The 56,202-nt window shown below is 50.4% G+C and carries 63 protein-coding genes (1 of these 63 running past the window's edge); 18 read left to right on the top strand and 45 right to left on the bottom strand.

Features of this window, described 5'->3' with window-relative positions; genetic code table 11:
* The 5 genes from AC13H5_RS02560 to glmS form a co-directional block, all read right to left on the bottom strand.
* Positions 1-1,971: the 5' portion of a BglG family transcription antiterminator gene (locus AC13H5_RS02560; protein ID WP_215190727.1), read on the bottom strand. 57 nt of this gene lie to the left of the window's left edge; the window shows 1,971 of its 2,028 coding nt (coding positions 1-1,971); it begins with the start codon at positions 1,969-1,971; its stop codon lies off the left edge, out of view.
* Positions 1,961-2,230, bottom strand: coding sequence for a hypothetical protein (locus AC13H5_RS02555; protein WP_483546261.1), 270 nt, complete (start codon positions 2,228-2,230; stop codon positions 1,961-1,963). The genes AC13H5_RS02560 and AC13H5_RS02555 overlap by 11 nt, the downstream gene beginning before the upstream one ends.
* A 141-nt stretch (positions 2,231-2,371) precedes the next feature.
* Positions 2,372-2,620, bottom strand: coding sequence for a DUF2798 domain-containing protein (locus AC13H5_RS02550; protein ID WP_483546260.1), 249 nt, complete (start codon positions 2,618-2,620; stop codon positions 2,372-2,374).
* On the bottom strand, positions 2,621-2,863 hold the full coding sequence (locus AC13H5_RS02545) for a hypothetical protein (protein ID WP_483546259.1): 243 nt from the start codon (positions 2,861-2,863) through the stop codon (positions 2,621-2,623).
* Positions 2,864-3,007: 144 nt separating this feature from the next.
* Complete coding sequence (gene glmS / locus AC13H5_RS02540; protein ID WP_483546258.1) at positions 3,008-4,804, bottom strand: glutamine--fructose-6-phosphate transaminase (isomerizing); 1,797 nt, start codon at positions 4,802-4,804, stop codon at positions 3,008-3,010.
* A gap of 412 nt (positions 4,805-5,216) precedes the next feature.
* Here glmS and AC13H5_RS02535 point away from each other — a divergent pair, with 412 nt between their 5' ends.
* Positions 5,217-5,552: a hypothetical protein gene (locus AC13H5_RS02535; RefSeq protein WP_214824504.1), complete on the top strand. Its 336-nt coding sequence runs from the start codon at positions 5,217-5,219 to the stop codon at positions 5,550-5,552.
* A gap of 32 nt (positions 5,553-5,584) precedes the next feature.
* Here AC13H5_RS02535 and AC13H5_RS02530 read toward each other — a convergent pair whose 3' ends face one another.
* The 6 genes from AC13H5_RS02530 to AC13H5_RS02505 all read right to left on the bottom strand — a co-directional run bounded on the left by AC13H5_RS02530 (position 5,585) and on the right by AC13H5_RS02505 (position 8,925).
* The gene (locus tag AC13H5_RS02530) at positions 5,585-6,343 is read right to left on the bottom strand and encodes an endonuclease/exonuclease/phosphatase family protein (RefSeq protein ID WP_483546257.1); all 759 of its coding nucleotides are present in this window, start codon (positions 6,341-6,343) and stop codon (positions 5,585-5,587) included.
* Positions 6,340-6,888, bottom strand: coding sequence for a P-loop nucleotide/nucleoside kinase family protein (locus tag AC13H5_RS02525; RefSeq protein ID WP_483546256.1), 549 nt, complete (start codon positions 6,886-6,888; stop codon positions 6,340-6,342). Before AC13H5_RS02525 ends, AC13H5_RS02530 begins: the two co-directional genes overlap by 4 nt.
* A gap of 35 nt (positions 6,889-6,923) precedes the next feature.
* Complete coding sequence (locus tag AC13H5_RS02520; RefSeq protein WP_483546255.1) at positions 6,924-7,394, bottom strand: hypothetical protein; 471 nt, start codon at positions 7,392-7,394, stop codon at positions 6,924-6,926.
* Positions 7,387-7,896 (bottom strand): hypothetical protein, encoded by a 510-nt coding sequence (locus tag AC13H5_RS02515; protein WP_214754564.1) that lies wholly within the window; start codon positions 7,894-7,896, stop codon positions 7,387-7,389. The genes AC13H5_RS02520 and AC13H5_RS02515 overlap by 8 nt, the downstream gene beginning before the upstream one ends.
* Positions 7,897-8,340, bottom strand: a complete 444-nt coding sequence (locus AC13H5_RS02510; protein ID WP_483546254.1) for a hypothetical protein — start codon at positions 8,338-8,340, stop codon at positions 7,897-7,899.
* 141 nt (positions 8,341-8,481) lie between these two features.
* Positions 8,482-8,925 carry a hypothetical protein gene (locus tag AC13H5_RS02505; RefSeq protein ID WP_483546253.1) on the bottom strand — a complete coding sequence of 148 codons (444 nt, stop codon included), beginning with the start codon at positions 8,923-8,925 and terminating at the stop codon, positions 8,482-8,484.
* 198 nt (positions 8,926-9,123) lie between these two features.
* Between AC13H5_RS02505 and AC13H5_RS02500 the strand changes: the two genes are divergently transcribed.
* The 8 genes from AC13H5_RS02500 to AC13H5_RS02465 all read left to right on the top strand — a co-directional run bounded on the left by AC13H5_RS02500 (position 9,124) and on the right by AC13H5_RS02465 (position 15,798).
* The gene (locus tag AC13H5_RS02500) at positions 9,124-9,834 is read left to right on the top strand and encodes a GntR family transcriptional regulator (protein ID WP_483546252.1); all 711 of its coding nucleotides are present in this window, start codon (positions 9,124-9,126) and stop codon (positions 9,832-9,834) included.
* A gap of 152 nt (positions 9,835-9,986) precedes the next feature.
* Entirely contained in the window at positions 9,987-10,334 is a 348-nt protein-coding gene (locus AC13H5_RS02495) for a PTS lactose/cellobiose transporter subunit IIA (protein ID WP_034781561.1), read from the top strand.
* The gene (locus AC13H5_RS02490) at positions 10,331-10,639 is read left to right on the top strand and encodes a PTS sugar transporter subunit IIB (RefSeq protein ID WP_021065302.1); all 309 of its coding nucleotides are present in this window, start codon (positions 10,331-10,333) and stop codon (positions 10,637-10,639) included. Before AC13H5_RS02495 ends, AC13H5_RS02490 begins: the two co-directional genes overlap by 4 nt.
* Before the next feature lie 15 nt (positions 10,640-10,654).
* The gene (locus tag AC13H5_RS02485; protein WP_483546251.1) at positions 10,655-12,061 is read left to right on the top strand and encodes a GH1 family beta-glucosidase; all 1,407 of its coding nucleotides are present in this window, start codon (positions 10,655-10,657) and stop codon (positions 12,059-12,061) included.
* 11 nt (positions 12,062-12,072) lie between these two features.
* Positions 12,073-13,401, top strand: coding sequence for a PTS sugar transporter subunit IIC (locus AC13H5_RS02480; RefSeq protein WP_408584672.1), 1,329 nt, complete (start codon positions 12,073-12,075; stop codon positions 13,399-13,401).
* A gap of 338 nt (positions 13,402-13,739) precedes the next feature.
* The gene (locus tag AC13H5_RS02475; protein WP_483546250.1) at positions 13,740-13,922 is read left to right on the top strand and encodes a hypothetical protein; all 183 of its coding nucleotides are present in this window, start codon (positions 13,740-13,742) and stop codon (positions 13,920-13,922) included.
* 115 nt (positions 13,923-14,037) lie between these two features.
* Positions 14,038-15,237 carry an MFS transporter gene (locus AC13H5_RS02470; RefSeq protein ID WP_483546249.1) on the top strand — a complete coding sequence of 400 codons (1,200 nt, stop codon included), beginning with the start codon at positions 14,038-14,040 and terminating at the stop codon, positions 15,235-15,237.
* A gap of 30 nt (positions 15,238-15,267) precedes the next feature.
* Positions 15,268-15,798 (top strand): hypothetical protein, encoded by a 531-nt coding sequence (locus AC13H5_RS02465; protein ID WP_483546248.1) that lies wholly within the window; start codon positions 15,268-15,270, stop codon positions 15,796-15,798.
* Between the two features lie 34 nt (positions 15,799-15,832).
* On the opposite strand, the gene AC13H5_RS02460 is transcribed toward AC13H5_RS02465, so the two are convergent.
* The 8 genes from AC13H5_RS02460 to AC13H5_RS02425 form a co-directional block, all read right to left on the bottom strand.
* The gene (locus AC13H5_RS02460; protein ID WP_483546247.1) at positions 15,833-16,288 is read right to left on the bottom strand and encodes a WapI family immunity protein; all 456 of its coding nucleotides are present in this window, start codon (positions 16,286-16,288) and stop codon (positions 15,833-15,835) included.
* A 2-nt stretch (positions 16,289-16,290) separates the two neighbouring features.
* Positions 16,291-16,533: a hypothetical protein gene (locus tag AC13H5_RS02455; RefSeq protein WP_483546246.1), complete on the bottom strand. Its 243-nt coding sequence runs from the start codon at positions 16,531-16,533 to the stop codon at positions 16,291-16,293.
* A gap of 101 nt (positions 16,534-16,634) precedes the next feature.
* Entirely contained in the window at positions 16,635-17,987 is a 1,353-nt protein-coding gene (locus AC13H5_RS02450; protein ID WP_483546245.1) for a GH1 family beta-glucosidase, read from the bottom strand.
* A gap of 24 nt (positions 17,988-18,011) precedes the next feature.
* Positions 18,012-18,938 carry a carbohydrate ABC transporter permease gene (locus AC13H5_RS02445; protein ID WP_483546244.1) on the bottom strand — a complete coding sequence of 309 codons (927 nt, stop codon included), beginning with the start codon at positions 18,936-18,938 and terminating at the stop codon, positions 18,012-18,014.
* A 3-nt stretch (positions 18,939-18,941) separates the two neighbouring features.
* On the bottom strand, positions 18,942-19,841 hold the full coding sequence (locus AC13H5_RS02440; protein ID WP_034781543.1) for a carbohydrate ABC transporter permease: 900 nt from the start codon (positions 19,839-19,841) through the stop codon (positions 18,942-18,944).
* Between the two features lie 63 nt (positions 19,842-19,904).
* Positions 19,905-21,218 (bottom strand): ABC transporter substrate-binding protein, encoded by a 1,314-nt coding sequence (locus AC13H5_RS02435; RefSeq protein ID WP_483546243.1) that lies wholly within the window; start codon positions 21,216-21,218, stop codon positions 19,905-19,907.
* A 197-nt stretch (positions 21,219-21,415) separates the two neighbouring features.
* Complete coding sequence (locus AC13H5_RS02430; protein ID WP_214754579.1) at positions 21,416-22,429, bottom strand: LacI family DNA-binding transcriptional regulator; 1,014 nt, start codon at positions 22,427-22,429, stop codon at positions 21,416-21,418.
* A 146-nt stretch (positions 22,430-22,575) separates the two neighbouring features.
* Entirely contained in the window at positions 22,576-23,448 is an 873-nt protein-coding gene (locus tag AC13H5_RS02425) for a TetR/AcrR family transcriptional regulator (protein WP_034781534.1), read from the bottom strand.
* Positions 23,449-23,602: 154 nt separating this feature from the next.
* On the opposite strand from AC13H5_RS02425, the gene AC13H5_RS02420 reads away from it, so the two are divergent.
* Positions 23,603-25,096 carry an MDR family MFS transporter gene (locus AC13H5_RS02420; RefSeq protein WP_034781533.1) on the top strand — a complete coding sequence of 498 codons (1,494 nt, stop codon included), beginning with the start codon at positions 23,603-23,605 and terminating at the stop codon, positions 25,094-25,096.
* 48 nt (positions 25,097-25,144) lie between these two features.
* Here AC13H5_RS02420 and AC13H5_RS02415 read toward each other — a convergent pair whose 3' ends face one another.
* Positions 25,145-25,603, bottom strand: coding sequence for a hypothetical protein (locus AC13H5_RS02415; protein ID WP_215192500.1), 459 nt, complete (start codon positions 25,601-25,603; stop codon positions 25,145-25,147).
* Positions 25,604-25,891: 288 nt separating this feature from the next.
* On the opposite strand from AC13H5_RS02415, the gene AC13H5_RS02410 reads away from it, so the two are divergent.
* Entirely contained in the window at positions 25,892-26,497 is a 606-nt protein-coding gene (locus AC13H5_RS02410; RefSeq protein WP_483546242.1) for an SAM-dependent methyltransferase, read from the top strand.
* A gap of 50 nt (positions 26,498-26,547) precedes the next feature.
* Here AC13H5_RS02410 and AC13H5_RS02405 read toward each other — a convergent pair whose 3' ends face one another.
* Positions 26,548-27,561, bottom strand: a complete 1,014-nt coding sequence (locus AC13H5_RS02405; protein ID WP_215192504.1) for an ABC transporter permease — start codon at positions 27,559-27,561, stop codon at positions 26,548-26,550.
* The gene (locus tag AC13H5_RS02400) at positions 27,554-28,282 is read right to left on the bottom strand and encodes an ABC transporter ATP-binding protein (protein ID WP_483546241.1); all 729 of its coding nucleotides are present in this window, start codon (positions 28,280-28,282) and stop codon (positions 27,554-27,556) included. The genes AC13H5_RS02405 and AC13H5_RS02400 overlap by 8 nt, the downstream gene beginning before the upstream one ends.
* A gap of 171 nt (positions 28,283-28,453) precedes the next feature.
* Between AC13H5_RS02400 and AC13H5_RS02395 the strand changes: the two genes are divergently transcribed.
* The 4 genes from AC13H5_RS02395 (at position 28,454) to AC13H5_RS02380 (ending at position 32,249) form a co-directional block, all read left to right on the top strand.
* Complete coding sequence (locus AC13H5_RS02395; RefSeq protein WP_214754591.1) at positions 28,454-29,056, top strand: TetR/AcrR family transcriptional regulator; 603 nt, start codon at positions 28,454-28,456, stop codon at positions 29,054-29,056.
* A 123-nt stretch (positions 29,057-29,179) separates the two neighbouring features.
* The gene (locus tag AC13H5_RS02390; RefSeq protein ID WP_483546240.1) at positions 29,180-30,676 is read left to right on the top strand and encodes a phytoene desaturase family protein; all 1,497 of its coding nucleotides are present in this window, start codon (positions 29,180-29,182) and stop codon (positions 30,674-30,676) included.
* Positions 30,677-30,785: 109 nt separating this feature from the next.
* Positions 30,786-31,511, top strand: coding sequence for a hypothetical protein (locus AC13H5_RS02385; protein ID WP_034781519.1), 726 nt, complete (start codon positions 30,786-30,788; stop codon positions 31,509-31,511).
* 9 nt (positions 31,512-31,520) lie between these two features.
* The gene (locus AC13H5_RS02380; RefSeq protein WP_483546239.1) at positions 31,521-32,249 is read left to right on the top strand and encodes an ATP-binding cassette domain-containing protein; all 729 of its coding nucleotides are present in this window, start codon (positions 31,521-31,523) and stop codon (positions 32,247-32,249) included.
* 245 nt (positions 32,250-32,494) lie between these two features.
* Here AC13H5_RS02380 and AC13H5_RS02375 read toward each other — a convergent pair whose 3' ends face one another.
* The 5 genes from AC13H5_RS02375 to AC13H5_RS02355 are packed head-to-tail and all read right to left on the bottom strand — an operon-like array spanning position 32,495 to position 35,322.
* Positions 32,495-32,980: a hypothetical protein gene (locus tag AC13H5_RS02375; protein WP_483546238.1), complete on the bottom strand. Its 486-nt coding sequence runs from the start codon at positions 32,978-32,980 to the stop codon at positions 32,495-32,497.
* Between the two features lie 15 nt (positions 32,981-32,995).
* Positions 32,996-33,475: a hypothetical protein gene (locus AC13H5_RS02370; protein WP_214754601.1), complete on the bottom strand. Its 480-nt coding sequence runs from the start codon at positions 33,473-33,475 to the stop codon at positions 32,996-32,998.
* A 58-nt stretch (positions 33,476-33,533) separates the two neighbouring features.
* Complete coding sequence (locus AC13H5_RS02365; protein ID WP_128123897.1) at positions 33,534-34,352, bottom strand: SMI1/KNR4 family protein; 819 nt, start codon at positions 34,350-34,352, stop codon at positions 33,534-33,536.
* On the bottom strand, positions 34,349-34,831 hold the full coding sequence (locus AC13H5_RS02360) for a hypothetical protein (RefSeq protein WP_131472842.1): 483 nt from the start codon (positions 34,829-34,831) through the stop codon (positions 34,349-34,351). Before AC13H5_RS02360 ends, AC13H5_RS02365 begins: the two co-directional genes overlap by 4 nt.
* Positions 34,831-35,322, bottom strand: a complete 492-nt coding sequence (locus AC13H5_RS02355) for a hypothetical protein (RefSeq protein WP_483546237.1) — start codon at positions 35,320-35,322, stop codon at positions 34,831-34,833. The genes AC13H5_RS02360 and AC13H5_RS02355 overlap by 1 nt, the downstream gene beginning before the upstream one ends.
* A 78-nt stretch (positions 35,323-35,400) precedes the next feature.
* On the opposite strand from AC13H5_RS02355, the gene AC13H5_RS02350 reads away from it, so the two are divergent.
* On the top strand, positions 35,401-35,604 hold the full coding sequence (locus AC13H5_RS02350) for a hypothetical protein (protein ID WP_034781499.1): 204 nt from the start codon (positions 35,401-35,403) through the stop codon (positions 35,602-35,604).
* Here the strand turns inward: AC13H5_RS02350 and AC13H5_RS02345 are convergent.
* From AC13H5_RS02345 to AC13H5_RS02265, 17 genes are all read right to left on the bottom strand, one after another.
* Complete coding sequence (locus AC13H5_RS02345) at positions 35,601-36,074, bottom strand: DMT family transporter (protein ID WP_034781495.1); 474 nt, start codon at positions 36,072-36,074, stop codon at positions 35,601-35,603. The genes AC13H5_RS02350 and AC13H5_RS02345 overlap by 4 nt on opposite strands.
* Positions 36,075-36,086: 12 nt before the next feature.
* Positions 36,087-36,755, bottom strand: a complete 669-nt coding sequence (locus AC13H5_RS02340) for a Crp/Fnr family transcriptional regulator (RefSeq protein WP_483546236.1) — start codon at positions 36,753-36,755, stop codon at positions 36,087-36,089.
* 6 nt (positions 36,756-36,761) lie between these two features.
* Positions 36,762-37,187, bottom strand: coding sequence for a DMT family transporter (locus tag AC13H5_RS02335; protein WP_483546235.1), 426 nt, complete (start codon positions 37,185-37,187; stop codon positions 36,762-36,764).
* A 15-nt stretch (positions 37,188-37,202) separates the two neighbouring features.
* Positions 37,203-38,141 (bottom strand): DMT family transporter, encoded by a 939-nt coding sequence (locus tag AC13H5_RS02330; RefSeq protein WP_483546234.1) that lies wholly within the window; start codon positions 38,139-38,141, stop codon positions 37,203-37,205.
* 117 nt (positions 38,142-38,258) lie between these two features.
* A complete protein-coding gene (locus AC13H5_RS02325; protein ID WP_152567792.1) occupies positions 38,259-39,152 on the bottom strand; it encodes a carbohydrate ABC transporter permease in 894 nt (297 codons plus the stop codon).
* A gap of 12 nt (positions 39,153-39,164) precedes the next feature.
* Positions 39,165-40,052, bottom strand: coding sequence for a carbohydrate ABC transporter permease (locus AC13H5_RS02320; RefSeq protein WP_034781489.1), 888 nt, complete (start codon positions 40,050-40,052; stop codon positions 39,165-39,167).
* Between the two features lie 43 nt (positions 40,053-40,095).
* Positions 40,096-41,337, bottom strand: a complete 1,242-nt coding sequence (locus AC13H5_RS02315) for a sugar ABC transporter substrate-binding protein (RefSeq protein WP_215192527.1) — start codon at positions 41,335-41,337, stop codon at positions 40,096-40,098.
* A gap of 146 nt (positions 41,338-41,483) precedes the next feature.
* Entirely contained in the window at positions 41,484-42,458 is a 975-nt protein-coding gene (locus AC13H5_RS02310; RefSeq protein WP_215192529.1) for a LacI family DNA-binding transcriptional regulator, read from the bottom strand.
* 17 nt (positions 42,459-42,475) lie between these two features.
* On the bottom strand, positions 42,476-44,008 hold the full coding sequence (locus AC13H5_RS02305; RefSeq protein WP_483546233.1) for an alpha-glucosidase: 1,533 nt from the start codon (positions 44,006-44,008) through the stop codon (positions 42,476-42,478).
* A 35-nt stretch (positions 44,009-44,043) separates the two neighbouring features.
* Positions 44,044-47,262 carry a GH36-type glycosyl hydrolase domain-containing protein gene (locus AC13H5_RS02300; protein WP_483546232.1) on the bottom strand — a complete coding sequence of 1,073 codons (3,219 nt, stop codon included), beginning with the start codon at positions 47,260-47,262 and terminating at the stop codon, positions 44,044-44,046.
* Positions 47,259-49,412: a glycoside hydrolase family 3 N-terminal domain-containing protein gene (locus AC13H5_RS02295; protein ID WP_483546231.1), complete on the bottom strand. Its 2,154-nt coding sequence runs from the start codon at positions 49,410-49,412 to the stop codon at positions 47,259-47,261. The genes AC13H5_RS02300 and AC13H5_RS02295 overlap by 4 nt, the downstream gene beginning before the upstream one ends.
* A gap of 240 nt (positions 49,413-49,652) precedes the next feature.
* Entirely contained in the window at positions 49,653-50,141 is a 489-nt protein-coding gene (locus tag AC13H5_RS02290) for a hypothetical protein (RefSeq protein ID WP_214824448.1), read from the bottom strand.
* Positions 50,138-50,593: a hypothetical protein gene (locus tag AC13H5_RS02285; protein WP_483546230.1), complete on the bottom strand. Its 456-nt coding sequence runs from the start codon at positions 50,591-50,593 to the stop codon at positions 50,138-50,140. The genes AC13H5_RS02290 and AC13H5_RS02285 overlap by 4 nt, the downstream gene beginning before the upstream one ends.
* 17 nt (positions 50,594-50,610) lie before the next feature.
* On the bottom strand, positions 50,611-51,093 hold the full coding sequence (locus AC13H5_RS02280; protein WP_483546229.1) for a hypothetical protein: 483 nt from the start codon (positions 51,091-51,093) through the stop codon (positions 50,611-50,613).
* An 11-nt stretch (positions 51,094-51,104) separates the two neighbouring features.
* Positions 51,105-51,566 carry a hypothetical protein gene (locus AC13H5_RS02275; RefSeq protein ID WP_483546228.1) on the bottom strand — a complete coding sequence of 154 codons (462 nt, stop codon included), beginning with the start codon at positions 51,564-51,566 and terminating at the stop codon, positions 51,105-51,107.
* A gap of 11 nt (positions 51,567-51,577) precedes the next feature.
* Positions 51,578-52,033 carry a hypothetical protein gene (locus AC13H5_RS02270; protein ID WP_483546227.1) on the bottom strand — a complete coding sequence of 152 codons (456 nt, stop codon included), beginning with the start codon at positions 52,031-52,033 and terminating at the stop codon, positions 51,578-51,580.
* Between the two features lie 41 nt (positions 52,034-52,074).
* Positions 52,075-52,539, bottom strand: a complete 465-nt coding sequence (locus AC13H5_RS02265) for a hypothetical protein (protein ID WP_483546226.1) — start codon at positions 52,537-52,539, stop codon at positions 52,075-52,077.
* Between the two features lie 160 nt (positions 52,540-52,699).
* Here AC13H5_RS02265 and AC13H5_RS02260 point away from each other — a divergent pair, with 160 nt between their 5' ends.
* Positions 52,700-53,905 carry an MFS transporter gene (locus tag AC13H5_RS02260; protein ID WP_483546225.1) on the top strand — a complete coding sequence of 402 codons (1,206 nt, stop codon included), beginning with the start codon at positions 52,700-52,702 and terminating at the stop codon, positions 53,903-53,905.
* Between the two features lie 14 nt (positions 53,906-53,919).
* The gene (locus AC13H5_RS02255) at positions 53,920-54,351 is read left to right on the top strand and encodes a MarR family winged helix-turn-helix transcriptional regulator (RefSeq protein WP_483546224.1); all 432 of its coding nucleotides are present in this window, start codon (positions 53,920-53,922) and stop codon (positions 54,349-54,351) included.
* 42 nt (positions 54,352-54,393) lie between these two features.
* Here the strand turns inward: AC13H5_RS02255 and AC13H5_RS02250 are convergent, their stop codons facing one another.
* Positions 54,394-55,434 (bottom strand): flavin monoamine oxidase family protein, encoded by a 1,041-nt coding sequence (locus AC13H5_RS02250; protein WP_483546223.1) that lies wholly within the window; start codon positions 55,432-55,434, stop codon positions 54,394-54,396.
* Between the last annotated feature and the right edge of the window lie 768 nt (positions 55,435-56,202).

Below are 56,202 nucleotides of genomic sequence, written 5' to 3'. Positions count from 1 at the left end.
ACGCAGTTCTTTCTTTGAACCGTTACTGTATAAGTTCATATGTTGTTCGCTCTCAATCAATGATCCGCTGACGGCACTGAGGAACTGGAGTTCGACGTCCGCTGCCTCTTCCGGTGCGAGCAGGACGAGCAGACGCGATACCGGTTCGGTCGATTGGTCCATCATGAGGAGCGGGATCGATTGATTCAAGTCGAAAGCGAATACGCTCGCCCGTTCGATCGAGGCGTGACGCCCATGGAACAAGGCCAGTTTCGTTCCCGGAATCCCGAGCCCGGCCACTTCGTGACGCCGGAGCAGTTGGGCCGATAACTGGATGCCGCTTTGGACGAGTCCACGTTCTTCTAGATGCGTCCCGATATCGAGCAAGATGTCTTCCAGTCGGTCGCTATTATCGAGCGTGACGAGATCGAACTGCCGGTCCATCCGTTCGAACGTCTCGACGAGAGCACCGAGTTCATTGAAGTCGAGCATCGTCGAGTGGCTCTTCTCTTTCGTTTGGAACGACTGTGGGAGCGATAACAACAAGTGGCGGACGCGTTGTACTTCTTCGTTCGTCAACAGCGGGTTGACGATGAGCGTCGGCACCGATAACGGCGGCAACGGCACGGTCGACAAGATGACGTCATAGTCGTCGAGTCGATGCTGTTCGAGACCGAACAACGACGAGTTGACGACGTCCTGCATCTCTGGAAACTCTTGTTTGACCCGGTTGACGAGCATCTTCGAGGAGCCGAGACCGGCCGAACAGACAACAAGGGCTCGATATTCCCGGCGCCGGACCGGTTTGACGAGCGCGGCGGCGAAATGCATCGCCCAAAACACGGTCTCTTCTTCCGTGAACGTGTTTGTCCCGAAGACGATATCGGCCGCCTGTTGAATCGCCGAGCGTAAATGTGGATAGTCACGGTCGATGTGCGGACGGACCGTGTCCGTATCCGGAAGGGCGTGGGTGTTCATACTCGATAAGATATGGGCCAGCAGTCCTTTTTCGAGCGCGGCGTCGTCCGTGAAGGCGAATCCGTGGATCAGTGAAACGTGATGGATGAGCTTATGGACGCGGATCTGCATGACCCAACGTTCTTCCTCATCTTCTTTCATCTGTTCCTTCAACGACCGGAGCCGGTTCGCTTCTTCAGCGAACCAGACCCGCTCCGCCATCGAGAACGGCGTCCCGAGGGCCGTCTCCATATCAGACGCGACTTTCAAGTACTCGTCGGAACGGCCTTTCGTATACATCTCGAGGAAGAAGCCGGCGTCCAGACGGGCTTGTTGCACGCCATAGGCGAACGTCACCCGCATGATGGTCCGATCGTCCATCCGCTCATACGGATGTTCCTTCAAATAGTCATAACCGTCACGAAGCGCCTCGAGCATGACGTCACACGGGACGGTCTTCAAAAAGGTCGGGATGTAGTCATCCTCCCCGCGGACAAAGCGATAGAACGCGAGCGTGTCCCAATGAGCAAGCAGCGCATTGATCATCAGCTTCCGTTTCTCGGCTTCGAGGCCGAGCACCCGCGCGCCGACCCCTTTCTTCCGCTCGACTTCAAGGTGGTACTCGTCGAACCAACGATCGAGTTTCTCCAAGTCTTGTGTGAGCGTACTCGGGGAGACGTGCATCTGTTTCGCGACTGCCTGCAGTTTGAGCGTGTCTTTTTCAAACAGAAGCCGCCAGGCGAGTTCGAAGATGCGGTCTTCCGCCGTCGGAATCGCCTCGGCCGACAAAATCAAATCTTCCCGTAGTTGCTGTTTCGCGTCGGAACGCCCGATGAGACTGAGGCCGTGCCCGCGCTGCCAAGCGAGTTCTAACTCGAATTCGCGCAAGATGCCCTCGAGCAGTTGACGCTCCCGTTGAATCGTCCGCTCAGACAAATTGACCGCTTGCGCGATCTCCGCGAGCGGTGTCGATGTCTCCGTTGCCAATAGATGTAGTAAAATCGAGCGCTCTCGGGCGCTCCACTCATGTTTCATATCCATTCACCCATTCCTCGACGAGTTGTCGATATTCCGTGAGCGATAACATGTGTCTGACCGAGCGAACGTGCGCGGTCGGATGATCGACCGTCTCAGTCCCGGCTTGATAGATAATCCAATCCACGTCTTCCGGGATGTCTTGATACGTGCCGTGTTGAATCACACACGATAATTTTCCCGAACACGCTTCAGCAAACAGCTTCGCCGCCATCGCGCTCGTGACGAACCCGCATGGACAGGCAATATATACGTTCATGTCAGACCTTCTTTCATCGCTTATCTTTATCTAACCATACGATGCAACCGCTTACTTCACCTACTATTTTGCTTGTTGGCAAAGATATCGGCAAGAAGTAAAAAGCACCTTTCCTCAATCGGAAAGATGCTGTGTCTAAAGTTAGGCGGCCTTCAAGCGATTCCGTGCATGAATCGACTTCATGACGGCACGGGCAATCGGTTGGGCGAACAATAACTCAATCCAGAACGCGATACCAAAATTACGGAACCACGTCGGGAAGAAGTATTGCAACGTATCAAAGTTGATCTCCCCCATCCCGATCCACGGTCCGATGATTGTCATAAACAATGAGATCATGGAGACGTTCAACACGATGTTCAATAAGATTCGGGCGTTAAAGCCGTCCATTTATCCGGCAAATCGTTTGAACAGTATCCCGGCTGCCGGTTTGACGATGAAGCGAATCAAAATCATGAGCGCGATCCAGGCGAACGGGATGATTTTGAGCGTGTCGATATAATGGGCGACACTAAAGCCGCGTTCCATCCCGACGATGATCGGCGCGATCGTGTTCACGGACAAAATCGAAATGATCAGCATGAACAAGACGCCTTCTTTTGGACTTTGAGGTAATCGGTCTTCTTGGTACATAAGTAAGCCTCCATACAACATATGATTTCAGAGGGTAGACGTATCTTGCGACATATATTTTCGGTCTATGACCAATATCTCTACAAACTGATTGTCATAGTGTAGCAAGTTGGAGGCCTGCTTCGTAAGCATTATTTTTTAAAATTATTCAACCGTCACCGATTTCGCCAAGTTACGCGGCTTATCGACGTCACAGCCACGTGCGAGCGCGGCGTAATAGGCCATGAGTTGAACCGGTAGCACCGTGATGAGCGGGGCGAGAATCGGTTCGACGTGCGGCAAGATGAACTCATCGTTCTCGTGCTCGACCCCTTGCATCGAGATGATACACGCGTTCGCACCACGGGCGACGACTTCTTTGACGTTGCCGCGGATGTTCAAGTTCGTCTTCGGTTGCGAGATGAGTGCGATGACCGGTGTGCCGTCTTCAATCAAGGCGATCGAACCGTGCTTGAGTTCGCCACCCGGGTAGCCTTCCGCTTGGATATACGAGATCTCTTTTACTTTGAGCGCGCCTTCGAGACAGACCGACGCATCGAGGCCACGTCCGATGAAGAACGTGTTCGGCGTCGTCTTCAAGTAACGGTCCGACAAATCTTCAAACAGTTCTTTTTGCGACATGATCGAGTCCATGATCGTCGCGACGCGCGCGAGTTCCGGCATCAACTCGAACGGCAACTCTTTCCCGTTCGCGCGAGCGATGTCGTAGGCAAGGATCGCGAGCACGGCGATTTGGGCCGTGTACGCTTTCGTCGACGCGACCGCGATCTCCGGGCCGGCGTGGAGGAGCATCGTCTCGTTCGCTTCACGCGAGAGTGTCGATCCTGGCACGTTCGTCATCGTGAGTGCCTTGTAGCCGCGCTTCTTCACTTCAACGAGGACGGCCCGGCTGTCAGCCGTCTCTCCAGACTGTGACAAGAAGACGAAGAGCGGACGTGAACTTAAGAGCGGCATATTGTAGCCGAACTCTGACGAGACGTGGACCTCGGTCGGGATGCCGGCAATCCGCTCAAGGATGTCTTTTCCAACGAGCCCAGCGTTATAGCTCGTGCCACAGGCGACGATATAGATGCGGTCCGCTTCCGAGACGAGCGAGCGCACGCCTTCCGTGAGCTCGATGTCACCGGCGTCGTTCTGGTAGTGCTGGATGATGTTGCGGATGACGGCCGGTTGCTCGTCCATCTCTTTCAACATGTAGTGCGCGTACGTGCCTTTCTCGATGTCTGACGCATCGATCTCAGCCGTGTACGGGGCACGTTCGAGGACCTCGCCGTCGAGTGTCTTGATCGTCGCCGATTCGCGCGTCAAGATGACGATCTCGCCGTCGTGGAGCTCGAGGTACTGGTCCGTCACTTGGAGCATCGCCATCGCGTCAGACGCCACGACGTTGAACGTGCCGTCGCCGAGTCCGACGAGGAGCGGCGACTTGTTCTTGCCGATATAGAGGCGTTCTTTATCTTCCGAGTCGATCATCGCGATCGCGTACGAGCCGTGGAGCTCAGCCAACGTCTTGCGGAACGCCGCCTCGACGTCATTTAGCACGACGAAGTTCTTCTCCATCAACTGGACGATAACTTCCGTGTCCGTCTCCGAGAGAAACGGCACGTCGAGCGTCGCCTTGATCTGTTCGTCGTTCTCGATGACACCGTTGTGGACGAGCGTGAAGCGGCCCGTCGTGCTCTGGTGCGGGTGGGCGTTCGGGACGCTCGGCACGCCGTGTGTCGCCCAACGTGTATGGCCAATCCCGATGGCGCCTTCCGCTTCGACCGGTACGATGTCACGAAGTGCGGCGATGCGGCCGACTTCTTTGAACACATGGACATCATCACCGACGAGCGCGATTCCGGCTGAGTCGTAGCCCCGATACTCGAGCTTTTCCAACCCTTTTAATAAAATCTCTTTCGTTCCGACTTGACCAATCATTCCTACAATTCCACACATACAAAAATCTCCTCTATATTCGATTTCTCGAAAAAGGAAACGGGCTTTTTAGAGTGCTGTCAACGTGTTCCTCGTTGTCCGTCCGGTCACCCGAACGTTTTAAAAGAACACTTTTAGTCGTGACAGGCGACTAGGAGGCATCCGCCGAAAACTCGATAACCCCCAACCTCGTCAACTCCTTAGAGTTCTGGCGCTTTTCCTTCATAGCTGGCCGTTTCTCCAGATACCCTTTCATGCTAGCCGGTCTCGATTGAATCCGAAAGTGTTTATGTCACAACAAAATCCGATACTTTTTTACTGTTCATGTAAAAGTCACCACTTTCACTAAAAAGCTACTTTTTTAACACACTTGTCGCGGCGAGCTCGTTCGGGCATGATAAAGGTATCTACTAGATGAAGTGGAGGAATGGCTATGAATATCGTCTTTCTCGTCATCGGTATTATCTTATCGACCGCATCGAAATGGCTACAAATCGAAGGACAGAGTGAAGTTGGGGATTTCCTCGTGTTTCCGGCCGCCTTTTTCTTGGCGCTCGCGCTCTTGTTCAGCTTCCCGTTCTTTAAAGAATGGTGGGATGACCCGTCGCTTCGCCCGAAAGCGTATCGCTTTGCCGGACTTGCTGCCGGCGGTGTCTTATCGTTTCAGCTCTTCGCTTGGCTTCTATTCGGACAAGGCGAGTGGATTGGGAGTTTCTTCTTGATTCCGTTCCTCATCTGCCTCTACTTCGTCATCCGTACGTTTAAATGAAAAAAGGGGAGCGCCTAAGCGTTCCCCCTTTTTTAAGAGATGTCGATGTCGAGTAGGACCCCATAATGATCACTCGGCAGCACGTCGGTGATCGAATCGGACGTCTTCCCAAACACGTCCACGCTCGAGATGAGCGGGACCTCCCCTTCGTCGTGACGCAATAACATCCAATCGTAGCGTGCTGGTTGTTTCTGCAAAGAATCCTGCTTCAAATACGGATTGTGTCCATAATCCAGCGTCGGCTCATCCCCTCCACGATGACATGTGGCGACATCAATCCAACGATGTGCGGTCAAATCACGATAAATCTCCGACTGCGGATTGTCATTGAAGTCACCACATAGCAGCTCGTAACGTTCTCCCTCACCGATCCACTCGCGGACCGCCTGCACTTGCGCTTCCCGAATGACCGGCGACCTCCAATTCAGATGGACGTTCGTCAATCCGAACGCGTGACCTCCTGCTTGAAACGTCACCCGCATCGCACAGTAGTTCGCTTCTTCTACCTCGTGGTGCCAAATCGCATCATTCGTATCGAGCGGAATATTACTTAAGACAGCGAGCCCTTCATCGGGTGAGTCCGGATAGGCGAGAAATACGCAAAACGGATAGCCCGTTTCGTTGGCAATCTGCTCGGCCACACTGATGCCTTGCTCCCCTTCCACATGCGTTTTGACTTCTTGAAACGCCAGCACATCGGCGTCAATCATCTTCACTGTGGCACAGATGGACTCGATCCGCTCCAACCATAATGTCGGATTGTTCCAGAGGTTGAACGTTGCAATCCTCATGTACTGGCTCCACTTTGTTGCAAATCTGTCAGCACGAATTGTTCGCTTTCTTGAAGCTGTTGAATCGTCTCGCTCAACTCACCGACCGTGTTGTCTAATAAATAGTAACGGTCCGGTGCACCCGAACTTAAAAACTCGTTCCGCAATAGGATGACCCGCTCCCCCATCTGCGCATCGCTCGGCCGGTGTTGATCACGTTGGACGTGAACGTCTTGCTCCGCCCATAAGATGACGTAGCGCACTTCAATACCTTGTTCAATCCAGTGCGCCGTGTAGCGCTTCACATCTTTCCAAAACGCGACCCAATCCACGACGACGTCATAGCTTGCCTCAAGAAAATTATTGGTTAAAGATACGATGTTCTTCCATACCAGGTCGTTCGCCCGCTCCGATTCCCATGGCCTTTCACGACCGGACACCGTCATATGACTGATGTCGTCACCAGACACATATGCACTCTTCTCCATGTCTTGAGCGAGCCGTCTCGCCGTCGTCGACTTTCCGACACCAGCCGGACCTGAAATGATCCATACCTTCCGCTTCATCAATTGTTCCCCCTTCAACATGTAAAAGGAAGCGCCTAAGCGCTCCCCCACTTTTGCTCTTCTCTCAATTCGGCTTCCGTGACGTAGTGATCGTCGAGCTGAGCCATGTGACGCTCGTACAGACGATGCTCAAGAATAGCGAGCACGTATGCTCCTAGCCCAATCAAAGCGAACGTTTGGAGTGTAATCAAATCCGTGAGCAATGCGTAAACCCACACTAGGAAGAAGGGTAGCGTCACGAGTCCAAAGATGGAGTTAAGATGGATGAGCCGCTTTGCTGCATCCGACTTCAAAAACTGCTTTTTGATGTTCTCGCGTTGCCACATCTTACGAAAATCAGGAAGACCCGCTGCGACACTGAGAAATATGACTGTCATTGGTGAGAGCCAATTATACTCTAATGAGAAAGATAGAAGTGCGGCCAACACCGCTGACAAGAACACTTGTGTGGAATGCTTTCTCTGATCGAACGCCGTCAATTCTCGCATTTGGCTGCGCTTATCCATGTTTTCGTTCCTTCTCGATCTCACGGGCTTCCCGAATCAGTTTTAAATCCTCTCCCGTTAAATAATGACCGTCGTGCTTTTGGATGATACGGTCGAGCCATCTTCCCAAAAAGGCAGCTCCCCAGAAAAAGGCTTGCGACAACAAGAATGCCTGGAACGTTTGTGGTTGTGTCGTCTCATAAAATACGACGACCCCGTAGTATCCGATTGCGCTAAACCCAATCAAATAAACCGTGTACCGCAGCGTAAGCAGCTTTCGTGCTTTTTCGTTTTTCACGAACCGGAGCCACATGAGGAATCGAGTCGTTTCGATGCTAATCAACATAGCGAAAATCGCTACTAAGAACAATAGAAAGAACGAATCGGGCATCTCCCAGTACGATGCGTAAACGAGCATCCCAACGATTGCAGAAACAGCCAGGATGCCAAAACCCCAACCGGTCCACTTTTCAAATCGAAGAATCGTATCAATTTGTTGTTTTGATTGTGGTGATAACTCCATTCAACTCATCCTTTCGATTACTTCATCATAAGTCGGCATCGTCGGATCACACGCGTTGATTTTTTGCTGAATGAATCGATTCCTTGCCGAATCGGTCATCGACCAGACAGCGAAGACCACTCCAAGAAACAACCCCACCGACTCTACCGTTAACAACGTCGCGAAAAAAGTGACCAAGAGGATGGACCCAATCCAATCGACGCCCATTTTCAGTTTCAATAAACGGTGGACATCACCGCGGTTCGAAATATGACGCATGATGCGGTATTGGCGATAACTCATATACATGGTCAGAACCGCTACAAAAAACATGAGCGGAATCAACCAGTTCTTGTTCACAATCAACACGGCAATCAGTGCAATCACGTAAGTGACCCATATTGGTACCGCCAGCTTTTGCATCCGTTGCACCCAACGTATCTCTTGTTTCAATTGTTGTTCCATCCCCTCACCCCCGAATCTGTTTATATGTGGGACGTCACACATCACCTCATATCCATTCGCATCGTCAGCAAAATGCCAACGATTCCAACATAAGTTGTTGGAATGAACGAAGTCACGCCCGTTCCTGCTCGACTCGTTCCCTCATCGCGCTTCCTCTAGTTCGAGGGCGCGTAAGATTGGATCATGGGCTTGTAGCGCCCGGTTCAAGCGACGCGACACGACTTCGGCGAATGTTCCCCAAATCAGAACGGCGAATCCCCAATAGATGTTGTCTTGACTAAAGATCAATAACCCACCCACCATAATCATGAGTACGGTCGTATTCACCACGTCATACAGTAGTTGCCAGCGGAGCAATTTCCGGGCTACGGAGTCGAATAGATACATCCGTCTCATCCGATATTTCGCCACGTCCGAGATGAGCAGGGCGATGCCGACAAGGCCGAGCGGGACGGTGACCCACGTTGCCCGTTCAAAAAACATCAAAGCGAATGCCAGAATGATGACCGCCAATAGGGCGTAACCGATACGTGTATGTCGTTGCTTCCATTCTCGTTCCCGTTCCATCCGAACTGATTGTGCCATTGTCTTCTCCTCCTCACTCTTCTCTATTTTTATACGAAACCCTTTTGAATTCGTTTCGCAGATTTCAATGATTCTCTGTACAATCGTTCGACGTTTTTCAACAATTGCCGAAGGATTGTCCGCCACCCTGATTTAATTTCTGATATACTGATAGCGTATTCATACCTACAAATTTTCATGTGAAAGGTGCAGACCCTGATGGCTCCAAAGTATAAACAAGTCGCCGAACAGATTGAGACGGACATTATGAATCACGTCTATCAACATACGAACAAGCTCCTCACCGAGGACGAGTACGCCAACAAGTATGGCGTCAGCCGCAACACGATTCGAAAAGCGATCGAGATTCTCGTCAACAAAGGTTACGTCTATCAAGTCCAAGGGAGCGGCGTCTTCGTCCGTGACCATTATATGAGCGATTACGTGAACCTCGAGAAGTTGCAAGGTCTCACGAGCGACTTCAGTGGACGGAAAGTCGAGACGCAAGTCCTTGATTTCGAATTGACGACAGCGAACGATGAAGTGGCCGAACGGATGAAGTGCAACGTCGGGACGCCCGTCTACTACGTCAAACGTCTCCGGCTCGTCGATGACCATCCGTTCTCGGTCGAGGACTCGTATTTCCGAAAAGACCTCGTCGTCTATCTCGACCGGAACATCACCGAGAAGTCGATCTACAACTACTTCCGCAACGACCAGAAGCTCGCCATCGGTTTTGCCGACCGTGTCATTTACGCCGACTTTTTGAACGCGGAAGACGCGGCACTGCTCGGACTGAAAGAGAACGACCCGGCCCTCCTCGTCGACAACACCGTCTATTTGACGAACGGTCAAATCTTCGACGTATCGCGCTCGACACATCATTTCCGCCATGTTAAGATGCTCAAAGTCTCTAACATCAAGTCCTAAACGCGCTCGAGAGATTGTTCTCGTGTGCGTTTTTTTATGTTCACATTTCGGACGAAAAGAAAGGGTTTACATGTAAGCGGTATCGTGCTACTATCAACTTGTAGAATTTGTACCTATGAATTTTGGTTATCCATACAAAAAGGAGAGATACTATGGTTTCTGAAACAATCGAAATTACTCCCGAAGATATCTTCGGTTTAATCGCCCTTTCAGGCGACGCCAAAGCGAGCTACCATCATGCAATGCTGTTGATGCAAGAAGGCAAAGCAGATGAAGCGGCTGAAGCAGTTAAAGCTGGTGATGCGACATTGAAAGAAGCGCACGCTATCCAGACGAAATTCGTCACACTCGAGGCACAAGGGAAAACGGCTACGGTCGGCGTTCTCATGGTGCACGCACAAGATCACTTAATGAACACGATCCTCGTAAAAGAGATGCTCGGCTATATGATGAACATGCAAAACGAAATCAACCAATTGAAAGGAATGGATCAAAAATGATGAAAATCGGACTCTTCTGTGCAGCAGGTATGTCAACAAGTATGTTAGTAGAAAAAATGAAAGCGGTTGCCGCTGAACGAGGCCTTGAGGCTGAAATCGCTGCTTACCCAGAATCAGAAATGGAAACGTACGTTGACAACCTCGACGTCGCGCTTCTCGGACCACAAGTCAAATACTTGCTCGCGAAAGGCAAACAAATCTGTGAGCCGAAGGGCGTTCCAATCGACGTCATCAACACAGTCGACTACGGCATGATGAACGGAACGAAAGTATTAGACCACGCATTGAAACTCGCGAATAAATAAACTGAGGTGACCACTTTGAAAATGCCAAACAATTTCTTGTTCGGCGCCGCATCGGCTTCTTACCAAGTCGAGGGCGCATGGAACAAGGACGGGAAAGGACTCTCGAACTGGGACGTCTTCTCGAAAATTCCTGGGAAAACATTTGAAGATACAAACGGCGACGTCGCAGTCGACCATTACCACCGCTATAAAGAAGACATCGCGCTCATGGCAGAGATGGGACTCGAATCATATCGCTTCTCAATCTCATGGCCGCGCGTCTTCCCGAACGGCACCGGTGAAGTGAACGAAAAAGGACTCGAGTTTTACAACAACTTGATCGATGAGTGCTTGAAGCACAACATCGTCCCGTTCGTGACACTCTACCACTGGGATCTTCCGCAAGCACTTGAAGAAAAAGGCGGCTGGAAAAATCCAGAGACGGTTGACGCATTCGTCCGTTTCGCGGATACTTGCTTCCAATCGTTCGGCGACCGTGTCCGTCACTGGATCACGTTCAACGAAGCGGTCATCTTCTGCTCGCTCGGCTACTTGACTGGGGCACACCCACCAGGTATCGAAGGCGACGTCAAAGGTTACTTCCAAACGACACACCACGTCTTCGTCGCTCACGCTCGTGCCGTCGAGTTGTTCAAACAAAACGGTTACGAAGGTGAAATCGGCATCACGCACGTGTTCAACCCAGCGTTCAGCATCGATGACGCCGAAGAGAACAAGTTCGCCGAAATGCACGCGAACGCTTACTCGACACACTGGTTCTATGACCCGATTTTGAAAGGGGAATATCCAGCGTACGTCGTGAAAGGACTCGAGGAGCAAGGCCTTCTCCCTGAGATGACAGATGAAGAACTCGACCTCTTGAAGCGCACGGCTTCGATGAACGACTTCATCGGCCTCAACTACTACAGCCCGCAACGCGTCATGAAAAATGACTCGGCGCTCGTCATGGCCGGTGGCCGCGAGAACTCGACTGGCCGCCCAGGTAACCCATCATTCGATGGCGTCTACAAGACGGTCATGATGGATGACAAGGTGTACACGAAATGGGCGTGGGAAATCTCACCGGAAGCGTTCCTCGACGGCATGCACATGCTCAAAGATCGTTACGGCGATGTGAAAATCTACATCACAGAGAACGGTCTCGGTGATGTCGACCCGATCGTAGACGGCGAAATCGTCGACGATGCTCGTATCGAATACATCGAAGGTCACATCCGCGCCGTGAAACACGCTGTCGAACAGGGTGTCAACGTCGCAGGTTACTATGCTTGGTCGGCTATCGATCTTCTCAGCTGGCTCAACGGATATAAGAAGCAATATGGCTTCATCTATGTGGACCACGCCAACGGGCTTGCTCGTAAGAAGAAAAAATCGTTTTACTGGTACAAAGACATTATCGCTACTCGCGCTGAAAACCTATAAGGAGGTTCCCCATGAGCCGCTTAGAAACCGTATTTGAAAAATTCACGCCAGGGTTCGTTCGTTTCGCGAACGCCAAGCCCGTCCTTGCTATTAAGGACGGGTTCATCCTGACAATGCCGATGACAATCATCGGATCATTGTTCTTGCTCATCCTTGCTCTCCCAATTCCAGGTTGGGCTGACTTCATGTCAGGATTGTTCGGAGCCGATTGGACGCTTCCACTCACGCAAGTCGTCGGTGCGACGTTCGACATTCTCGCCTTGATCGGTGTATTCGGAATCGCTTACTCGTATGTCAAAAACGAAAAAATCGAAGGCGTACCAGCTGGTATCCTCGGGATTATCTCGTTCTTGATTATCACGCAAGCATCTGTCCTCTCTGAAGGCGGAGAAACAGTCGGCGGAGTCATCCCGAAAGTATGGACAGGCGGACAAGGTGTCCTCGCTGCCATCGTCGTCGGATTGGTCGTTGGATTCATTTATTCACAGTTCATCAAACGCGGCATCAGCATTAAAATGCCTGACGGTGTTCCACCGGGCGTATCGAACTCATTCTCAGCACTCGTTCCTGGTCTTGCAATCATCACGCTTGCGGTCGCGACGTTCGCGATTTTCCAAGCAGTTGCCGATCGTACGTTCACAGAAGTTGTCTATGACGTGCTTCAAGCACCGCTTCAAAACTTGACGGACACACTCGCTGGAGCCGTTATCATCATGGTGCTCATGTCAGTCATGTGGTGGTGTGGAATTCACGGTGCTGCGATCCTCATGGGGATTATGGGACCACTCCTTACAGCAAACGCGCTTCAAAACCAAGCACTCCTCGACGCGGGTGAAACACTCGTTGCCGGTGAGAATGCGAAAATCGTTACGATTCAGTTCCTCGATGTCTTCACGAAGCTCGGTGGATCAGGAATCACAATCGGTTTCATCATCGCGACACTCATCGTCGCCCGTTCGGCTCACTTGAAGCAACTCGGTAAGCTCTCGCTTGCACCAAGTCTCTTCAACATCAACGAGCCGGTCATCTTCGGGATGCCGATCGTGTTCAACCCGATCATGTTCGTACCGTTCGTCATCGTACCTGCAATCGCATCGTTCATGGTGTACTTCTCAATCCTTTGGGGCTGGGTCGACCCGTTCAACGCACTTCAAGTGCCGTGGACGACACCACCGATCATCTCTGGTTTCTTAATCGGCGGATGGCGTGCAGCGCTCTTGCAGATCGTTACAATCGCGATGGCCGTAGCCGTCTACCTCCCGTTCGTTCGCATGCAAGACCGCGTCTCGTACGGTGAAGAATTGAAAGCACAAGAAGACGCAGACAAAGCGTCAGCCTAAGCAAATAACGACAGCCCTTCTCAGCGATGAGAAGGGCTGTTATATTTAGGGAAACAAGTGATAATATGGATGTTCATCAAACATTGTTTGATCAGTCGACACGACTTAGGAATGAGGAAGGATCTCTATGACGAGAAAAAATATGCAATGGATTGCGTTTGCTATCGCTATATTGCCTACAATCGGTTTAACGATGGCATTGATCAGCGGATTTCACTTATCAAGAGAAGACATGAGAACAATCTTGGTTATAGCTTATAGTCTATCGGTTGTCATGCTCTTAGTTTCTCTTTTCTTCCCTAAGCAAGCTACAAACAATAGGAAAGGAGACACATGACTTGAAAAACCACACACCCAGCTTCATGATTTTATCGAGTGCAGCATTGGCCTTTGGACTTGGCTTCAAATCTATCATTCCATATGCGATGTTGGTCGGCGTCGGTTTCCATATGGTCTTCCTTGGCTGCGCCGCCTATTCACTAGGTAAATACCGAGCCCAAGTCTCACAATTCGACGTATAACGCCGTGACCACAAAGGTCATGGCGTTTTTTTATTCCACCTAGATATTGAGAGAAACCATTTACAAATTTTATTTTATCGTTTAAATTTATTTTAACGATAAAGGAGGTTTTTTTATGTGGGCTAAAAATAGTGCACTATTGTTCTGCGGGCGATTGTTATCTACTATGGGTGACAGCTTATACCAGGTGGCCGTCATCTGGTATATTTACACATTGACCGAAGATACATTTTATACTGGTGTGGCGACAGCTGTTGTCATGGTTCCCAAAATTTTGAATGTATTGTTCGGTCCCGTGATTGAACGCATGAATAAGTCACGCGTACTCGTCCATTCGCAGTTTGTTCAGTTTGTGCTCATGCTGATGATTCCACTTGCTTTATATTTAGGCTATGAATCTGTATATCTCGTCATCATAATCATGTTCCTTGTTTCTTTTTTGGAAAATATCGAAGGGACAGCTGAAATCGCACTTATGCCAGCCGTGGTCGCTCGCGAACATCGTGGAATGTTCAACTCGAGGATTGGTGTCGGACTACAAATAATTGATTTATCGATGAAAGGACTTTTTGCGACAGCCATCCTTCTATTTGGAATCGAACAGATCTATTTGTTCAACGCATTAACTTATCTCCTTGCCGCACTCCTATTCAGTTTGATTCGTGTTCCTTTCAAAGAAGTTCTGGACACAAATTCAAAACCAACATCATATCGTACAGAGTTAAAAGAGGGACTTCATTACTTTTTCACGACAAAAATCATCGTCATCTGCGCGCCCTTTTTACTTGCTAATTTTTGTTTTGGAATTACTCAAGCCGTCTTACCCGCCTATGCAGCAAGTAAAGGCGGTGGCGGGCATTATGCTCTCATGCTTATGGCCATTACGCTTGGGAACCTGATTGGGACGATGTTTGTGTTAAGAATTATGCATTATCCGCTCGGTCGCCTGCTCATTATATTACCGTTTTTCTCGAGTTGTTTATGGATGAGTTCCGTCTTTATACCTTCTCCATTGACCTCTATCATCGTTCTTGGGTTGGCGTTTATCCCATTCGGTATGATGAGCATTTTATTAATTACGTTTCTTCAAGTTTCGATTGCCGAACATCTGCTAGCACGCGTATCTTCGACGTTAGACAGTTTTTTAGTGGCGGCATTTCCGCTCGGGGCATTTCTTGGCGGGTTGTTACCAAACGTGATTAGCATTGAGTGGACGATGTTTTGTAGCGCTCTCGGACTGATTATCATTTCATTTTATTTTGTTGTTAATAAAGAAAATCGCGACCTGCCTACAATCGAAGAAATCAGCGTATAATAAGACTGACAAACGATCAGGAGGTTTCGCATGAGAGAGATCCAAGAAATCGGCAAGCTCTTGTTTGACGAAAAGACGTTTCAAATCCTCGAGCACACCAAACGAGAATCACGAAATACAAAAGAAATCGCCAAGTTAATGAAGCAACCAACGGCGAATTTATATTATCCTATTAAAAAATTAATCGAGATTGACGCTCTGCGTATTGAACGACAAGAACAAGTAAAAAACATCCTTGAAAATTACTATTCAAGCCGCCACTTATACGCTAACGATAAGCTTGCCATTGAAGGTGATTTCCTAACATCTAACTTAGATCATGTTCTTCAATGGTACTTCGTCCAAGTTCATCAAACCGCACAAGCCTTGAAGCGTGATGTCGTCGAACAAAATGAAGGAACGGCTGAAATTGGCTACGCAACAAAAACACTGACGCATGCGCAATGGAAAGAGTTAAATCGACAAATTAGACAGTTAATCCACTCTTACGAACCAGAAGAAACATCTGAAAAAACAACCGAATATCAATTTTTGATTTCAAGTCATGAAACGAACTCATAAAAATACCCATCTGTCTTGGCGACAGATGGGTATTTTACTGGGTTGGCTCCTGGACCGGAAAATCAGTTGCGATGTTCCGTAACCCTTTTAGGAAGTGCTCTACATTCGCTACAGACGTCTCAAACGTGAACGCAAGCTCCTCAGACTCACCTTCAAACGGATGCTTGAGATACCCCTTTACTGTGACCTCATCCCCATCAGCGTCTCTCCTCGTCAACGTCAAGCTGACGAACGGTTCCGTCGGCTCAAACTCAACTTCAGATACGTCGCCCGCTACGAACGACTCGAACAATGGTATGTAGTGAGCCACGAGCAGGCTATCGAGCATAACGTCATCGAACGTGATGCGATGGTCCGGCATATGGAGCCCGACCCAATTTCGATGCCAGGCTGCGTCATGGATGTTGTCGGCGTCTGGATAGGCATACGCATAGCTCTCAATCGTCATATCACATAACTCGTCACGCGACATCAGTTTGGCGATAGCCATCGTTATCCGTCCTTCCTGAGCGAATAACCGTCAATCTCCTGCAGGCGCATCCGTTTCTGATCGACGGCAGCGTGGACGATAACCGTCACCCCAGGGTTCAGTTCTATCATCTTCTTGATTTTCGTCAAGTCGTCCCCTTTAATCTCGACCGGCAAGACGAACTCGCCTTCCTTCAAGTGAATGAACTTGATCTTCCCTTTGTCGTCATAGCCTGTCACTTCGTACGTCGCATACTCACGTTTCATTTGAACCGCCCCTTTCATTCGTTATCCTCTTCTATACGTTCCCCGCTTGAATCGGTTCCACACAAAAAATCCATCCCTGTAGCGGCAGGGATGGATTCGTCTTACGCCTCGACGCTATCCGCGTGTTTGACTTTATGGTCCGCGATGACGCCAGCGTACCATTTCGCGCTGTCTTTCCAGACGCGCTCTTGCGTGTCGAAGTCGATGTAGAGAATGCCGAAACGCTTCTCGTAACCGAAGCTCCACTCGAAGTTGTCCATCAAGGACCAAAGATAGTAGCCAGCGATGTTCATGCCTTCATCATTCAAATCAGATACGGCTGTGAGGTGCTTTTGGACGTAGTCGATCCGTTTATCGTCATGGACTTCGCCGTTCTCAAGCACGTCGTCGTATGCGGCGCCGTTCTCGGTGATGATGATTGGAAGGTCAGTGTACTCGTTACGTAAGCGACGGATCAGGTCTTTGAATTCGTTCGGGGCGATATCCCAGCCCATGCCCGTCTTGTCGTAATCGGAGTAAGCAGCAACCGTCATGAAGTCGTTGGCCGCGCTGAACTCGACGAGTCCGCGGCTATAGAAGTTGATACCGAAGAAGTCGCACTCTGTCGAGATTGTCTCCATGTCACCTGGTTTGATGAAATCGTATGTGTGCACGTATTTCGCGAACAAGTTCATCATGTCGACCGGATACTGACCTTTGAATACTGGGTCGAGGAACCAGCGATTCGAGTAACCGTCCGAGTTGTTTTGGGCGAGACGGTCGTTGACCGAGTCCGTCTTTGCATAGACAGGTGACAAGTTAAGCGTGATGCCGATTGGCGTCGTCGACTTCAACTCGTTCTTCAACAATTCGACCGCTTTCCCGTGCGAGAGCAACATATGGTGGACGGCGCGAACCGCTTCGTTCATGTCACGATGGCCCGGTGCGTGGACACCGACGTGGTAGCCGAGGAATCCGGCACACCATGGCTCGTTGTGTGTGATCCACGAGTCGACGATGCCGTCGAGTTCATCGAAGCACACTTTGGCATAATCGAGGAACCAGTCGACCGAGTCGCGGTTCACCCAGCCGCCTTCATTGTGGGCCCACATCGGGAGATCCCAGTGGTAGAGCGTGACGGCCGGCTTGATGCCTTCCTCACGGAGGCGTGTCGCAAGCGTCTTATAGAACGCCATCCCAGCCGGGTTAAACTCCCCCTTCGCAGGGAAAATACGCGGCCATGCGATTGAGAAGCGGTACGTGTCGACACCGAGCTGTTTGATATGCTGGATGTCTTCCTCGAAGCGATGGTAGTGGTCGCACGCGACGTCACCGTTATGCTTCTCGAACACGCGTCCGTCGATGTCACAGAACATGTCCCAAATCGACGGGGTGCGCCCGTCTTCGTTATGCGCGCCTTCAATCTGATACGACGAAGTCGCGGTCCCGAAGACGAAGTCTTTGTTAAACTGCATAGTCAATTCCTCTTTTCTCTCTAGTTATTCTTTGACCGCACCAGCCGAGATACTGCTGACGATGTATTTCGACAGGAACAAGAAGGCGATCATGATCGGCACGACCGAGATGGCGATACCGAGGTAAAGGGCACCGAGATTCTCGGCGACTTGTGAACCTTTCAAGAAGCCCATGAGTACCGGCAACGTGTATTTCTCTGGTGAGAACAAGAGCACGAGTGGCATCAAGTAGTTGTTCCATGAGCCGATGAACGTGAAGATCGACATCGTCGCGACGGCCGGCATCATCATCGGGAGCGCAATCGTATGGAAGATGCGCAGTTCGCTCGCCCCATCGATCCGGGCCGCTTCGATCATACTGACGTGCAGCGTGGCCTGGGTGTACTGCCGGATGAAGAAGACGACGAACGGACTCGCGATCGACGGGATGATGAGCGGGATGAACGAGTCGAGAATGCCGAGCGTTTTCGAAATCTCGTAGAAACCGATGAGTCCGAGTTGTCCCGGTACCATCATCATGACAAGCATGAAGATGAACATCGCATTTTTCCCTTTGAAATCGTAGAAGGCGAAACCGAACGCTGTCATCGCCGAGAAGTAACCAGAGAGCAATGTGACGAGCACAGCGATGATCAAGCTGTTCTTGAAGCCGTTCCAGATGTTGATGTAGTCACTCAAAATCGCATAGTTCTCGACGAGTGCCGTCCCCGGGAGAAGGGAGAAACCAGACATGATTTCTCCGTTCGTCCGTGTCGCGTTGACGAGCATCATGAGGAACGGGATGAAACAGACGATCGTCAAGACGATCAAACCCGTGTAGATGACACCACGGCTGAGCCATTTTTTCTTTTGCTTTTGCTTCGGTGGATCCACTTGGCGGGGTGTTTCCTCGCGTGGCGGCTGCACTTCGCTGTCGGCGAGCATACGCCGTGATTCTGCATTTTGTTCCATTGCTTATGCTCCCTTCTGCGCAGCGCGTTCTTTGCGGAACATGCCTTTGAAGACGACCGCCGAGAAGACGAGCGTGATCAAGAACAAGCCGTAAGCGACCGCTGACGCATAGCCGTAGTTGTTATACTTGAATGCTTGGTTGTACAAGTAAAGGACCATCGTGTTCAGTGATCCATCCGGTGCACCAATTCCGTCCGTCAAGAGGAGCGGAAGATCGAACAATTGGAGTCCACCGATGAGTGACGTGATCATGATGTACAAGAGAATCGGTTTGAGTAGTGGCAGTGTGACATACGTGAACATTTGCCAACGGTTCGCGCCATCGATATGGGCTGCTTCGAAAAAGTCTTTTGAAATTCCCGACACGCCGGCCATGACGATGATGAACGAGTGACCGAACCACATCCATGTCAAAATGAGTGAGACGGACAGTTGTGCCGTCACCGGTTGCGATAACCAGTTGATCGGGTCAGAGATGATCCCAAGTTTCAAGAGGATCATGTTGAGTGAACCGTGCTGCCAGTCGAGCAAGATTCCGAACAAGAGCGCGACCGAACTGATCGTGATCAAGTTAGGCAGATAGAAGAACGAGCGGAAGAACGCGAGGCCCTTCAGTTTTAGACGAAGATCTGAGAACAGGAGTGCCAAAAGCAGTGCAAGACCGATCTGTAAGGCAAAGTTTACTCCCCAAATCTTGATCGTATTGACGAACGCCTCGATGAAGTACGTGTCAGTCAACAGGCGCGCGTAGTTCGCAAAGCCGACGACCTCTTCTCCTTGGCTGCCGGTATAGTTGGTGAAACTGTAGTACAGGGTCAAGAAGACCGGATAAATACTGAATGTCAAAAAGACGACCCAAAACGGGGCAATAAAGGCATAGCCATAGCGGTCTAGTTTTTTCACGTCGTGTTACTCCTTCCCTAGCAACCCTTAAGGGGGGAAGTCCCCCCCACGGGTTAGCTGGCCTCAGTCAACTGTAATGTCTGGGTAAGCGTTTTTCGCTTGTTTCTTGAACTCTTCAATCGCTTCTTCTTTCGACTTCTTACCTTCTACATATTGAAGGACTGAAGCGCCGTAGAGCGTGTCGAGCTGTTGGTCATATTTCGTGACGATTCCTGGTGTGATTTCATCCGCTTGGTCAAGGAAGAACTCGTAGTTGTTCTGTCCGCCGAGGAACTCATCGCTGAAGTCGTCTTTGATTTTGTCGGTAACTGGTTTGTAAGCGAGGACGTCGCCTGTCTCTTCAGCCCAGCCAGTCAAGAACTCTTCGTCTTGTGTCATGAGCTTAACGAAATCGTAAGCAGCTTCTTTGTTTTTCGATCCTTCATAAACGCCGAGCCATGTGCCGCCCCAGAAGTACGGGCTTGGACCGTTCGTGACTGCCCAGTCACCGGCTGTGTCTTTCGCGCTGTCTTTCAAGACGCTGTGAAGACCCCATGTTGGAAGAACGTAAGAGAAGACTTGTGTCTCTGTCTCTTTGCCGCCTTCTTTAACTTTGATTGGCTTCGACATGCCTTCGAACCAAGATGGTGACCATTCTGGAGCGAGTGCCGTGTATTGTTTCTCACGAAGTTCTTTCGCGTAGTCCATGTAGTTGATCTTGTCTTCTGTCAACACGAGTTCGTTCTTGTCGTTTACCCATGCTTCTGGGTTCGCGCCTTGTGAGAACCAACGGATCGCGCCTTCGTCTGGGAACATCTTGTAGCCTTTTTGCTTCATCTTCTCAGCAACTTCGAAGACGCCGTCCATCGAGCTCATCATGTTGCCGATTTCAGTCGGATCGTCCGTACCGAGGACTTCTTTCGCTAAACTACGTTTGTAGTAGACGCCACCTGGTGTCGTTTGCCATGAGAGAGCGCGCACGTTGCCATCTTTGTCTTTCCCGAGGTCGAAGACGTAAGGGATGTAGTCGTCTGAGATTTCATTGACGTTGTAAGGCTCGTCTGAAAGGTTTTCCCAGTAGCCTGCGTCAACCCATTGCTTGAGGAACGCGATTTCGCCTGTGAAGACGTCCGGTGCCCCAACGCCGCTTTCAAGTGCCGGCTTAAGTTTTGTCGGATAGTCCGCGATTGGAACGATTGTCAATTCGACCTTGACGCCGTTCTTCTCTTCGTATGTTTTGATTGGCTCTTTCAATTCGTCCGTGAACGACCAAACTTTGAGGACGTCATCTTTTGAACCAGACTCAGAACCTGAAGTTCCTTCATCGTTTGAGCAAGCGCCCAAGACGCCGACTGATAGTGCCCCGATTGAGAGTAAGCTGACTAATTTTTTACGCATGTGTGAACCCATCCTTTTAAGTGTTTTAGAAAGCGTTTACAAGAAGAGGTAATAATTTGTCGAAAGCGCTTTCGAAAATATTGAAATAAAAATATCGAAAGCGGTTTCGATTTAGGGTGAATGATTTTCGAAATCGCTCTCTTCTCTCCATTCCGCTGAAGCGAACAGAGCGACTTCGAAAGATCATCGTGACTTGTTTACTTTTTGACCGGTGCGCAAGACGCACGTTCAATCAACCGAACTGGGATGACACGACGTTCAGTCCGTCGTTCTTTGGCTGTCATCTGCTCGATGAGCAGCTCGGCCGCCGCTTCTCCGATTTCGTCCGTATCTTGACGAATCGTCGTCAGCTTCGGTGTGATGTATTTGATCATCTCGATGTCGTCATAGCCGATAATCGAGATGTCTTCCGGGACCCGGAGACCGTGTTCATGGACGGCTTCGATTGCCCCGATGGCCATTTGATCGCCTGCGACGAAGACTGCTGTCGGCGGTGCCGGCAGTTGTAATAACTTCTCCATCGCCTGCTTGCCTTCTTCGACCGAGAAGAACCCGGCGTTGACCAAGTAACCTGGTTGAATCGGTAAGTCGAGTGCGTGCATCGCAAGCTCATACCCTTTCACCCGGGCCGCACCGGCGTCAATCGACGAATCTCCGGCGATGTGCGCGATATGGCGATGTCCTAACTCGTACAAGTAGTTCACAGCCATGCGGGCACCTTCCGTGTTGTCCGAATAGACGACGCTACAGTTGGCGCTGTCCATATCGACCACGACGATCGGGATATCGCTTTGCATGAGCTCTTGCACTTGCTCGTCCATCCGGTCCGAACAAATAACGACGATACCGTCGACTGCTCGATGTTTGAAATGTTCGAGATAACTCATGTCACGGTTGCGAAGGTTTCGAGAGGCGAAGATTAAATCGTAGCCGTGTTCCTCGGTCGCGTGACGGAAACTTTCAATGATGCCGTTAAAAAATGGATGTTTCATTCCGACTTCGTTCGCTTCTGAGAACATGACCCCGATCGCCCACGATTTTTTCGTCGATAACGACTGTGCGTGTGCGTTCGGCAGATAATCCATCTCAGCCGCTGCTTGTAATATTTTGGCTCTCGTCTTTTCGCTGACGTCCTTATAGTTGTTCAACGCTTTGGAGACCGTCGTAATCGAAAAGCCGGTTTTTTTAGCTAAATCATAAATCGTGCCCATGTCATTCTCCTCTTCCCGAAAGCGCTTTCGGTAATTTGATTGTAGCGCATGAATTTGTAGGAATCAATTCTTTTTCGTGGAATATTTTGAGATTTATTTTCGTACCGTGTTTCTTCTATATTAACGGATAAAATCACTTTTTGTCGTTAGTGTGTCCGCGTGTATAACCAAACGAGGTTCGTGAACTTTTGAACTTCCGTCTCTCCCGTCTCACCTTTGAACAAACGTTGGAACGGTTTCAGCAACTGTTCAAGGACGATTTTCCGGAGCCGGTCTTGATGGAGCTCGTACGTGATTGCTTCGAATAAATCGGCTTGTTCCTCGGTCATCTTCACGTGCTCATGGATGCGCGCCGCCATCCCAATCAACTCATCTTTCGTGACGAGATTCTTATCCGTCGTCCCCCGCATTTGATCGACAGTGACCGGGTTCAAGATATGTTCTCCGGTGTCGACCATACGCGCCGCCATCAACTCGACGTAGGCGTACAAATTACGAATCAATCGCTGAATCGAGTAGGCCGTGTTCGTGATGCGGAGTGTGAACAGGATATGTTGCAACATCCCGTTGAAGAGCACTGTCAACTCGACCGAATATGGGCGAATCTCTTCCCCGATAATTTCCGTCAGGCGCATGGCGAGCCACTCGATCTCATAGACGCGGTGTTGTAGGACGAGCTTTTTCAATTCAGGCTCATTCGCTGACATAATCGACTCGAACAAGGCGTGGAGGTTCCGCTCCTCGTTCAATTGAATGAGAATCGAAATCTGCTCGATAAAGACGTCCTTGTCGCGCATGTCACGTCCCATCTGCATCTCAATCCGGCGTTGTCCAGCGTCATAGCGCAAGTTCTCGAGAATGTTGGCGACACAGTCCGTCTTCGAGGCGAAGTAGTTATAGAACGTGCCTTTTGAGATGTTGGCCCGTTCGATGATTTCTTGGACCGACGTCTGCTGCACTCCGTTCTCAATGAACAAAGCCATTGCGACGTCAGCAACTTTTCGTTTCTTATCCTTCATATATTGATTGCTCCGTTCTGTGTGGTTTCTGGCTTAAGTATACCATTTTGAACCGACAGTACAAAATGGTTGATTTATTTGTACGGCGGGTATAAAATCACTACATCAACACTTACTAGTATATAACTATTCAGAACATAAAGGAGCAACTCGTATGAAACCAGAATTCCAAAAGAAACCGCCGTATCTCATGCTCGCGGTCCTCTTTGTCGGGGCGTTCATCGCCTTCCTCAACAACTCTTTACTTAACGTCGCGCTCCCATCGATCATGGTCGATTTGGAGATTGCTGACTACTCGACCGTCCAATGGCTCGCGACAGGATTTATGCTCGTCACAGGCGTGCTCGTCCCGGCATCGGCCTACTTGATCACCCGGTTCTCGAACCGTGGTCTCTTCATCACGTCGATGGCGATTTTTGCTCTCGGGACGGCCATCGCCGCTTTCTCTCCGAACTTCGGTGTCTTACTCGCCGGTCGGATGATTCAAGCGGTCGGGGCGTCGACGATGGGACCGCTCTTGATGAACGTCATGCTCGTCAGTTTCCCGCGTGAAAAACGCGGAACGGCGATGGGCATTTTCGGTCTCGTCATGATTTCAGCACCAGCGATCGGTCCGACACTCTCGGGCTACATCGTCGAATACTACGACTGGCGCGTCTTGTTCGAGATGATTCTCCCGCTCGCCATCATCGGTCTCGGTCTCGCCGTCTGGAAAGCCGAGAACGTCATGGTCCAAAATAAAGAGCAATCGCTCGATTACTTGTCACTCGTCTTATCGACGCTCGGGTTCGGTGGCGTCTTGTACGGTGTCAGCTCAGCGAGTTCAGATGGCTGGGATAACCCAATCGTCTTGACGACGATGATCGTCGGGTTCGTCGCTTTGATTGCCTTCGTCATCCGTCAGCTCAACATGGAGAAACCGCTCCTCGACTTACGGGCGTACAAGTACCCGATGTTCGCACTCGCCTCAATCATCGCGATCGTCAACGCTGTCGCCATGTTCTCCGGAATGATTTTGACACCGGCCTACGTGCAAAGCGTCCGGGGCATCTCACCGCTCGACTCTGGGCTCATGTTGTTACCGGGTGCGATCATTATGGGGATCATGTCACCGATCACAGGGAAACTGTTCGATAAGTTCGGACCGAAGTTACTCTCGATCACAGGTCTCACGATTACCGCGATCTCGACATACATGCTCGCCAACGTCCAACTCGATTCGACGTACACGTACATCGTGACGACGTACACGCTTCGCATGTTCGGGATGTCGATGGTCATGATGCCGATCATGACGAACGGTCTCAACCAGTTGCCGACAAGCCTCAACCCGCACGGAACGGCCATCAACAACACGGCCCAACAAGTATCCGGTGCGATCGGGACAGCAGTCCTCGTCACAATCATGAACTCGGTCACGAAGACAGAGGCCGAGTCGCTCATGACCGGCGTCGACCCAGCGACACTCACCGAGAGTGCGATGGGTGCGTTGACGCAACAAGCGTTACTGTCAGGGATTCAGTATTCGTTCTACGTGGCACTTGGAATGAACCTACTCGCGCTCGTTCTCGCCTTCTTCGTGAAACGGGTCGATGTACGCAAGCTCGACTTCAAGGAAGAAAAATCAGAACTCAAAAAAGCGAATTAATGAATACAACAAGCCGTCCTGTGCGAACAGGGCGGCTTATTTTCTCGGTTATCCTTTTGTAAAACTCAAATCATGCCGACTCGGATGCTCCAGGTCAATCTGTCGAATCTTCCGCTCGTAATGGATCGTCGTGGCTGCCTGGGCAGCAATCGCACCAAAGAAAATGACGAGCCATAAGAGCAAGTTTGACTGCATGTCGTTCTTAAATAAGAAGTAGAATCCAATCGCCCCGAACAACGAGACGGCGTTGCGGCCAACGTACGTGCGACGAATGAACTTCTGAACGGTCCGTTCGTCCGTCAACCGTTGCATGAATCGGCTCTCGCGCCACTCCAGATAGATCAACACAACGAGCGCCGCTAAGAAGGCGATTCCATAACCCGTTTGAAACTCGTTCATGACCAATAACGCAAATGAGACCCCGACCGCGATGACGACCGATACGTGCAAGGGCATCCATCTTTTTTGATACAGTTGAATCGTCCGGATCCGTGCTTGTTTCTCCATTCGTAATCACCTCACTTCTATCTTACGTAAGGAAACTGGTTTTTGTTCCCTTTTTTAAGGATTTAGATTATTCTGATTAGAGGAAGATATTGAATGTAGGGGTGAAGGATAGTGACTTGCAACCAAATACGATTGTTTAGCGGACTCGCACTTCTCGTGACGGGCGTCGCTTTACTACTTAAACGTTAACAAGCATTCGGGGCATCTGCCCGGATGCTTTTTTCATGTAAACTGAAAGAACAAACTTGAGGACGTATAAGCTCTACGTCCGTTAAGGAGGAACAGAGCATGTCAACATGGGACAAGCGGTTCAATACGGATGAGTATGTATATGGGGAAGCCCCGAATGCCTTTGTGAAGCAACAGGCACATCTGCTCAAACGAGGGATGCGCGTGCTCGCGATCGCCGAAGGGGAAGGTCGAAACGCGGTTTGGCTCGCGGAACAAGGAGTCAATGTGGACATGTGGGACTATTCGCAAGTCGGTCTCGACAAAGCAAACCGGTTAGCGGAACGTCGCGGGGTCACTCTTCATACTCGTCTCGTCGATTTGGCTGAGGCCGATTGGCCGATAGACACCTATGACGCCATCGTCTGTATTTACGGACATTTCCCCGACAACGTGAAAAAATCCGTCTTGGACGGCGTCAAGCGGGCCTTAAAACCAGGTGGTTATTTTGTGACGGAAGTCTACAGTGAGGCGCAACTCGATTACGGGACGGGCGGTCCGAAACAAAAAGAACTGCTTTATACGCCCGCTGACTTCTCCACACTAATGAACTCATTCAAGACGATTCACTTTTTCGACGGGACCGTGGAACGATATGAAGGCGCGCTCCATAACGGCGAATCGGCGGTCTTGCAATACATCGGTCAAAAAGCAAGCAGCCTATAAATAAACGAAAACCGACTCGCTAACCACGAGTCGGTTTTGTCGTTGTGACATCAATGCCCCCGATACTTTCCAAGCGCACGCATATTCAACAAGTAGAGCACACCGGCGTAAACGATCAAACCGAGCACGTAGCCCCAAATGCCGGCAAATCCACTACCGTACACCATCACTTCTTTGATCGCCGTCGCCCCGTAAAAGATTGGCATGACATAGCTCAAGTTGCCGAGGCCGTATGGAATCAAGTCGAGCGGGATTAACCCTGAGAAAAACACTTGCGGGATGATCGTGAACGGGATCATCTGGACGACCTGAAGTTCTGAGCGGGCGAACACCGAAATCGTCGCGCCGAACAAGACGGCCGTCCCAGCCATGAGAATCATCACGAGAAACACCCAGCCGATATTGCCGAGCGATGTCAGCCCGAGCACGTAAATCGTATAGAGGACGATGAAGACGGACTGGACGACCGCGAACACGCCGTAGCCGAGCGTATACCCTAGAATGACCTGGCCACGTTTGATCGGTGTCATGAGCAGACGTTCGAGCGTGCCGCCGCTCCGTTCTTTGACGAGCGCCATCGCGGACAGGATGAAGACGAAGAAGAACGAGAACAGTGACAAGAACACGTAGCCGAACGAGTCGAACGTCGATTGGCCTTCTTCCCCGTATACATAGTTCATCTCGATATCAGCCGCCGGATTCAACGCCGACAGCGCCGTTTGAATCTCTCGCACCGCCTTCGACGACTTCGTCGACGGTTCTCGGAGCGTGATTGTCGTCCCTTCCTGCGTCGCTTCAAAGATCGCATCGACGTCCTTATTGTCTTCCAAGTATCCGAACGGGTCGTCGACCGTGTCCAACCGGACGTCGAGCGTCTCGGCTTCGAACGCCTCGACGAGTTGCGTTTGTGCGTTCTCATCAAGCACGACGACCGGCACGTAATCCGAGTCACCGAGGAGGAAGTAAACGAGCGTCAAAATCAAGAGTGGTGCGATCAAAATCAAGGCGACACTCCGTTTATCGTTGAGCGTCTGAAAAATGACGCGTTTCGCCAAGTTACGCATGATCCGTCCCTCCTTCTCGACCGGCGATGAGGAATAGTTCCTCGACACGACCGTTCTCCGTCTGGTCTAACAGATGCGGGACGGTATCGTAAGCGATCAAACGGCCGTTATAGATGAGCGCGGCCCGGTCACACTCGAGCACCTCGTCCATGACGTGCGTCGAGACGATGATCGTCGTCCCGTTCGCCCGAATCGCTTGAAACTGATCCCAAATCTGCCGGCGCAAGATCGGGTCGATTCCGACCGTCGGCTCGTCTAAAAGTAAGACGTCGGGTTGATGGAGGATGGCAATCGCAAGCGAGAGCCGTTTTTTCATCCCGCCCGAGAAGTTCCGGACGAGCTTTTTGCGGTCGTCCGTCAAATCGACGAGCGTGAGCACTTCCGTGATGCGTTGTTGGAGCTTCGTTTTACCGAGTTTATAGATTGAGCCAAAAAACTCCAAGTTCGCCTCGGCCGACAAGTCGTCATACAATCCGTCGTTCTGGGGCATGAAGCCGATATTGTGGAGCATGCCCATGCTCGGCATCTTTGTTTCGCCGATGCGAATCGAACCTTTGTCCGCGGCCAAGGCACCGATCATCAGCCGAATGAGCGTCGTCTTCCCCGAACCGGACGGACCGAGCAGGCAACAAATATCGCCTGAGTTGATGGTAAAGCCGACATGGTCGATGGCCAATTGGTCACCGAACGATTTACTGATGTCGTTCAGTTGAATATCCATATTCATTCTCCTTTTCGATGCCTTGTTCGAGTACACTGAATTAATAGACACCGTGTTGGTTTATAGGTTCAGTATAGACCTCAGTCGACAGCCCAACAATCGGCAATATCGGCCATCGTGTCGGTTATCAGACAGTTTTCACTCAAGTGTTGGATAAAGGAGAATATTCAGATGGGACATGAAGATTTACGCATCACACGAACGAAACAATTGATTAAAAGCGCCTTCCTCGAGTTGATTGACGAGCATGGGTTCGAGGCGGTCACCGTGAAAGCGATCACCGAACGGGCCGGCATCAATCGTGGGACGTTCTACAGTCACTATGTGGATAAGTTCGACTTGATGGAGAAGTCGATTGAAGCGATTTTCCATGAGGCCGAACTTAAACTCGTCAAAAACCTCCCTCACGTCTTCGGTGAAGAGCGCGGCGAATCATCCTATCAACTGCTCGTCCCGTTCATCCGTTTCATCGAAGACAATAAAATCTTGATGAAACCGCTCCTCAGACCGAACGGGGACCCGCAGTTCCAGGCCCGGCTCCGGTCGTACATGCATGCGGCGCTGTTCCATCGTTCCCCGACGGTCTTGTTCGACGAGACGAAGGCGCTCGTGCCGGCCGATTATTTAGTGTCTTACATCTCATCGGCCCATATGGGTGTCATTTACGAATGGCTCTATAGCGACCGTCCCGACACGGCCGAGGACATTGCCCGTATCATCTATACGATCACGTTCGAAGGGCCGCTCGTCGCGGGTGGTCTCCGTGCACATTGAAACTTTTACCGTTCCCTCCTGTACGTTAATATTTGGATAAAATACTTCTCAAATGGGTATGTATACGGAGAAGAATGTCTTTGGTTCATAAAAATTAACTGGCGAAAGAAGGGCGGCTCGTCTATGCAAAACGTGAACAAGTCTGTGATTGTGATCGGTGGAGGTCTCGGAGGGATATCAGCGGCCATCTCGCTCGCTCAAAAAGGGTATGACGTCTCCTTGTACGAAAAGAACGACCACATCGGCGGGAAAGTGAATCGGCTTGAACAGGACGGGTTCGGCTTCGATCTCGGCCCCTCAATTTTAACAATGCCGCAGATTTTCGAGAAACTGTTCGCAGGCAGCGGTAAGCGGATGGAAGACTATGTGCCAACTAAACGGCTCGACCTCGAGTGGCGCTCGTTCTTCCCGGACGGAACGGTGCTCGATTTGTATCACGACTTGGATATGATGGAGCGCGCCAACCCGACGCTGTCGCGGAAAGACATGCGTGAGTATCGCGAACTGTTGAAGTACGCCGAGCGCATCTATAAGACGACAGAGAAGAGTTATTTGAAGGAAGGGTTCGAGTCTCCGCGCGAAGCGGTGGCACAGACCGGACTCTTCTCGACGTTGTTCGGCTTCGATTTGACGTCGACGATGTACGACGGGATTGCCAAACGAATCAGCAACCCGCATTTGCGGACGATGCTGTCGTATTACGTGAAATATGTCGGCTCATCCCCGTACAGCGCGCCGGCCGTCCTCAACATGATGATTTATATGCAGCACGCGCAAGGCTGCTGGTACGTCGAAGGCGGGACGCATAAACTAGCGGAAGGATTGACGAAACTCGCTGAAGAGATCGGTGTGAAGCTCCATACCGGTCAAGGCGTCGTCCGGGCCCATACGTTGAACGGTCAACTGACGGCCATCGAGCTCGAGGACGGAGGGCTACGCTCGGCCGACTATTTCGTCTCCAACATGGAAGTCATCCCGTTCTATCAAAAGATGGTCGAGGCGGATGAACAGTACGTCGACAAGCTCGTCGAAAAGTATGAACCGGCCAGTTCCGGTTTCGTGCTCCACCTCGGGGTGAACAAAGAGTATCCGGCGCTCGGTCACCACAACTTCTTCTTCTCAGAGAACTTGCATGAACAGATGGACAAAATCTTCGAGCAGCATCAGTTGCCGGACGACCCGACGATTTATTTGGTGAACGTCAATAAGACCGACCCGACCCAGGCACCGCCCGGGCACGAGAACATTAAAATCTTGCCGCACATCCCGTACATTCAAGACGAGCCGTTCACTCCTGAACAGTACGCCGCCTTTGAAGAGCGCGTCCTCGATAAGCTCGAGCGCATGGGCTTGGACGGGTTGCGGGAACATACGGTAACGCGCGACGTTTGGACGCCGCATGATATCGAGCGTACGTACGGCTCGGACCGAGGCGCGATTTATGGGACCGTCGCCGATAAGAAACAGAACGGCGGCTTTAAGCACAAGAAGCAGAGCGAGCTGTACGACAACCTCTACTTCGTCGGCGGCACGGTCAATCCCGGTGGCGGCATGCCGATGGTGACATTGAGCGGCCAGCAAGTGAGTGATAAGATTGCGAAACGTGACAAAGTGAAATGATTTTCTTCAATCCCTCATTCTATGTGAGGGATTATTTTTTGAAACTTTTTCCAATCATCTTCCGTATATTGTGCTACGATACAACAATCAAACCAAGCGGAGGAACAGGATGCATCAAATCACAAGTTATTTCTTTATGTATGCCAAAGTTGTCGTCACCGATAAGATTCCATTCATCTGGACGCTCGGGATCCCACTCATTATCGCCTTGACGCAGTCGTTTTCAGATATCCGCCAAGCGACGACAGCGGAATACTACCCAGGGCTCTCTTATTTCTGGGTGTATATTATTCTTGCTACATATGTGAACGGTGTCGGTATAGAACTCGCTCGAATGCGCGAATATGGACTGATGAAAACGTACGTGATGATTTCCGGGAACAAACTGACGTATGTCATCGCCGTCATCTTAGCACAGCTATTATTCGCCTCCATCAGCCTGCTTTTATTCACAACGGTCGTCACACTCGTACACGGGTTCTTCTCGTTCAAGTTGATTGCAACGTCTCTACTCGTATTGATCGGGAGTATCCCGTTCGCGGTTGCTAGTGTCGCCATCACGGCACTTCCAGTGAAAGTATCGAGTCTCGGGACGTTCGCGAACATTCTGATGTTTCCGCTCTTTTTATTGGCAATCAACTCACCTGATCAATGGTTCAGCTTCCTCAACCCGTTCTACGCGCTCCATGAATTCGCGCTCGGATTGCTGCACCTGACTACTCAAGTCGAACTCTCGTTTGGAGTATGGGCGACATTCCTTTCCGTACTCGGTTACTTCATCATCGGTGCGATTGCGTTGAAACGCTTCAGTCTCGTCTCACTCATCACACGCTAGGAGGTTCTTATGCACGTACACCAACTTACTTATCACTATCCGAAAGCGACGCGTCCTGTGCTCGACGGTGTCTCGTTCACACTGCAACCGAATAAGCTGAATGTCTTGATCGGACAAAACGGTGCCGGGAAGACGACACTCTTTGATTGTATGACCGGGACACTTTCAGTCGACAAAGAATCACTCGAACTCGTCCCGACGGCGGACATGTTGTATTTGACACAACTCATGTATAACCATCATGAGTTGACCGGAAAAGACCTCGCCTACTTTATCGGACGGTTATCCAAACGTCCCGATTTCAAAAAACTCGAGTCGTATGTGAACGGACTCTCGACCGCTCGAGAGCAAGAGCTGTTCGAACACTTATGGAAGATGAAACTCGGGAAAATGTCTGTCGGGGAGCGGAAGTGGCTGTTCGTGACGTTACTCGCCTCGGTCAAGCGCTCCCTTTATCTGTTCGACGAACCGACGAGCGGGATCGACCCGGCATCGCGGATCCACATCATGCGGCGGTTGCACCGTCTCGTCCAAGACGGACGGACGTGCCTCATCTCGACGCATCAGCTACATGACCTCTCGCAATTTGACGCACATGTCATCTTCCTCCACGCGGGACGTGTGTTATACGAAGGCGACTTCCAAGACTGGTTGCGCGCCTCCGGGACGACCGACCCGGACGAGGCGTTCGTCGCGATGGTCGAAGGAACGACGAATGATGTGGCGGTGACACGATGACCGATTCATTTTGGGAACGACACCGCTTCAAGTTCTATACGATTGGCATGGTCATTTGCGGGATATTGGTGGGCATGTTTTCATAAGAAAAAGCATCTGACACGACGTCAGATGCTTCTTTTAGTTGCCTGAACTCGATTTTCCGATAATCAGCTTCAATACAAGAATGACTCCGCCTAACATGACAGCAAAGGTACCAAGCGACCAGAGCATGTCAAACACTCGTAGATCCATCGTCTTCCTCCTTATTTGAGCTGACGTTTCGCTTCATCGCGATGCGCCGTCCGCAGCTCATGATTCGTCACGTGCTCCGGGTCAATCAACTCGATTTTCCGGTTCACCCATACTGACAAGAAGATGAATGGGATGAACAGAGCGAGCAGCATGATTGCGAAAATGACGAGTGACCCTTCAATCGCCCAAGCGATGGCGATGAAGACCCCAAGCAGGATGACGTTCGCGAGCACGATGCCAAACTCGAGTCGCACGAACTTTTGATAGCGCGCGTCGTCATTGAATGTGAGCAGCAACTTCATCCGATGCCATGCCCGATAGAGACTTGGCAGCTGCGTCGCCATGATGATGATGGCGAACGTCGCGAGGGTGATGTCTTGGGTAAAGATGAAGTAAAAGGCGATTCCTAAAATTGCGAACGTGAGCAAGAGCGCCATCCGGTTCACCTTTCGGTCGTTCTCGACCATTTGTTTCAGTCGTTCATTTTTATTAACCATAGTTAGGTACTCCCATCATGATGACTTTCGTTTTTCGCGCTCGAGTTGCGCTTTGCCGAGCTCCGTCGCAGTCACATGCTCCGGGTCAATCATTTTCAACTCGCGGTCGATGCGAATCCCAAGCGCCAAGAACGTGATCAGACCGACGATAACGACGATGACGAGCGTGAGTAGCGTGATCCATCCGAGCATCGAGCTCGCAATCAACAATAAAAGAAACACGATGTTCCCGACGGCCAAGCCGAACTCGGACCGGACTTTCTGTTGGTAGCGAGCGTCGTCGTTGAAGGTGAGCAGCAACTTCATCCGATGCCACCCTTTATACAGCACGGGCAGCTGTCCGACCAAGATGATCGGCAACAGTAAGAGGACGTCCGTCGCCCAAAAATAGATGATGAACAGTGCGATGATTCCTATCGTCGGGTACAGCATTTGTTTTTGTCGCTTTCGATCGTTCTCCATCATGCGTTCAAGTCTTATGTTATGGTCAACCATCCAATCCCCCTAATCAAATCTCGTTACCTTCTTTTACGAGAGGAAACGGCAAATCGTTTCACTCGACTCGAATATCGTTATCGAGAATGTACATTGTCTCTTCGTAGCGTTGTTTACTATAGGCGTCGTCTTGCCTGTGGAGCGTCTCAAAAAATGCTTCGAACAGTTGTTGATCTAAAGGCTTCCGTCGAATAATGACTTCTTGAATGACGCTTGTTGCCGTCTCTCGCAACGTCTCGTCATCCATCCATGTCAATAGCTCACGAACGAGTTCGTCCGCTTCAAGTGAATCCAAGCTATTGAACCAAATAACCGCACCAATCCTTTTGTCTTCTAGATGATCGCTATAGAGTAGGCGTCGCGCATCTTTCAGGAGCGTCTCCCCTTGTTTCATTTCAGTACCTGATTCTGGAGTCATTTCTTCATATACTCCCATATCCACCGTCGTGAGCGCTTCCGTGAATTGACGGAATGAGTCGAACAAGACATCAATCTCTTCCGTATCCGTATCGATATAGGCAATCTTCGGCGTCGCGCCTGCACGGTAGTCGAATGCGAGGAAAAAGTGCCCGTCACCGGCGAACGCAATCAATTGTTCATCCTCGACACCCCACTCCGTCAACAATGCCTTCGATTCAATCAGCCCTTTATTTAAACCAACTCCAGCAATTGAATCGACGAGAGCAATGTCATCTTGCCCATTCCATGTAATCGGTAAGTCGCGCTGTTCGACATATCCCCCGTTTTGGATACGAAGTGCCTCGAGATAATCGTCCGGCAGTTTCACGCCGAGGCGCCCTTCCACTTCAGTTAATACGTCGTCCGTTAATGCGGGCAACCGATTCGGATCGTCCGGTATGTCATTCCAAATGATCATTGTTCCCCTGCTTCCTTCAATCGTCTGTATTGGCGAATGTCTTGATTCGTCACATGCTCTGGGTCAATCTTTTTGAGTCGCTCATTCACCCACCATTCGAAATATAGGAAAGGTACAACGATGAGCGTACCAAGCAATGAATACGTGACGTGTTGAAAATTTTGAATGACTGTACCCCAAATAAATATAGCGAGCCCGATGACCGTCATAAAGATGAATAAAAAGTTGATTCGAACATATCGGCGATACAGCTCATCCGAACTAAAACGGAGCAATAGCTTCATCCGCAACCAACCCCATAAAATCAGTGATGCGTAAATGACTAAAAAGGCTGCGAACACCTGCATGTTCGTTAAGGTGTAACGACTATGCAGATAGTAGAAGGTCAAGATGATGATGGCGACCAGTAGACCAAATAAACGAATCGAGACTTGTTCAAACCGCATCAATTGAAGCAAGCGATCTTTATGCTCGACCATCATTCCTTCTCCCATTTCCGTTTCATCCGTTCCCGTTTCGTAAAGCCAATCAAGCTATCCGTGACATGCTCGTGATCGATCCGAAGCAAGCGGGTATCGAGCCATGTCTCAACCACCAACATGCCTGCAATCAACATCGCCGACAGTCCGCTGAACATCGGCAATGCGAAGTATCCTGATACATACCCGCCCATCAAACCGAGCATGACCCATAACATCGCAATCGCGATGACGCCTTTCGCCCGGATCAATCGTTGGTAGGAGCGATTTTCATTGAACGTCACGGATACGCGCGTCTTCTGCCACGCTACGTGACTGAGCGGGACAGCCGTCATCATCAAAAAGACGAGCATCGCAAGCATTGGCAATGATGCATTGGTATAGATCCACCACCCCAGTCCTAACCCTGCCGCGGTGGCCCACAACAATTTAAATGCACCTTTTTTGGGAAGCATATATAACTGCTCGATTCGTTCTTCTCGTGTCACCATAATCTGTTCCTCCTTGAAACCAATTCGGACCGTTCACCGTATATACGAATAGCATACCAATAATTAGGAGGTATTTCGATGGATATTCTTATTTTAGCCATCCTACTCGGCATCGTCGGCTTCATTGTGACTCGTTCCTATACCATCTATCCGTCATCGTTCGGAGACCGTTCACCCGTCCAACCACGCGCCTCGATCACGACAAAATGCCCGCATTGCCAAACCGTCGTCAAACGGCAGGAACACGGGCAGACTTGTTCAACTTGTCGGAAATCGTTTTAGACGACTTGCTTTGCTTTTTGGTGAACCATCTCTTTTTTCCCACTCAACTGGAACAACAGCACCCCGCCGACAATCAACACGATGCCGACAAACGTCTTCCATGTGAACGGGATGGCTTCTAGCCCGAACCAGCCGAGCGTGTCCCAGAGGAGTGCGAATAGAATTTGTGACACCATGACAATCGAGATGGCATGACTCGGCCCGAGCTGTTGGACGCCTTGCGTCACACTCATGACGACACCGACCCCGATGATGCCGCTGAACCAATACCACGTCTCCATACCCGTGACGGCGAACAGACCCGCTCCTTCACTGATCAATCCGACGAGCAGTGACGCCAGGAAGCCGAGGGCGAGCACGAGCGTCGTCGTCGCCCACGCCCCGACCCGTTCTTTCACTTTGGCGTTAAACGTATTCTGCACACAGACGAGCATGCCGCCCATGACCGCGAGCATCATCCCAAGTGCCATGACGTGTCCTCCTCATTCATAAATACTCTCCCCAGCAACGGCAATCAGCCCGGCGCGATCAATGATGGCAATCGATCGACGATCCCGTTCAATCAATCCCTGTTCCACGAACCGTTTAAGCGTTCGGTTGACGTGGCGATAGCTCGTCCCAATCAAATCGGCGATGTCGGTCAACTCGTCCACGGTCGACCCGAGGCTCGCCTCTTCCGGTGTCATCGACAACAGATAGCTCGCGAGCCGCACATCGACCGGATAAAACAAGTTGAAACTCATCGACTGCGACTTCATCTCGAACTTCTTCGTGATCCCTTCGAGCAAATAATGCAGCCACGTGACATCGTCTTGGGCGTGACGCGCGAGATCCTCGAAGCGGACGACGAGCATCTCGACCGGCGTGACCGCCTCGACCGTGTTCAAGAACGGTGTACGGCGGACGTATTCGATGTCACCAATCAAGTCGATCGGATATTTGAACGACAAGACGAGCCGTTTCCCGGCCGCCGACGTGTGGGCCACCCGAATCTTTCCACTGACGAGAAAGTGGAGCTGCTCGGCCTCAGCGCCTTGGATGCAAATCGCCTCCCCCGGTGCGTAACGGACGAGCATGAGATGAGGACGGACGGATGAAGGGAGCACCTCATTTAGTCCATATTGCTTCATGTAACGGTCAATCTGTTCCATCACGCGTCATCCTTTCAATACGAGAATCCCGACAATCATCATGACGACCCCGAGCAGTTGCGTCCGGTTCAAGTCACGGCGCAACATCCCGAACCAGCCGCGCCAGTCAATGACGAGCGCGAGGGCAAGCTGGGCGATGAGAAACAATGAAATCGTCAACGTGACGCCGAGCTCATGCACGGCCGTCATATTGCTGAACAAGATGAACGCGGCGAACGCGCCCCCTGACAAATAAAGCGGCTCGACGCGACGCATGTGGACGTACGTCCGGTCGCGGACGACGAGCATGATCAAGAGCGCGACAAGGAAGCCCGTCAATTGCGTCAACGTCGCAGCCTGCCACGTCCCGATGCTTGAACTGATGCGAGCGTTGGCAACGCTCTGCAGCGTCAAAAAGAAACCGCCACTGATGGCGAACAGTACTCCGCGCATGATGCCTCTCCTCCCTTATGACAAACGAATCAGCATGATCCCGATGACCATGACGAGTAAACTGACGAGTTGAATCCCGGTGACCGGGTTCTTCGCGGCCCCGAACCAGCCGAAGCGGTCGATGAGCAGACTTCCGCACAGCAAGCCGACAATGACGATGACGACAGCGATGCCGGTCCCGACCATCGGCACGATCAACACGTTCCCGCCGATGAACAGTGCCCCGATGATGCCGCCGAGCCAAATCCACCACGGCTGCCCGCGTAGCCCGCGCCATTCGACGCTCGGTCGCAAGACGAGCAAGATGAGCAGTAACGTCACCGTCCCGACGACGAACGAGACGAGCGCCCCTTTCAAGGCCGATTCGAGCACCGTTCCCAAATAGCCGTTGATGGCCGTCTGTGTCGCACTCATCATCCCGGTCCCGATCCCGACGAGGCGCCAGATGTTCAAATTGCCGGTTCCCGTCTGCGATGAGGCGACGAGTTTGCCGCGACGACGATTGATCCAGTCCGTGAGTGCGACCGTCCCGACGACGCCGAGTAACACGAGCAAAGCGCCGAATACGCGCCACGGTGTGAGGACGTTGACGGTTGAATTGAACCAACCGAAGTGGTCAATCAACAGTCCCATCAAAATCTGTCCGAAAATCGGCATGATGACGGTCTGGACACTCCCAAGTCTCGGGAACAAGAGGATGTTCCCCGTTAAAAAGATGACCCCCAACAAACCACCCGACCACATCCAAATCGGTTCTCCTTGGAAAATGGATGATTCAATCCCGAACGACTGCCCGGTGAGCAGTAACGTAAGTGTTAAAAAGGTCGTCCCAATCGCGAATGACAGGAACGACGCAACAAATGGTGACCCGACGATGGTGCGCAGACGCGAGTTCACGCTCGTCTGCATCGGCAACAAAATCCCGATGACGAGTCCAATAACAATGGCTAACATAGTCTCTTCCTCGATTCTCTCTATATGCTGTGTACGTGTTAAGCTTACTCCCCACACACTTTAGCATAAAGGACCGATGTCCTGAGTATAAAAAAAGAACCTTACATGGCGTAAGGTTCACTTCATTCCAGATATATTGTATCCTTCGATGATATGCTTTTGGAAAATCATAAAGATAATGATAATCGGCACAACCATGAATGTGGCCCCAGCCATCTGTAAGGCGTAGTTTCCACCATGTTGCCCCTGTAGAAGCGCTAATCCAACTGACAGTGTGTAAAGAGCTTCATCATTGGCGATAATAAGCGGCCACAAGAAGCTGTTCCAAGCACCGATGAAAGTCAAAATTCCTTGTACCGCCAAAATCGGTTTTGACATCGGCAAGACGATTGAGAAGAAAATTCGAAACTCACTCGCTCCATCCAAGCGAGCCGCTTCCAGCATTTCCTCTGGAATCGTCGTCATGAACTGTCGGAACAAGAATACCCCGAACGCACCAACGAGACCGGGGAGGACAATCCCCATCATGGTGTTCGTCAGACCCATTTGATTGAGCATCAAATAAACGGGAATCATCGTAACCTGTCCTGGAATCATCATTGTCGCCAAGACACCGACGAACAAGATGTTACTCCCCTTAAACTTATGCTTCGCAAACGCATAACCGGCCATTGCTGTGAGCAATAAACCGAAAAATGATGCGAGTACAATCAACAACGTGTTCTTCAAATACGTTAAAAAGTTTAAATTCACGAATAAATCGATGTAATGTTCGAACGTCACATTTTCCGGTAGGATCGTCAGCGGTAGCGCCAAGATTTCCGCATCCGTCTTAAAGGACGAGATCACCATCCAGAAGAACGGCAACATAAAAGCGATACCGAGGACGGTCAAAACAAGCGCGACGAGCAACTGCGAGAGTTTGGCTTTTCGTTTATGGTTTAAGTCGGGAAGTGGCGAGAATTTCTCCCGCTTCACATTCACGGCTACCGGTTTTTCATTTGGAATCATGAATGCCCCTCCTTAATAGTTGTTTTCGTTCTTTTGAAGACGGAACTGAATGAGTGTCACCGTAATGATCAGAATGAACAACACGACCGATCCGGCAGCCGCATAACCGAAGTTACTGAGCTGGAAACCGTTGTTGTATATAAACAACGCGAGTGACGTCGTCGAATTGAGTGGTCCCCCCTCGGTCATGATGAGCGGTTCTTCGAAGAACTGAATCCATCCAATCAAAGTTGTCACCGTTACGAAGAAAATCGCATATCGGAGCAACGGAATTGTAATCTTGAACATTTGCTGGAACGTACTTGCCCCATCTAACGCTGCCGCTTCATAGTACGTGCGTGGAATCCCTTGAAGAGCTGCCAAGAAAATAATCATATTGATTCCGACCGCACGCCATACGGCAAGCATGATCAACGATAATTTAGCGATAAACGGATCTTGTAGCCACGGGACATCTGGAAGGCCGATTGTATTTAACAGGAAATTGAAGAGACCATACTGCGGATTAAACAAGAATCCCCAAACGACCGCGACCGCTACAACGTTCGTGATCGACGGCATATAAAAGACGACACGGAACCATTCGAAGACTTTGCCAGTCCCGAAATTGATTGCCATCGCAATCGCGAGCGAAAGACCGATCACAATCGGTACCCCAATAACGACATAAACGATCGTGTTCAATAACGCTTGGATGAACACTTCATCTTTGAAGATTTCAATGTAGTTGGTGAGTCCGATCCATTCAATGTTTGCCCAGTTCGCAATTCCCGCCAAATCCATGTCTGTAAAACTCATGAAAAAAGCGATGAATAACGGCATGATCGAGAACATGAGTAACAAGAGAACGGTCGGCGCGACGAGCAAGTATGGCGCTCGATCATTAAGAAATTGTTTCATAAGGTTCTCCTTTAATTAAACGAGAGGGGGTGTACCCCTCCGTTTATTTTAAAATCGACTTCGCTTTTTCTTGGAACACCTTAACTTCATCTTCTACAGTAGCCGCACCGCGATACATTTTCTCAAAGCTCTGCAAATATGTTTGCGCTACTTTTTCCCACGTTGTCATCATCGGCATCGGCTCTGCCGCTTCCATCTGCTCACCGAATGTTTTGAGTTTCTCATCGTTTTTGAGCGTTTCGTTCTCTGCCCATGTCGCTTTTGTCGATGGAAGTGACTTCGTCATCTCCATCCACTCTGTCTGTGTTTCTGGTTTACTCATATATGCGATAAACTTCGCGGCTTCGTCTTTCTTCTCACTGCTTTCAAAAATACTTAAGTTCGATCCTCCAAGGAACGAGATATTATTTTCTTTCGCTGGAAGAACGGCTGTACCCCACTTCTCTTCAATGTCAGGCATTTGATCATTGATAATGTTAATCATCCATGGTCCACTGATGAACATCGGCACGTTCGGTTCTTCTGCCCCGAACGCCTGCACAACATCAAGCCCTAAATCGACTGGTGCATATCCTTCTGTGAAGTAGTTTGTTAAATATTCTGCGCTTTCGATGAATTCTGGTTGATCAAAGAGCGGCTCTTGATTTTCTGTTAACAGCTCTGAACCGTTTTGACGAGCGAACATGAACGATAGCATTTGGTCGTTCGTGTCCAACGTAATCCCGTACATGTCTTCCCCGTCACGAGCCGCAAGTTTTTTCGAAGCGTCTTCTAATTCATCCCACGTTTTTGGCGCTTCTGGGTAACCTACTTTTTCAAGTGCGTCTTTCCGATAATAAAGAACACGTGTGTCGACATACCAAGGTGCCCCGTAAAGACCGTCCTCGAATTGAACCGTTTCAACCGATCCTTCATAAAAGTTTGATGGATCAAGTTCCGGGTAATCTTTTACGAAATCTTTCATATTCGCGAGTGCTCCCGCCTCTACGAATTCAGGCATCCAAGACGTTCCCATTTGAACGACATCTGGACCATTTTTCGAAGCGACCGCAGTCAACAGTTTATCATGCGCTGTATCCCAAGGGATTGCTTGTACTTTGACGTTAACGCCTTCGTTTTCTTTTTCATATTGTTCTGCTAGTTTCGGCAAAGCTTTTCCTTCCTCACCCATCGCCCAAACTGTGATGGTATTTGCGTCATCGCCGCTCGATCCAGAAGAACATCCCGCCAATAGACCTGAAATGATTACCGTGCCCGCTACCGCTGCTAACCCTAATTTCTTCATCTGAATTCCTCCGTTTCTCGATAATCGAAACGTTTCGATTATCGTGTAAAAAAATAATGTTTATACAAAGGTTTTACTGCAAATCAACAGGTTAAACGTTTCTATAAACATTATAGTTCACAATGTATCCGCTTACAATACGTATTTTATCTTTTATTACTTTTTTTTCGAATCGAGGCGTCTTTCATGAACTTTGAAGGAATCGTCTCTTTTGAATTTTCTTTCTCTTCAATCAGTTGGAGTAACGCGCGAGCCGCCTTCTTGCCCCAGTCAGGCTTCGAATAGCTGACGCTTGCGATCCGAGGCTGTGTATAGTTTGTAATCTCGAGTTTATCAAAGCCAACGAGCGAAATGTCTTCCCCGATTCTGAAAGAAGAGTTTTGCAAGACGTCATAAACCCCGAGCGCCATGTCATCATTTAAACACATGATGGCGTCCCCTTCTTCGAGCACTTCAAGTAAGTCACTCGCTGCCCGAATGCCTGACCGTTTCGTGAATTCACCGGTCCATTCCCGGACGGTTACCCCAGCCGCGTTCGCGCGATCAACGACAACTTTCCGTCGTTCGACAGCATCATGATTGCCGACCGGTCCGTTCACAAGATGGATTTGTCCAGGGTTGGTCTCTAAGATGGCGTCCATCTCTTGATTCATCCCAATCTGATTATCGAGCAGCACACAACTGATGTTCGGATGCTCAATCTCACGGTCGAGCATCGTCAGCGGGTGCCCTCGGTCCGCGAACTCTAAAATCTGTTCTTGGGTGAAGCGATGCCCTAAGATGAGCGCCCCATCCACCATGCGTTCGGTCATCAGACGATGTGATTCGGGACCGTTACAAACAATCAACTCATAGCCCGTATCAGACAGCTCTTGGTTGATGCCTTTTAATAACTCTCCATAGAACGACCCGGAATAATCGCCTAAAAACGCTCCGATAATATGTGTCTTTCTCGTTTTTAGCGTCCTCGCCGCGGCGTTCGGCACGTAGTTCAACTCTTCGGCGATTTTAATGATGCGTTGCCTCGTCTTTTCTGTCACTTTCGGACTGCCGTTTAGCGCATATGAGACGGTCGATATCGAAACGCCAGCCTCTTTTGCGATGTCTTTAATTCCTGCCATTTCCTCACTTCCTTCTGTCAAAAATTATAACATATGAATGCTTCATACGGCCGTAGCATTGGCGCCTCAACCTGCTCTGTCGAAACCAAACGTTCCCCGCAACCACTGGGCATCGGCAGCGTATCTTGAGACAAATTTGCGACGACAAGAAGTGGAGGCTCCCCATCGATGATGCGGCGGTACACATATAGCCGCTCCTCGGTCGGTACGAGTTCATAAGCTCCGTCTCGAAGCAGTCGATTTGTCCGGCGTAGCGCAATCAATTCTCGGTACAGATGAAGCAGACTCGTTTTATCTGAACGCATCGTCGCGACGTCCCTGCCTGCTTCGTCGTGAGCTGATCGAAGCCACGGTGTTCCCGTGCTGAACGAGTCCGTCCCTTCGCCCCATGCCATCGGAATCCGGGCATGGTCACGTCCTTTCATGCGAACGGCATCAAGCGTTCCACCCGCCCGCAAATAATTTAGCGTCTCGATGTCTTGATACTCCTCTGTCGCAATCATACCGTTCGTCATCCCGACCTCTTCTCCTTGATACAGAAACGGGATTCCTTTTAATCCGTATAGGAGGACCGCGAGCATCTTCGCAGCCCGCTCGTCATCGTCATACCATCGTGAAATGACACGCGGCTGGTCATGGTTATTCCAAAACAGGCTATTGCGTCCTTCCACCGCAAACGCTCGTTGCCACGTATCGAGCGTGGTTTTTAGCCTCGACGGCTCGAACGGAGCGAGCTTCCATTTGCCTTGTCCTGCCTGCTCATCGAGGGCACATACTTCAAAATTGAAGACGACGTCGAGCGAACCGTCCCGTTGCAAAGTTAGAATTTCGTTCGGAGTCAATCCTCCAGCTTCTCCGACAAGCAACAAGGAAGAGGTGTCAACTTGCGCCACTAAATCTTTCAAGTAACGGCGCATCAACGGAAAGTCGAGCCATTGCTTTCGATTGACGTCTTTGCCAATCAAATCAATGACATCAAACCGAAAACCAGTCACCCCGCGCTCGACCCAAAACGCTAAGACCGCCGCCATCTCCTTACGTACTTGCTCGTTCCCCCAATTCAAATCTGGTTGTTCCGGAGCGAATGCATGGAAGTAGTACTGGCCCCGGATCGGTGAGTACGTCCACGTCCCGCCCCCGAAGAACGAGCTCCATTCATTCGGCGTATCACACCAAATGTAGAAATTACCGAACGCTCCTTCCGGGTCACGTTCGGATTGAAGGAACCACTCATGCTGATGCGACGTGTGGTTGGCGACGATGTCCATCATGATGCCGATTCCTCTGCCACGTGCTTCATGAATCAACTCGTCCATGTCATCCATCGACCCGAACAGAGGATCGATTCGTGTATAGTCTGCGACGTCATAGCCATTATCGTAACCGGGCGAGACGTAAACCGGATTCAACCAAATCATCTCTACCCCGAGCCAGCTTAAATAGTCGAGGCGACTGATCACTCCTTGTAAATCACCGACCCCATCGCCGTCGCTGTCTTGAAAACTCTTTGGATATACTTGATAGACCGTGCTCACTTGTTTTGCGTCCATATGGTCCTCCTATTAAGAAAAGGGTGACGAATTCGTCACCCCTTCACCGTAATCACTAACTCATTCTTTTCCTTGGCGTAGCGCAAAAATTCATCTTTTTCGACACGCTGTCCTGCTTCGCGATATGGATTCGTTAGGGTGTGACCGTTCAACCTCTGACCATTCAGCGTAATACTCGGCTCACCCATACGGAACTGGACCATCGTCTCCGTACCGAACAAGCGGATCTGCACATATGTGTCCGCATCCACGATCGGATCGAACTCGACATGGGTTGTCCCGAGACGAATCCCCAGGTAGTTCGAGACGAGTTGGTTGAACCAGATTCCCGGTCCACTCGAATAAATGCGCCATCCCGCTTTCACGGGTACCGTTCCATCTTTCAAGCGGCCGAACTGTGACTCCGCCGCATAGCGGTCAGCGAAATCTCCGTCCGAACTACTGAAGTAGGCGTTTCGTTGTCTCGGTGCGGCATTCTTCACTTCGTCCATCCGGACCGGGTTGATCATATTGAAAGCCGGACGAATCTTCTCGCGTAGCCCCGCCTTCGCCAGCGCCTCGATGTAGCGGATGTGAGCATGCACGTACTGCAGCCCGATCTCACGACCAAAGTTCGCTGCCTGTTCAGCCCGCATAAAGTGACGGCTGACTCCGCCCCGATACTCGGCAGGTCGGTTCATGAGACGGACTCCGTCCGGGAACGTCAAATGCGTGGCGATCAAATCAAAGTTGCGTGTCATCTGGTCTTGATCGACAAGTTCAGCGATGACACTGCGCGTCATTGGCAACAAGCGGTAGCGCATTGGCAGCGTCTTGTCGGACGGATGAAGCATCGTCTCGAAGCGTCCATCAACTTCTTTTAAGAATCCTGCGATAACCCCGTCCCGAATCATCTCGTCTGTGAACTGCTTCCGAATTGCTTGGCTCAACTCACCTAAGCGATCTGCCAAATGTGACGCCGGCAACTGTTCGTGCAACTGACGGAACGCTTGGTACGTCAATGTGACCGTCCATGAACTGATGAGGTGACGTTTCAAATCTTCATCGGCTGGTTGGAGCGTGTCGTCCCAGTCTCCTCCACCGTAGGCTGAGAAGACAGAACCTTCGACAAAGTGATCTTCAATGAATCCAAGTGCTCGTTCCACGTGCGAATACAGTGAAGCGTCCGCTTCTGTCTTTCCGTCACGGTCGCGGAACGGAATTATTTCGTCTAGACATGTCACGTCCTCAGTTCGGGCCAAGTAATCCGACAATGCCTTGAGCGGCCAAACGATGACATCACCATGGCTATCCTCTTGTTGGATACCCGCATATTCATCGAACATGAACCATTGCGGCCAATCTCCGTCCTTAAATTGATGGCTGAAAATCACAAGCAAGAGTTTTCGCGCCTCTTCAAAATGACCGGTCGCAAGCAAGAACTCCATCGGCCCTTGTGAAACGTCCCGGGTACCCCAGGCAGCTCCACCGTATTGCTCAAGGCCGTGTGGTGACTGATAGTGCACCCGCATGTTTTGGACGTACCATAGCGCTTGAATATTCAACGCCTCGATGTCAGATGCCTCGCCTTTAAGCGTGAAACCGTTCATATAGCTATCCATCCACATTCGGTAAGCATTCCGCTCCTGCTTTTCGTCTAGCTCAAACGGGCTGTGATTCGCCAAACCAAGATGCACCGTCACGCGCTCGCTTGGTTCGTATGACATCCAAACAAGATCGTCCTCGAACGGTTGGTCGAACCAATCCGACGTTTTGAGGAGCTCAAACGGCTGATTGCTCTCGATTGCATATGTCAAATCAGGCCGTATACCGGCGCTGTCTGCCGTTTCGTCCGCCTTGAATAGGAGCCGGTTGTCCGTCTGCTCCATACGGAACGGAACGACGTACTCTTGCGTGTTCATCGCGACCTGGTGACTCATGACGAACCGTCGCGGTTGCGACGATTCGACGGTCGTCTTGATGACAGGAGCACCTGAGGCGATGGACGTACGGACGATAATCGTCTCCCCGTCCAAATCGTAGCGCCATACGGCCTCGTTCAGACGCATCTCGAACAGGCTCGGCATCGTCAGCAAATGGTATGCCCCGTCCATCTCGACATAGATGCGTTGTCCCGATGTTTTCGGGACATTGAGTGGATTTCGGACGTTAGTCGTCCATTTGTTGAAGTTTGTATTGCCGTAAACAATATGTGAGTTGAAGACACCGTTCATGAATACGGTCGTGGCGAGCTTCGACTCGTCCGGCATCAGACTCCCGGCGTTCAATAAGATGTTGCCGTGACTCCGCTCAACGAGATGCTCTTTCGCCGCTAAGACGACGTGCGAACCCTCTTCTGTGAAGAAGGACAAGAGCTGTCCACCCTCTGTCTCTTCGAGTCGTCGCACCGGATAGAGGCGCTCGATTTCGCTCATCGCGAGCCCACCGCCACTGATTGATTGGAACGATTGGCGAAGATACGGACGAGGACGTACTGTTTGTTCGACGGGTGCTCCCGCTTCAATCGTTGCGAAATGCTTGATCGATTGCTCTGTCAGCGCTTCCGGATGATTTTGAACCAATGACAATTCGAATGCGATTTCTCGGTCCGTCCCCATGTCTAACGGTTCAGTCCGAAGTGTCGGCAAGGCGAACTCATATTGATAGACACGGGAAGGCAGTGCACCGTCTAGTCCTGCGGCTCGCCCGGTCAATTTATAGGATGTGCCATACACGTCAAAACCATCCGTCGCATATTCTGCGATAGCTCGGGACGACGTCATTCGAATCGCTGGGAACCCGGTCGACTGCTTTTGATTTTGGCGCGCCATCAGCGCCGTATCCGTCTTCATATAGTCGATATACTGGGCCATGTAAGCTTCGTTCGTGCGAACACCGCCTTCATCAGCGAGTCCGAGATCTTGGACGTACGTGACGTCGAATTGACCTGTCCCTTCGAATGTAGCGTCAAAGCGAACGCCGTGGTCGCTGATCGTCCCTCGTACTTTATAAGCAAACTCCGGATAGTGTCCTGACCAAACGATTTCCTGACCAGAGGCCGCGAAATCACTAGGTGAATGCAGTCCCAGCAACGGCCGGGCAACTCCGCCCTCATGTCGGACATAAAGGTTTGCCATCGAGCCATCGAATGGATGATGGATTAACTGATTGACCATGATCGGTCCGGTTTTCAATTGGCGGATGTCTCCCATCGGAGTGAGCGAAAGGCTCACGTCTCCGCATGTTAGTGTTGTCTGTTCGGTTAATACATTCACGTCGTACACCTCGTTTTTGTTTTTAGTTCAAAAGATTTTGCCAATACGTCACGGCTGTTCGGGCCCACAAAGAGCGTAAACGTTCCCGGATCGGCGTCAAACGAACCGTTCGGCTGAAGATAGTGGAGCATATCTCCTTCAACGGCGAACGTCACCGTCACGGATTCGCCGGCTTTGAGGGTCACTTTCTCGTACCCTTTCAATTGTTTGACCGGCCGTGAGACCTTGGCTATGTTGTCTTGGATATACCATTGGACAATTTCATCTGCCGTCGTCGCCCCATCATTTCGAATGACGACAGTCGCCTCGACGATGCCGCCTGTCATGTCTTTGACGATGAAATCGTTGTAGCTAAACGTTGTGTATGTCATGCCATATCCGAACGGGAAGAGTGGCTCATTCGGTGCGTCGAGATATTTGCTCGTGTAGCGTGGATCAGCGTGTTCGATGTCTGACGGACGCCCTGTCCGCAACGCGTCGTAGCGGATCGGTACTTGGCCGACGTTATAAGGAAACGACATCGTCAGTTTCCCCGACGGACTGACTTGCCCGTATAATAAGTTCACAAGCGCCGAACCGGCTTCAGTTCCTGGATACCAAGCCTCGAGCACCGCATCCGAATGTTCGACGACGTCGCGAAGATCGAGCGGACGGCCATTGAATAAAATCGTCACGACTGGTTTCCCGAGTGCCTTTAGACGCTTAAGCCCTTCGCGCTGTGTCTTCGGAAGACGAATGTCCGTACGGCTGCCGGCTTCACCGCTCATCCACGAGGCTTCGCCAAGCGCCAGGATGACGACATCCGACTGTTCTGCGATGCGGCAAGCCTCCGTCCAATCAATTTCTTTTTCGACGGTCGATCCTTCCGCAAACACATAAGGAATTTCAGCCCGGTCAAATGCTTGCCGCAACGTCACGGCCTCTTCTCTTTTCCCATATCCGGCCCACGGGCCAAGCACGTCGTTCGAGTCGACGAACGGTCCGATGAGCGCGACACGTTGCTTTTGTAACGGAAGGACACCATCATTTTTCAAAAGGACCGCACTCTTTTCTGCCAGACGACGCGCCTGATCTCGATGCCCATCTGAAAGGTGGAGCGTTGTCTCTTTCGCTTGATCAATCCCTCGGTAAGGATTGTCGAATAAACCCAACTCTTCTTTTAGCGTCAAGATCCGCAAGACCGCCTCATCCAGTAAAGCCTCATCGACCCCATCTGCAAGCATCGCTTCCAGATGATTCGTGTATGCGCCCGACATCATATCGATATCAACGCCAGCTCGGAGTGCGAGTTCGCCCGCATCCTTCAGCGTCTCGGCGACGCCATGATGGATGAGTTCTTTGATTGCCGTCCAGTCCGAGATCAATACACCTTCAAAGCCCCAGTCACTGCGGAGGATATCCCGCATGAGATATTCACTAGCCGTGGCCGGAACACCATGGACGACATTGAAACTCGTCATTACCATCTTCGCCCCCTCTTCAAGGGCTCGTTTATAGGCTGGCAAATGGAACTCACGCAGCTCGCGGTCAGATACATCGACCGTATTGTAGTCGCGTCCTCCTTCCGGCGCGCCATACGCCGCGAAGTGCTTGACGCAGGCAGCCAACGTATCGTCTCTCGTCAAATCGTCCGACTGGTAACCGCGGACGAACGCCGCCGCCATCTCGCCGTTCAACCACACGTCTTCTCCGGTCGATTCCATGACACGTCCCCAACGCGGGTCGCGTGACAAGTCAGCCATCGGAGAGAACGTGACGTGTAGACCGGATGCCGTCGCTTCGATAGACGAAGTGCGTGCCATTCGTTCGACCTCATCAAGATCCCAAGAACAGGCCATCGCGAGCGGGACCGGAAAAATCGTCCGGTGACCGTGGATGATGTCCGCCATGAACAAGAGCGGGATGCCGAGTCGATTATGTCGCAAGTAACTTTCCTGCAACTTTTGCGCTTGTTTCGCGTTGCTGATCCCGATGACCGATCCGATGTTCCACCGATTCTCATCGGTGATGCCGTCTTCTTTCAACAACTCCGCAATCGGTCCGGTGATCACATCTTGCTCATCATCCGAAAAAATGGATGGCAGTGTCTGAACAAGCTGTCCTACCTTTTCAGCCACTGTCATCTCCTGCACTAATTGTGTCGCTCTCATTCCATCCCGCCTTTATCTATGATTTGTAAATCGAAACGTTTCACCTGTGTATACCAAAAGTATAAGCGCTTACAAAAAGAGATGCAATGGTTAATCGAAACGTTTCTATAAAAAGTATTAATTTACTGCAAATGATCATCTTTAGATTGAAATACACCTCACTCAACCATTTCGAACTGAATATACTTTAGATTCCCGTTGCCCCGAATCGTTCCATAAAAAAATGAGCCCTGACTTATGTCAATGACTCATTTTCCCGGCTTTATTTCGTCGCACTTTGGCTTTATTGAATGATTTAGAGGTGACATGCTCTATGTCAAAATCAAGAATAGCTCGATTGATTATATGCGAGAACAGCACCCCACCAATCACGCCAATCACCAAGATGGGTCCAAGTGTCCAAATCGTGATGAAACCGGTGTGATAGCAAGCGAACAGACACAGGAAAAGCAAAAAGATGAACCATTCGACGATGAAATCACTATAAATCCAACGCCGATAGCGACGATCTGGATTAAATGTCAGCAACACTTTCGTCTTGCACCACGCAACACACAATTGTGGCAAATACACTGCAAATAGGATGAGCGGTAAGTAAATCGATGTCTGATACGAGATGAACGCGACGACGATGAGGTTGAAGAAGAGACCCCAATAGCGCCAATGCCACGTCGCATCCTCATGTGCGAGCAAACGCTCGATTCGTTCCTGTTTCGTCAACATCTTCATAGCAATCCACTCGCTGTTGCCAATTCAGAGCGGACCGGTTGAGCTGCATCCGCGCTTCGGACAGTCTCATTGAAGCGTTTATACAGAAGCGGCAACAGGAAGGCAATCCCAATGACGAGAACCCACGTCCACCAAGGGGCCACCAGTTTATAACTCGCCACGCTACCGACGATGAAGACGTACCATCCGCTTAAAATCCGGTAGACATTCCGCGTCGCCATTCGTGCTCCGCTTTGATCGGATAGACGAGCAAACGCCTCCCCTTCTTTCAGCAAATACACGATTGAACCGCTGGCGAACAATCCCATCAATCCTAAGCCAACCCACCAAATATGATCCGCGAGCAACGTGACAAATAAAAGTCCAGGTACGGGCGCGAACATCACGTCTCGTCGCAGCTTCCTTTGCTCACGGTATCGGTTCATTTCGTCAATCCGTTGTTGTTTCGTCATACGATTCCATTCCTTTTCTAATCATTGATTCCATCAAGCCGACGCTTCAGTTGCTCGCGATTGGCTTTGGCCAGCATGTTCGACGTGACGTGTTCCGGGTCGAGTTTGAGCAGTTTTCGATCGATCCACAGCGGTAACAAGACAGAAGGTGGTGCCCCGATGACCACTGCCCACATCAACACGTCCGGATGAATCTGTCCCGTTAAAAACAGTGCAATCAGACTGAACAATAAGATGAACGTGAAAACGAGTAAAGAAAACTGTAGCTTAATGAGACGGCGATACGTCCAGTCATCATTAAACCGAAGATAGAGGACGGTTTGTTTCCATTCGAAAAACAACGTCGGGATGAGACTGGCCACCGCAATCACGCCAGAGTAAGTCGTCTGCATCATGAAATAGAGTGCACTCACAAAGATGACGACACTGCTCCCAATCATAAAACGACGATACGTCGTGTTGATTTGTAACAACGCTTCAGTCCGGGCTTCCCTGTTCATCGAGTACCTCCTCAGTCTCTGACGTTGTCGAGTCGAATCTCACGCAGCATCGGATGCTCCGGGTCGATGTCACTCAATCGTTCGTCTTGTTTTCGAATCAAGCGGTAGCCACCGTATAGTACACCAACTGCCACAGCTAATATCCAGGCGAACATCCAACCAAGGTTAAGCGTCAGCGCAAACGATAAAATGAATACGACGAACAGCGCAAAGACAAATCCATTCCGACGGGCGATGATGATTTTGGCATCCTCTCGCTCAGTCAACTCGGTCTCGACTCGGTTCGCCTTGAAGAAGATTCCTCCCAGCAGCAAGAGACAGACGAGTACGCCGGCCACGTACCAACCGTTCCATGAATCCGACTGAATCAATCCAACGAGACAAAACACCATCGGAAACGTGAGCAGACTTTGAAATACGGCCGTCTTTACATTGGTTTTATAAATCAAATTGATGCGTTGTTGTTTGGTCATCGAATCCCCCCTTAAAAGCTTTCTCGTTTGACGTCGCGACGCCTCGGTTGCTCCGGGTCAATCCGTTTTACTTTCTCATCGAGCAGGCGTTCGACGAGCAAGAAGCCAAGAGCCGTCAGAGAGAAGACTAAAAATGGAACCCAGCTGACGGATTCTAGCTTCATGAGCAATGGGAACACGAAACAGAGAAAAACAATCATCATATAGTCGAACGCATATTGGATGTGAATGACCTGCTTCGCTCGGACACGGTCCGTAAAATCGCTCATGAATCGACTTTCCCGCATAATCATCACTCCGTATGCTAATAACGATGCCACTAGCAAACTTCCGTATACGATCGATTGTGTCTCAGTCTGTAAAAAGAAGAAAACGAGTACGGCAATCGGAATCGCAAAACCGAGCCTGATGAGAAGCGATTTTCGATGCCCTTTACTCATCTGGGTCAAGCGTTCATGTTTGTTCATAAGCTGCTCCTTTATTTGTAGTTAATCTCATTTTTTCAAACTCACCATGTGAATCTTGTTCGCTGAATTTCACGACGAGTCGGTTGTTCTGTGTCCACCCACGACAACTGTTGATCGAGTTTATGTTGCGTATAAAGAATTAAAACACTGCTACCGACAAATAGAATAAAGGGGATCAAGCTTGTCACGATGTGGAGTCGCATCATCAGCGGAAAAACTACGGCCATCATGACGACAAACAAGTAGTCAAGCCTATATTGAATGCTGACAATTCGTTTTGCTTGTTCAGACTCTGTCAGACCTTTGACAAAGTCACCCTCTCTTATAAACAACCTACCTGCAGCTCCTGTGAAGGCCAAGATTGATCCACCGGCTAAATAGGGATTACCATCTGTTTGTAAAAAATAATAGATAAGAACCCCAGTAGGCAAAGCAAACATCAAACGTAACAACATCCACTGTACATTCATTCGTTTCACGCTATGTAATCGTTCTTGTTTACTCATCTCATTCACCTCTTAACTAACTATACGGTTTTCAACGAAAAAAGTTCCGTTTTTTTACAATTGTTTTGTAGTAGCCTACTCGCTTGACGAACCAGTCACTTCGCTTTATAGTTTAGTTAACTTAACTATATTAAAAGGCAGAAAGACTGAGGTTTTCTTTATGAATTTGCTACGAAATACACGCTTCGTGTTCACGTGGTTATCCGGCATGACGCTCACGCTCGGCTTCTCGATTTTCTTCTTGAGCGTATCGTGGCTCACGATCGATGTGCTGAAGCAACCCGCCCTCCTCGGGATTATCATGACCGCCGTCTCGTTACCTCGTGTCGTAATGATGATATTCGGCGGCGTATTCGCCGACCGGTTCCAAAAGAGTCGGCTCTTGTTTTTGACGAACCTCGGGCAAGGTCTTCTCATGGTCGCGGTCGTGGCGCTCCATCTCGCGGACGCGTATTCGGTGTTCGCCTTGATTATGATCTCCATCGTGTTCGGACTACTTGACGGCATGTCCTATCCGGCGTTGTCTTCTTTGATTCCGTCGCTCGTCAAACAAGAAGAGTTGCAGCGTGCCAATTCGCTCTTCCAAGGGACACTCGAGCTCATGTTCGTGTTCGGCCCGTTCCTCGCCGGAGCGTTACTCACATGGGGCGGCTTCGGGCTCAGCTTTGGGACGGCAGCTGTCTTGATTTTCATCGCCACTATCTTGATCATGCCACGCTTGATTCGTGACTCCATCCCCCTCGCCCGTGCCATGTCGCTCAGTCATGTCATCGTCGATTTGAAAGAGGGCATCCGTTACGTCTCGAGCACGCCGATTTTGCGGAGCGGGACGTTATCGATTGCTATCGTCAACTTGTTCGTCATGGGACCACTCATCATGAGCATCCCGATTCTCGTCGGTGAACGGGGCGGGAATGCGTTTGACTTGAGTCTGATTGAAGGTGGACTTGCTGTCGGGACGTTCGCCGCGAGTTTTCTCGTCCTGTTGTTCCGCTCGGTCCATCGGGGACGTTTCGTCTTCCGCGTCCTGTTTTTGACGATTGGGGCCTTCTTCCTCTATACGCAGGCGCAATCCATCACGCTCCTTGCCTTGGCTGCGGCCGCGAGCGGGTTTATGTTGATGCTCGTCTATTTGCCGACGGTCACACTCATGCAAGAACATAGCGACCATGACAAGATCGGACGGGTCATGAGCATCATGGCGCTCGCCGCATCCGGGTTAGAGCCGATCGCGTTCGCTGTCCTGTCGATTCTGGTTGCCTTGGCCGTCCCGATTCAAACGCTCCTCATCTCGTTTGGTATAATCGGATTAGTATGCAGTATCGTGTTATACGTGCGGAGCCAGACGTTCCGTGACACGCGATGAAAGGAGAACGACGATTGAATGATACACGCAAACAGCAAGTCATCGAGATGTACCGTCAAATCGACGAGCTCGACTTGTTGTTCACTAAATATTTTACCGAGTTGAATGAATTCGAACTTAGTTACCAGCAAGAACAGATGTTACTCCTCTTTAAACGACAAGACACCTGGACGACGACCGAGATTGCCACAAAGATGAATATCTCGAAAAGTGCGGTCAGCCAAGTGCTCAAAGTGCTCGAACAACGTCAGTTCGTCCAAAAAGAGAAGAACCCGGATAACTTGCGCGAGAGCTTCATCCGTCTCGGCCCAATCGGTGTGGAGTACTCGAAACAAATCGATGCCATCGAGGAACGGCTCGCTGAAGAGATGTTCTCCGTGCTCGAAGACGACGAGATGACGATGATCAATCGTTCGCTCGCGCTGATGATTAAAAAGTTCAAATGAAAAATGCGTATCGTCCCGACTCGGGAGGATACGCATTTTTGGTTAGAGTTGCTCGACGACACGTTCCGCTGCCCGGAGCGCGCCTTCGATATGACCGCCGAACAAGGAGTCCGTCTCCGTCCCGGCGAGTGAGAGAATTCCTTCCCAAGCTGGATCGAGCGCGATCGGCTGATAGACAGGGAATTCGGTCAACGGCTCCCCGTCTTGGACTGTGGCCGTATGCCGGTCGCTCGACCAATCGACGTATAAGACGTCACGCGGTTGGCGCGCCTCTTCTCCGAACAGTCGCACGAGTTGATCGATGACGCGACGATTCAGCTCGTCCCGGTCGAGTACCGAGCGTTCGGCAGCAGACAACCGGAAGAAGCCGAATAACGCGGCCAATCCGCCCGGCTGCGAAGCGTCATGAATCTCCTGCAACACCCCGGCCCAGCTCATGCCTTGACCGGATAGCCCCTTCTCTCGCCAAAACGGACGATCGTAGACGGCGAGTACTTTCGCCTGTCCAGCCATCCATGTCGGCGTGTTTGCCAGTTTGGTTTGCACGGTTTCCGATAGTTCCGGGTGAAACGAGATGCGTGAGACGAGCCTCGGCGGGATGGCTAGGATGACGTGTTCGAACGTTGTTGTCCGTCCGGCTTCGAGCTCGATCACCATCTCGTTATCTCTCTGTTGAATCGAGGTGACGGTCGAATTAAGTTGAATCGTCCCGGCAGGCAAAGTCGCAGCGAGTGCCGTCGTCAGTGTCGTCATTCCACCCAAGAGTCGCATCGATGGGACGGTATGACCGGGCGGGAGCGTATGGCGTTCGATGACACCAAACTGCCGCTCGAGCATCAAGTCCCCGGCTGTATATTGAGAGAATGTCGGGAGATTGAGCCGTTCGATCAGTTGCGTAATCGTCGTCTCCGTCTCTGGCCAATACCAGGTCGGGCCGAGGTCGAAGCCGTCATGGCTTAACACTCGTCCCCCGATGCGATCGCGCGCCTCGAACACGGTGACGTCATAGCCTTTCTCGATGAAGAGCGACGCGGCATATAACCCGCTCACACCCGCTCCAATAATCGCAATTGATGGATTCATGAAAATGCTCCTTCTTTGTATGTGGTGTTCCTATTATACTCAATAAGACGAATATACATAATTTGGGCGCACCGCTCAGGAAAGGATGTTACGATGTGAATCGATTCTTTTATTATTTCTATTTCCCGTTCATTTTGTTCATGCGCATATTGTATCGGTTCATCAAAACTGAGTTCATAATGACAGTTGCATTATTTGTCGTGGTGAGCCCATTAATGGTTTTAATATTAGGCGATTTTATTCAATTACCGCTCTATTTGAAGACCTTTGTTTCGGTCTATTTCTCAATGGCCATGTATACACCATTTCATTATTTTGATTCAGATGTCAAACGGCGACGTACCAAGCCTGGATACATCCCGCTCGATGAACGGTAATGTCTAATAACGGATTTACCAATATGCCTCATTCAAGTCGTTACTCTATCCATTCCTTTTAGGCATCCGCCTATTTTTTAGATTCCGAAGAGGTAAAATTTTCATTTTTATACTTGCCCATCTATTTATGTCTTCATTGACCTAATTACATTTATAGTGTAATATTACACCATAAAAGTTGAGTTGTTTGAATGCACCAGGAAGAACTGCTTAATATTGTGTCGTAAAGAATAAGGTTAATTCGATTAGAGAAAAAGTTTTCACAAGAAGAAACGTCTAAGATTTTGGGCATTTCAAAAAAACATTGATTCAAATTGAAATTGAAAAAAGAAGAGCTGTAGCCAGTTGGAACGTTGTTGTCACATGTGTAGCCTTTTTTGAACAACGCAAA

The organism is Exiguobacterium sp. FD-YE-25-4 (assembly GCF_057004685.1).
This window is presented reverse-complemented; position numbering and strand designations above follow the sequence as displayed.

What these genes read in the sequence shown, in the direction of transcription:
- glmS (WP_483546258.1), bottom strand. Translation starts at nt 4,804, where the DNA reads ATGTGTGGAATTGTAGGAATGATTGGTCAAGTCGGAACGAAAGAGATT.
- AC13H5_RS02395 (WP_214754591.1), top strand. Translation starts at nt 28,454, where the DNA reads ATGGGACATGAAGATTTACGCATCACACGAACGAAACAATTGATTAAA.
- AC13H5_RS02500 (WP_483546252.1), top strand. Translation starts at nt 9,124, where the DNA reads ATGGCTCCAAAGTATAAACAAGTCGCCGAACAGATTGAGACGGACATT.
- AC13H5_RS02480 (WP_408584672.1), top strand. Translation starts at nt 12,073, where the DNA reads ATGAGCCGCTTAGAAACCGTATTTGAAAAATTCACGCCAGGGTTCGTT.
- AC13H5_RS02250 (WP_483546223.1), bottom strand. Translation starts at nt 55,434, where the DNA reads ATGAATCCATCAATTGCGATTATTGGAGCGGGTGTGAGCGGGTTATAT.
- AC13H5_RS02340 (WP_483546236.1), bottom strand. Translation starts at nt 36,755, where the DNA reads ATGGAACAGATTGACCGTTACATGAAGCAATATGGACTAAATGAGGTG.
- AC13H5_RS02270 (WP_483546227.1), bottom strand. Translation starts at nt 52,033, where the DNA reads ATGAACAAACATGAACGCTTGACCCAGATGAGTAAAGGGCATCGAAAA.
- AC13H5_RS02430 (WP_214754579.1), bottom strand. Translation starts at nt 22,429, where the DNA reads ATGGGCACGATTTATGATTTAGCTAAAAAAACCGGCTTTTCGATTACG.
- AC13H5_RS02545 (WP_483546259.1), bottom strand. Translation starts at nt 2,863, where the DNA reads ATGTACCAAGAAGACCGATTACCTCAAAGTCCAAAAGAAGGCGTCTTG.
- AC13H5_RS02530 (WP_483546257.1), bottom strand. Translation starts at nt 6,343, where the DNA reads ATGAGGATTGCAACGTTCAACCTCTGGAACAATCCGACATTATGGTTG.
- AC13H5_RS02390 (WP_483546240.1), top strand. Translation starts at nt 29,180, where the DNA reads ATGCAAAACGTGAACAAGTCTGTGATTGTGATCGGTGGAGGTCTCGGA.
- AC13H5_RS02335 (WP_483546235.1), bottom strand. Translation starts at nt 37,187, where the DNA reads ATGCGCGGAGTACTGTTCGCCATCAGTGGCGGTTTCTTTTTGACGCTG.
- AC13H5_RS02445 (WP_483546244.1), bottom strand. Translation starts at nt 18,938, where the DNA reads ATGGAACAAAATGCAGAATCACGGCGTATGCTCGCCGACAGCGAAGTG.
- AC13H5_RS02555 (WP_483546261.1), bottom strand. Translation starts at nt 2,230, where the DNA reads ATGAACGTATATATTGCCTGTCCATGCGGGTTCGTCACGAGCGCGATG.
- AC13H5_RS02355 (WP_483546237.1), bottom strand. Translation starts at nt 35,322, where the DNA reads ATGGTGACACGAGAAGAACGAATCGAGCAGTTATATATGCTTCCCAAA.
- AC13H5_RS02525 (WP_483546256.1), bottom strand. Translation starts at nt 6,888, where the DNA reads ATGAAGCGGAAGGTATGGATCATTTCAGGTCCGGCTGGTGTCGGAAAG.
- AC13H5_RS02380 (WP_483546239.1), top strand. Translation starts at nt 31,521, where the DNA reads ATGCACGTACACCAACTTACTTATCACTATCCGAAAGCGACGCGTCCT.
- AC13H5_RS02490 (WP_021065302.1), top strand. Translation starts at nt 10,331, where the DNA reads ATGATGAAAATCGGACTCTTCTGTGCAGCAGGTATGTCAACAAGTATG.
- AC13H5_RS02285 (WP_483546230.1), bottom strand. Translation starts at nt 50,593, where the DNA reads ATGACGAAACAACAACGGATTGACGAAATGAACCGATACCGTGAGCAA.
- AC13H5_RS02320 (WP_034781489.1), bottom strand. Translation starts at nt 40,052, where the DNA reads ATGAAACAATTTCTTAATGATCGAGCGCCATACTTGCTCGTCGCGCCG.
- AC13H5_RS02375 (WP_483546238.1), bottom strand. Translation starts at nt 32,980, where the DNA reads ATGGTTAATAAAAATGAACGACTGAAACAAATGGTCGAGAACGACCGA.
- AC13H5_RS02410 (WP_483546242.1), top strand. Translation starts at nt 25,892, where the DNA reads ATGTCAACATGGGACAAGCGGTTCAATACGGATGAGTATGTATATGGG.
- AC13H5_RS02265 (WP_483546226.1), bottom strand. Translation starts at nt 52,539, where the DNA reads ATGAGTAAACAAGAACGATTACATAGCGTGAAACGAATGAATGTACAG.
- AC13H5_RS02425 (WP_034781534.1), bottom strand. Translation starts at nt 23,448, where the DNA reads ATGAAGGATAAGAAACGAAAAGTTGCTGACGTCGCAATGGCTTTGTTC.
- AC13H5_RS02370 (WP_214754601.1), bottom strand. Translation starts at nt 33,475, where the DNA reads ATGGTTGACCATAACATAAGACTTGAACGCATGATGGAGAACGATCGA.
- AC13H5_RS02465 (WP_483546248.1), top strand. Translation starts at nt 15,268, where the DNA reads ATGAGAGAGATCCAAGAAATCGGCAAGCTCTTGTTTGACGAAAAGACG.
- AC13H5_RS02420 (WP_034781533.1), top strand. Translation starts at nt 23,603, where the DNA reads ATGAAACCAGAATTCCAAAAGAAACCGCCGTATCTCATGCTCGCGGTC.
- AC13H5_RS02460 (WP_483546247.1), bottom strand. Translation starts at nt 16,288, where the DNA reads ATGGCTATCGCCAAACTGATGTCGCGTGACGAGTTATGTGATATGACG.
- AC13H5_RS02505 (WP_483546253.1), bottom strand. Translation starts at nt 8,925, where the DNA reads ATGGCACAATCAGTTCGGATGGAACGGGAACGAGAATGGAAGCAACGA.
- AC13H5_RS02510 (WP_483546254.1), bottom strand. Translation starts at nt 8,340, where the DNA reads ATGGAACAACAATTGAAACAAGAGATACGTTGGGTGCAACGGATGCAA.
- AC13H5_RS02455 (WP_483546246.1), bottom strand. Translation starts at nt 16,533, where the DNA reads ATGAAACGTGAGTATGCGACGTACGAAGTGACAGGCTATGACGACAAA.
- AC13H5_RS02350 (WP_034781499.1), top strand. Translation starts at nt 35,401, where the DNA reads ATGGATATTCTTATTTTAGCCATCCTACTCGGCATCGTCGGCTTCATT.
- AC13H5_RS02450 (WP_483546245.1), bottom strand. Translation starts at nt 17,987, where the DNA reads ATGCAGTTTAACAAAGACTTCGTCTTCGGGACCGCGACTTCGTCGTAT.
- AC13H5_RS02515 (WP_214754564.1), bottom strand. Translation starts at nt 7,896, where the DNA reads ATGGAGTTATCACCACAATCAAAACAACAAATTGATACGATTCTTCGA.
- AC13H5_RS02345 (WP_034781495.1), bottom strand. Translation starts at nt 36,074, where the DNA reads ATGGCACTTGGGATGATGCTCGCGGTCATGGGCGGCATGCTCGTCTGT.
- AC13H5_RS02400 (WP_483546241.1), bottom strand. Translation starts at nt 28,282, where the DNA reads ATGGATATTCAACTGAACGACATCAGTAAATCGTTCGGTGACCAATTG.
- AC13H5_RS02435 (WP_483546243.1), bottom strand. Translation starts at nt 21,218, where the DNA reads ATGCGTAAAAAATTAGTCAGCTTACTCTCAATCGGGGCACTATCAGTC.
- AC13H5_RS02470 (WP_483546249.1), top strand. Translation starts at nt 14,038, where the DNA reads ATGTGGGCTAAAAATAGTGCACTATTGTTCTGCGGGCGATTGTTATCT.
- AC13H5_RS02275 (WP_483546228.1), bottom strand. Translation starts at nt 51,566, where the DNA reads ATGACCAAACAACAACGCATCAATTTGATTTATAAAACCAATGTAAAG.
- AC13H5_RS02325 (WP_152567792.1), bottom strand. Translation starts at nt 39,152, where the DNA reads ATGATTCCAAATGAAAAACCGGTAGCCGTGAATGTGAAGCGGGAGAAA.
- AC13H5_RS02550 (WP_483546260.1), bottom strand. Translation starts at nt 2,620, where the DNA reads ATGGACGGCTTTAACGCCCGAATCTTATTGAACATCGTGTTGAACGTC.
- AC13H5_RS02405 (WP_215192504.1), bottom strand. Translation starts at nt 27,561, where the DNA reads ATGCGTAACTTGGCGAAACGCGTCATTTTTCAGACGCTCAACGATAAA.
- AC13H5_RS02260 (WP_483546225.1), top strand. Translation starts at nt 52,700, where the DNA reads ATGAATTTGCTACGAAATACACGCTTCGTGTTCACGTGGTTATCCGGC.
- AC13H5_RS02535 (WP_214824504.1), top strand. Translation starts at nt 5,217, where the DNA reads ATGAATATCGTCTTTCTCGTCATCGGTATTATCTTATCGACCGCATCG.
- AC13H5_RS02495 (WP_034781561.1), top strand. Translation starts at nt 9,987, where the DNA reads ATGGTTTCTGAAACAATCGAAATTACTCCCGAAGATATCTTCGGTTTA.
- AC13H5_RS02295 (WP_483546231.1), bottom strand. Translation starts at nt 49,412, where the DNA reads ATGAGAGCGACACAATTAGTGCAGGAGATGACAGTGGCTGAAAAGGTA.
- AC13H5_RS02520 (WP_483546255.1), bottom strand. Translation starts at nt 7,394, where the DNA reads ATGGATAAGCGCAGCCAAATGCGAGAATTGACGGCGTTCGATCAGAGA.
- AC13H5_RS02305 (WP_483546233.1), bottom strand. Translation starts at nt 44,008, where the DNA reads ATGGACGCAAAACAAGTGAGCACGGTCTATCAAGTATATCCAAAGAGT.
- AC13H5_RS02280 (WP_483546229.1), bottom strand. Translation starts at nt 51,093, where the DNA reads ATGAACAGGGAAGCCCGGACTGAAGCGTTGTTACAAATCAACACGACG.
- AC13H5_RS02310 (WP_215192529.1), bottom strand. Translation starts at nt 42,458, where the DNA reads ATGGCAGGAATTAAAGACATCGCAAAAGAGGCTGGCGTTTCGATATCG.
- AC13H5_RS02315 (WP_215192527.1), bottom strand. Translation starts at nt 41,337, where the DNA reads ATGAAGAAATTAGGGTTAGCAGCGGTAGCGGGCACGGTAATCATTTCA.
- AC13H5_RS02365 (WP_128123897.1), bottom strand. Translation starts at nt 34,352, where the DNA reads ATGATCATTTGGAATGACATACCGGACGATCCGAATCGGTTGCCCGCA.
- AC13H5_RS02290 (WP_214824448.1), bottom strand. Translation starts at nt 50,141, where the DNA reads ATGAAGATGTTGACGAAACAGGAACGAATCGAGCGTTTGCTCGCACAT.
- AC13H5_RS02330 (WP_483546234.1), bottom strand. Translation starts at nt 38,141, where the DNA reads ATGTTAGCCATTGTTATTGGACTCGTCATCGGGATTTTGTTGCCGATG.
- AC13H5_RS02415 (WP_215192500.1), bottom strand. Translation starts at nt 25,603, where the DNA reads ATGGAGAAACAAGCACGGATCCGGACGATTCAACTGTATCAAAAAAGA.
- AC13H5_RS02385 (WP_034781519.1), top strand. Translation starts at nt 30,786, where the DNA reads ATGCATCAAATCACAAGTTATTTCTTTATGTATGCCAAAGTTGTCGTC.
- AC13H5_RS02360 (WP_131472842.1), bottom strand. Translation starts at nt 34,831, where the DNA reads ATGGTCGAGCATAAAGATCGCTTGCTTCAATTGATGCGGTTTGAACAA.